This window comes from Brevundimonas sp. KH_025 (assembly GCF_057839885.1).
In genome coordinates this window covers 2,940,749-2,996,673 of the sequence record NZ_CM174501.1, presented here as the reverse complement: position 1 = coordinate 2,996,673, position 55,925 = coordinate 2,940,749, and the positions used below count along the sequence as shown (strand labels likewise).

53 protein-coding genes (2 of these 53 running past the window's edge) are annotated in these 55,925 nt (G+C 69.4%); 26 read left to right on the top strand and 27 right to left on the bottom strand.

What is annotated here, in order from left to right; all coding sequences use genetic code 11:
• The 7 genes from trpS to AC3IS2_RS14785 all read right to left on the bottom strand — a co-directional run.
• Positions 1-376, bottom strand: partial view of a tryptophan--tRNA ligase gene (gene trpS / locus AC3IS2_RS14815; RefSeq protein WP_489198550.1) — the start only. Its footprint begins 689 nt before the window's first position; 376 of the gene's 1,065 nt are visible here — the first part of the coding sequence; it begins with the start codon at positions 374-376; the stop codon falls past the left edge of the window.
• A gap of 174 nt (positions 377-550) precedes the next feature.
• Entirely contained in the window at positions 551-2,260 is a 1,710-nt protein-coding gene (gene murJ, locus AC3IS2_RS14810) for a murein biosynthesis integral membrane protein MurJ (protein ID WP_489198549.1), read from the bottom strand.
• A 31-nt stretch (positions 2,261-2,291) separates the two neighbouring features.
• Positions 2,292-4,964 carry a [protein-PII] uridylyltransferase gene (gene glnD, locus AC3IS2_RS14805; RefSeq protein ID WP_489198548.1) on the bottom strand — a complete coding sequence of 891 codons (2,673 nt, stop codon included), beginning with the start codon at positions 4,962-4,964 and terminating at the stop codon, positions 2,292-2,294.
• A 14-nt stretch (positions 4,965-4,978) separates the two neighbouring features.
• The gene (gene mutS / locus AC3IS2_RS14800) at positions 4,979-7,675 is read right to left on the bottom strand and encodes a DNA mismatch repair protein MutS (protein WP_489198547.1); all 2,697 of its coding nucleotides are present in this window, start codon (positions 7,673-7,675) and stop codon (positions 4,979-4,981) included.
• A 94-nt stretch (positions 7,676-7,769) separates the two neighbouring features.
• Positions 7,770-8,618, bottom strand: a complete 849-nt coding sequence (locus AC3IS2_RS14795; RefSeq protein WP_489200164.1) for an aldo/keto reductase — start codon at positions 8,616-8,618, stop codon at positions 7,770-7,772.
• Positions 8,619-8,738: 120 nt separating this feature from the next.
• The gene (maiA, locus tag AC3IS2_RS14790) at positions 8,739-9,383 is read right to left on the bottom strand and encodes a maleylacetoacetate isomerase (protein WP_489198546.1); all 645 of its coding nucleotides are present in this window, start codon (positions 9,381-9,383) and stop codon (positions 8,739-8,741) included.
• Complete coding sequence (locus AC3IS2_RS14785; RefSeq protein ID WP_489198545.1) at positions 9,380-10,036, bottom strand: fumarylacetoacetate hydrolase family protein; 657 nt, start codon at positions 10,034-10,036, stop codon at positions 9,380-9,382. The genes maiA and AC3IS2_RS14785 overlap by 4 nt, the downstream gene beginning before the upstream one ends.
• Before the next feature lie 160 nt (positions 10,037-10,196).
• Here AC3IS2_RS14785 and AC3IS2_RS14780 point away from each other — a divergent pair, with 160 nt between their 5' ends.
• Entirely contained in the window at positions 10,197-10,541 is a 345-nt protein-coding gene (locus tag AC3IS2_RS14780; RefSeq protein ID WP_489198544.1) for an ElaB/YgaM/YqjD family protein, read from the top strand.
• Entirely contained in the window at positions 10,541-10,933 is a 393-nt protein-coding gene (locus tag AC3IS2_RS14775; RefSeq protein ID WP_489198543.1) for a phage holin family protein, read from the top strand. Before AC3IS2_RS14780 ends, AC3IS2_RS14775 begins: the two co-directional genes overlap by 1 nt.
• Positions 10,934-11,020: 87 nt before the next feature.
• Here the strand turns inward: AC3IS2_RS14775 and AC3IS2_RS14770 are convergent, their stop codons facing one another.
• Both AC3IS2_RS14770 and AC3IS2_RS14765 read right to left on the bottom strand, forming a co-directional pair.
• Positions 11,021-11,884, bottom strand: a complete 864-nt coding sequence (locus tag AC3IS2_RS14770) for a metallophosphoesterase family protein (RefSeq protein ID WP_489198542.1) — start codon at positions 11,882-11,884, stop codon at positions 11,021-11,023.
• Positions 11,884-12,831, bottom strand: a complete 948-nt coding sequence (locus AC3IS2_RS14765; protein WP_489198541.1) for a diacylglycerol/lipid kinase family protein — start codon at positions 12,829-12,831, stop codon at positions 11,884-11,886. Before AC3IS2_RS14765 ends, AC3IS2_RS14770 begins: the two co-directional genes overlap by 1 nt.
• 153 nt (positions 12,832-12,984) lie before the next feature.
• Between AC3IS2_RS14765 and AC3IS2_RS14760 the strand changes: the two genes are divergently transcribed.
• From AC3IS2_RS14760 to AC3IS2_RS14750, 3 genes are all read left to right on the top strand, one after another.
• Positions 12,985-13,332, top strand: coding sequence for a YMGG-like glycine zipper-containing protein (locus AC3IS2_RS14760; RefSeq protein WP_489198540.1), 348 nt, complete (start codon positions 12,985-12,987; stop codon positions 13,330-13,332).
• Positions 13,333-13,470: 138 nt separating this feature from the next.
• The gene (locus AC3IS2_RS14755) at positions 13,471-13,929 is read left to right on the top strand and encodes an OmpA family protein (RefSeq protein WP_489198539.1); all 459 of its coding nucleotides are present in this window, start codon (positions 13,471-13,473) and stop codon (positions 13,927-13,929) included.
• Positions 13,930-14,027: 98 nt separating this feature from the next.
• Complete coding sequence (locus tag AC3IS2_RS14750) at positions 14,028-16,190, top strand: protein-disulfide reductase DsbD family protein (RefSeq protein ID WP_489198538.1); 2,163 nt, start codon at positions 14,028-14,030, stop codon at positions 16,188-16,190.
• A gap of 130 nt (positions 16,191-16,320) precedes the next feature.
• On the opposite strand, the gene AC3IS2_RS14745 is transcribed toward AC3IS2_RS14750, so the two are convergent.
• A complete protein-coding gene (locus AC3IS2_RS14745) occupies positions 16,321-16,797 on the bottom strand; it encodes a hypothetical protein (protein WP_489198537.1) in 477 nt (158 codons plus the stop codon).
• A gap of 125 nt (positions 16,798-16,922) precedes the next feature.
• Here AC3IS2_RS14745 and pgi point away from each other — a divergent pair, with 125 nt between their 5' ends.
• The 3 genes from pgi (at position 16,923) to AC3IS2_RS14730 (ending at position 19,380) form a co-directional block, all read left to right on the top strand.
• Positions 16,923-18,542: a glucose-6-phosphate isomerase gene (gene pgi, locus AC3IS2_RS14740; protein WP_489198536.1), complete on the top strand. Its 1,620-nt coding sequence runs from the start codon at positions 16,923-16,925 to the stop codon at positions 18,540-18,542.
• Positions 18,539-18,919, top strand: a complete 381-nt coding sequence (locus AC3IS2_RS14735) for a DUF4260 domain-containing protein (protein WP_489198535.1) — start codon at positions 18,539-18,541, stop codon at positions 18,917-18,919. The genes pgi and AC3IS2_RS14735 overlap by 4 nt, the downstream gene beginning before the upstream one ends.
• 65 nt (positions 18,920-18,984) lie before the next feature.
• Positions 18,985-19,380, top strand: a complete 396-nt coding sequence (locus AC3IS2_RS14730) for a hypothetical protein (RefSeq protein WP_489198533.1) — start codon at positions 18,985-18,987, stop codon at positions 19,378-19,380.
• Positions 19,381-19,441: 61 nt separating this feature from the next.
• On the opposite strand, the gene AC3IS2_RS14725 is transcribed toward AC3IS2_RS14730, so the two are convergent.
• Positions 19,442-19,915, bottom strand: coding sequence for a hypothetical protein (locus tag AC3IS2_RS14725; RefSeq protein WP_489198532.1), 474 nt, complete (start codon positions 19,913-19,915; stop codon positions 19,442-19,444).
• 158 nt (positions 19,916-20,073) lie between these two features.
• Positions 20,074-20,520, bottom strand: coding sequence for a DUF2141 domain-containing protein (locus tag AC3IS2_RS14720; RefSeq protein ID WP_489198531.1), 447 nt, complete (start codon positions 20,518-20,520; stop codon positions 20,074-20,076).
• A gap of 263 nt (positions 20,521-20,783) precedes the next feature.
• Here AC3IS2_RS14720 and groES point away from each other — a divergent pair, with 263 nt between their 5' ends.
• Positions 20,784-21,071, top strand: coding sequence for a co-chaperone GroES (gene groES, locus AC3IS2_RS14715; RefSeq protein WP_489198530.1), 288 nt, complete (start codon positions 20,784-20,786; stop codon positions 21,069-21,071).
• A 59-nt stretch (positions 21,072-21,130) separates the two neighbouring features.
• The gene (groL, locus tag AC3IS2_RS14710; protein ID WP_489198529.1) at positions 21,131-22,774 is read left to right on the top strand and encodes a chaperonin GroEL; all 1,644 of its coding nucleotides are present in this window, start codon (positions 21,131-21,133) and stop codon (positions 22,772-22,774) included.
• A 62-nt stretch (positions 22,775-22,836) separates the two neighbouring features.
• Here the strand turns inward: groL and AC3IS2_RS14705 are convergent, their stop codons facing one another.
• On the bottom strand, positions 22,837-23,781 hold the full coding sequence (locus tag AC3IS2_RS14705; protein WP_489198528.1) for a LysR substrate-binding domain-containing protein: 945 nt from the start codon (positions 23,779-23,781) through the stop codon (positions 22,837-22,839).
• Positions 23,782-23,870: 89 nt separating this feature from the next.
• Here AC3IS2_RS14705 and AC3IS2_RS14700 point away from each other — a divergent pair, with 89 nt between their 5' ends.
• Entirely contained in the window at positions 23,871-24,011 is a 141-nt protein-coding gene (locus tag AC3IS2_RS14700) for a hypothetical protein (protein WP_489198527.1), read from the top strand.
• A 13-nt stretch (positions 24,012-24,024) separates the two neighbouring features.
• On the opposite strand, the gene greA is transcribed toward AC3IS2_RS14700, so the two are convergent.
• Positions 24,025-24,501: a transcription elongation factor GreA gene (gene greA, locus AC3IS2_RS14695; protein ID WP_489198526.1), complete on the bottom strand. Its 477-nt coding sequence runs from the start codon at positions 24,499-24,501 to the stop codon at positions 24,025-24,027.
• A gap of 49 nt (positions 24,502-24,550) precedes the next feature.
• Between greA and AC3IS2_RS14690 the strand changes: the two genes are divergently transcribed.
• From AC3IS2_RS14690 to AC3IS2_RS14680, 3 genes are all read left to right on the top strand, one after another.
• Positions 24,551-25,774 carry a TIGR03862 family flavoprotein gene (locus AC3IS2_RS14690; RefSeq protein WP_489198525.1) on the top strand — a complete coding sequence of 408 codons (1,224 nt, stop codon included), beginning with the start codon at positions 24,551-24,553 and terminating at the stop codon, positions 25,772-25,774.
• 81 nt (positions 25,775-25,855) lie between these two features.
• The gene (locus AC3IS2_RS14685; protein WP_489198524.1) at positions 25,856-27,520 is read left to right on the top strand and encodes a M28 family metallopeptidase; all 1,665 of its coding nucleotides are present in this window, start codon (positions 25,856-25,858) and stop codon (positions 27,518-27,520) included.
• Between the two features lie 48 nt (positions 27,521-27,568).
• Positions 27,569-28,714, top strand: a complete 1,146-nt coding sequence (locus AC3IS2_RS14680) for a serine hydrolase domain-containing protein (RefSeq protein ID WP_489198523.1) — start codon at positions 27,569-27,571, stop codon at positions 28,712-28,714.
• Positions 28,715-28,717: 3 nt separating this feature from the next.
• Here AC3IS2_RS14680 and AC3IS2_RS14675 read toward each other — a convergent pair whose 3' ends face one another.
• The 3 genes from AC3IS2_RS14675 to AC3IS2_RS14665 all read right to left on the bottom strand — a co-directional run bounded on the left by AC3IS2_RS14675 (position 28,718) and on the right by AC3IS2_RS14665 (position 31,484).
• A complete protein-coding gene (locus AC3IS2_RS14675; RefSeq protein WP_489198522.1) occupies positions 28,718-29,281 on the bottom strand; it encodes a nuclear transport factor 2 family protein in 564 nt (187 codons plus the stop codon).
• Positions 29,282-29,323: 42 nt separating this feature from the next.
• Complete coding sequence (gene rarD / locus AC3IS2_RS14670) at positions 29,324-30,328, bottom strand: EamA family transporter RarD (protein ID WP_489198521.1); 1,005 nt, start codon at positions 30,326-30,328, stop codon at positions 29,324-29,326.
• A 109-nt stretch (positions 30,329-30,437) separates the two neighbouring features.
• Entirely contained in the window at positions 30,438-31,484 is a 1,047-nt protein-coding gene (locus AC3IS2_RS14665; protein ID WP_489200163.1) for an aspartate-semialdehyde dehydrogenase, read from the bottom strand.
• A 159-nt stretch (positions 31,485-31,643) separates the two neighbouring features.
• Between AC3IS2_RS14665 and zapE the strand changes: the two genes are divergently transcribed.
• On the top strand, positions 31,644-32,780 hold the full coding sequence (gene zapE / locus AC3IS2_RS14660) for a cell division protein ZapE (RefSeq protein WP_489198520.1): 1,137 nt from the start codon (positions 31,644-31,646) through the stop codon (positions 32,778-32,780).
• A gap of 32 nt (positions 32,781-32,812) precedes the next feature.
• Positions 32,813-33,379 (top strand): YbjN domain-containing protein, encoded by a 567-nt coding sequence (locus AC3IS2_RS14655; protein ID WP_489198519.1) that lies wholly within the window; start codon positions 32,813-32,815, stop codon positions 33,377-33,379.
• Between the two features lie 142 nt (positions 33,380-33,521).
• Here AC3IS2_RS14655 and mdh read toward each other — a convergent pair whose 3' ends face one another.
• A complete protein-coding gene (gene mdh, locus AC3IS2_RS14650; RefSeq protein WP_489198518.1) occupies positions 33,522-34,484 on the bottom strand; it encodes a malate dehydrogenase in 963 nt (320 codons plus the stop codon).
• 141 nt (positions 34,485-34,625) lie between these two features.
• On the opposite strand from mdh, the gene AC3IS2_RS14645 reads away from it, so the two are divergent.
• From AC3IS2_RS14645 to AC3IS2_RS14610, 8 genes are all read left to right on the top strand, one after another.
• Positions 34,626-35,372, top strand: a complete 747-nt coding sequence (locus AC3IS2_RS14645) for an EcsC family protein (RefSeq protein ID WP_489198517.1) — start codon at positions 34,626-34,628, stop codon at positions 35,370-35,372.
• Positions 35,369-35,785 (top strand): HIT domain-containing protein, encoded by a 417-nt coding sequence (locus tag AC3IS2_RS14640; RefSeq protein ID WP_489198516.1) that lies wholly within the window; start codon positions 35,369-35,371, stop codon positions 35,783-35,785. Before AC3IS2_RS14645 ends, AC3IS2_RS14640 begins: the two co-directional genes overlap by 4 nt.
• A 125-nt stretch (positions 35,786-35,910) precedes the next feature.
• Positions 35,911-36,363, top strand: a complete 453-nt coding sequence (gene sdhC, locus AC3IS2_RS14635) for a succinate dehydrogenase, cytochrome b556 subunit (protein ID WP_489198515.1) — start codon at positions 35,911-35,913, stop codon at positions 36,361-36,363.
• On the top strand, positions 36,360-36,758 hold the full coding sequence (locus AC3IS2_RS14630) for a succinate dehydrogenase, hydrophobic membrane anchor protein (RefSeq protein ID WP_489198514.1): 399 nt from the start codon (positions 36,360-36,362) through the stop codon (positions 36,756-36,758). Before sdhC ends, AC3IS2_RS14630 begins: the two co-directional genes overlap by 4 nt.
• A 7-nt stretch (positions 36,759-36,765) precedes the next feature.
• Positions 36,766-38,550, top strand: coding sequence for a succinate dehydrogenase flavoprotein subunit (sdhA, locus tag AC3IS2_RS14625; protein WP_489198513.1), 1,785 nt, complete (start codon positions 36,766-36,768; stop codon positions 38,548-38,550).
• A gap of 12 nt (positions 38,551-38,562) precedes the next feature.
• A complete protein-coding gene (locus tag AC3IS2_RS14620) occupies positions 38,563-39,360 on the top strand; it encodes a succinate dehydrogenase iron-sulfur subunit (protein WP_489198512.1) in 798 nt (265 codons plus the stop codon).
• Between the two features lie 113 nt (positions 39,361-39,473).
• Entirely contained in the window at positions 39,474-39,794 is a 321-nt protein-coding gene (locus AC3IS2_RS14615; RefSeq protein ID WP_300197569.1) for a 2Fe-2S iron-sulfur cluster-binding protein, read from the top strand.
• Position 39,795: 1 nt separating this feature from the next.
• Complete coding sequence (locus tag AC3IS2_RS14610) at positions 39,796-40,584, top strand: kinase (RefSeq protein ID WP_489198511.1); 789 nt, start codon at positions 39,796-39,798, stop codon at positions 40,582-40,584.
• Positions 40,585-40,673: 89 nt separating this feature from the next.
• Here the strand turns inward: AC3IS2_RS14610 and AC3IS2_RS14605 are convergent, their stop codons facing one another.
• Entirely contained in the window at positions 40,674-41,528 is an 855-nt protein-coding gene (locus AC3IS2_RS14605; RefSeq protein WP_489198510.1) for an HAD family hydrolase, read from the bottom strand.
• A 52-nt stretch (positions 41,529-41,580) separates the two neighbouring features.
• Entirely contained in the window at positions 41,581-43,893 is a 2,313-nt protein-coding gene (locus tag AC3IS2_RS14600) for a sensor histidine kinase (RefSeq protein WP_489198509.1), read from the bottom strand.
• Between the two features lie 148 nt (positions 43,894-44,041).
• On the opposite strand from AC3IS2_RS14600, the gene AC3IS2_RS14595 reads away from it, so the two are divergent.
• Entirely contained in the window at positions 44,042-44,452 is a 411-nt protein-coding gene (locus AC3IS2_RS14595) for a metallopeptidase family protein (protein ID WP_489198508.1), read from the top strand.
• Between the two features lie 18 nt (positions 44,453-44,470).
• Here the strand turns inward: AC3IS2_RS14595 and AC3IS2_RS14590 are convergent, their stop codons facing one another.
• Positions 44,471-45,715, bottom strand: coding sequence for a hypothetical protein (locus tag AC3IS2_RS14590; protein ID WP_489198507.1), 1,245 nt, complete (start codon positions 45,713-45,715; stop codon positions 44,471-44,473).
• A gap of 197 nt (positions 45,716-45,912) precedes the next feature.
• Here AC3IS2_RS14590 and AC3IS2_RS14585 point away from each other — a divergent pair, with 197 nt between their 5' ends.
• Positions 45,913-46,638, top strand: a complete 726-nt coding sequence (locus AC3IS2_RS14585) for a hypothetical protein (RefSeq protein WP_489198506.1) — start codon at positions 45,913-45,915, stop codon at positions 46,636-46,638.
• Here AC3IS2_RS14585 and AC3IS2_RS14580 read toward each other — a convergent pair.
• The 6 genes from AC3IS2_RS14580 to AC3IS2_RS14555 all read right to left on the bottom strand — a co-directional run.
• Positions 46,635-47,978: an RsmB/NOP family class I SAM-dependent RNA methyltransferase gene (locus AC3IS2_RS14580; protein WP_489198505.1), complete on the bottom strand. Its 1,344-nt coding sequence runs from the start codon at positions 47,976-47,978 to the stop codon at positions 46,635-46,637. The two genes, AC3IS2_RS14585 and AC3IS2_RS14580, sit on opposite strands and share 4 nt — an antisense overlap.
• A 47-nt stretch (positions 47,979-48,025) precedes the next feature.
• Complete coding sequence (locus tag AC3IS2_RS14575) at positions 48,026-49,990, bottom strand: potassium transporter Kup (RefSeq protein WP_489198504.1); 1,965 nt, start codon at positions 49,988-49,990, stop codon at positions 48,026-48,028.
• A 73-nt stretch (positions 49,991-50,063) separates the two neighbouring features.
• Positions 50,064-50,819, bottom strand: coding sequence for a DUF1223 domain-containing protein (locus AC3IS2_RS14570; RefSeq protein ID WP_489198503.1), 756 nt, complete (start codon positions 50,817-50,819; stop codon positions 50,064-50,066).
• A gap of 231 nt (positions 50,820-51,050) precedes the next feature.
• Positions 51,051-53,264, bottom strand: a complete 2,214-nt coding sequence (locus AC3IS2_RS14565; RefSeq protein ID WP_489198502.1) for a prolyl oligopeptidase family serine peptidase — start codon at positions 53,262-53,264, stop codon at positions 51,051-51,053.
• Between the two features lie 170 nt (positions 53,265-53,434).
• Positions 53,435-55,600, bottom strand: a complete 2,166-nt coding sequence (locus AC3IS2_RS14560; protein WP_489198501.1) for a prolyl oligopeptidase family serine peptidase — start codon at positions 55,598-55,600, stop codon at positions 53,435-53,437.
• Between the two features lie 115 nt (positions 55,601-55,715).
• Positions 55,716-55,925, bottom strand: the 3' end of a protein-coding gene (locus AC3IS2_RS14555) for a potassium channel family protein (RefSeq protein ID WP_489198500.1). 594 nt of this gene lie beyond the right edge of the window; only the last 210 of its 804 coding nucleotides appear in the window; its start codon lies beyond the right edge, outside the window — the gene reads right to left on this strand; the stop codon is at positions 55,716-55,718.

Here is a 55,925-nt window from a genome sequence, read left to right as displayed (position 1 = left end):
TCCGGTCCAACCAGCCGAGGCGGGCGACGCAGTTGAAGATCCAGGCCAGCTCGGCGTGGGCCGGCACCGCCGACTGCGGGAAGATGGTCGCCTTGGCCGGATCAAGGCCCGAGGCCAGATAGGCCGCCGCGATCTCGCGCGTCTGGGCCGCCAGCTTCTCCGGCTCCTGCCAGACGGTGATGGCGTGCATGTCGGCGACGAAGACGAACAGGGGCGCGCCCGTGTCCTGCAATTCGGTGAAGCGCTTCAGCGCGCCCAGGTAGTTGCCCAGGTGCAGGGCGCCGGAGGCCTGGATGCCGGACAGGATGCGGCGCGGACCGGCATAGGCAGGCGCAGCCGGGGCCGAAGCGACGGGGGCCGGGGTCTGGTCAGTCATGGGATGGTTTCTCGGGAAGCTTGAAGGCTGGGTTCGGCGCACGCGCGGGCGTGCGGGGTCAGGCGGTGAACAGTCAGCCGCGCCATCGCCGAGCGGCGAAAGGATGTCCCGAAAGAGCCATGCCCTCGCGCTTATCGGTTCAGGCGGGGAAGGGCAAGGCTGCGGACGCCGTCCCTAGCGTGCGCGCCGGATCAGGCCCTTGACCTCGGCCACCGTGACCGCGCGGGTGGCGAAGGCCAGGACGACATAGGTCAGGCCGCCCGCCGCCACGACCGCCAGCAGGGTCAGCTCCTTGGCGCCGTGATCCGAACCGATCGCGCCCAGCAGGGCCTCAACCGGGGCCTGCAGCATGGGGCGCGCCCAGGAGGCGACGCCGACCACCAGGCCTAGACCGACGCTGGCCAGCAGAATGCGCACCAGCCGCGAGGCCGCCGCCGGACTGGGGCGGTAATGGCCACGCCGCCACAGGGTCGCGCCCAGCAAGAGGACGTTGACCCAGGCCGAGGCGCTGACGGCGGCGGCGATGCCCGAAATGCCCATGCCTAGGTTGAACAGGGCGATGGCCAGCACCGCGTTCACCGCCACCGAGACCAGGGCGAAGGCCATGGGCCGCCGAGTGTCGCCGCGCGCGAAGAAGGCCGGGGCCAGGATGCGGATCAGGACGAAGGCCGGCACGCCCCAGCCGAACTGGAACAGGGCCTGGGCCGTGTTGACGGCGTCCACCTGCAGGAAGGCCCCGCGGGTGAACAGGGCGTCGATCAGGAAATAGGGCATGGCCATCAGGGCCGCCGCCGCCGGCAGGGTCAGGGCCATGGACAGCGCCACAGCCTCGTCCATCGAGGCCTGCTGCTGGGCATGATCCTGCGACGCCACCGCCGAGGACAGGCGCGGCAAGAGAGCGATGCCGATGGCCACGCCGACCAGGCCGAGCGGCAGCTGATACAGCCGGTCCGCCGTCGCCAGCCAGGTCCGTCCCCCGGCCACGAAGCTGGACAGGTTCTGCGAGATGAAGACGTTGATCTGGGTGGCGCTGTTGCCGATCACGGCCGGGATGGCGGTGATGATGATGGCCTTCACCGCCGGGGTCAGTTTCGGCAGGGTCAGGCGGATATTGGCGCCCGCCTTCCTCGCCGCCCACCAGCACAGGCCCGCCTGGGCGAAACCGGCGACCAGAACCGCCCAGGAGGCGGCGTAGGCCGACTGGATCTGATCCCCCTTCACCGGAATGACGGCGGCCAGCATGATCAGATTGAGCAGGATGGGATAGGCGCCCGAGACGATGAAGCGCCCGCGCGCGTTCAGCACCCCGTTCAGCAGAGCCGCGACGGCCATGCAGGGCAGGTAGGGCATGGTGATCTGGGTCAGGATCACGGCCAGCTTGAAGCGCGCCGGATCGTCGAGGAAGCCGATGTTGATGACCGTCATCAGCCACGGCATCGACAGCTGGGCGATGATGGTCAGGACCACGGTCACGGCGGCGACGGCGGCCAGGGCGTCGGTGGCGACCTGGTCGGCTGTGGCCTCGCCCTCGGTCTTCAGCGTCTTGGCGTAGGCCGGCACGAAGGCGGCGGCGAAGGCCCCCTCGGCGAAGATGCGGCGGAACAGGTTGGGGAAGTTCAGGGCGGTGTTGTAGGCGTCGGCCGCCGGCCCCGCCGAGGCCCCCAGCGCCGCCGAGATCACCACGTCGCGCGCGAACCCGGCCAGCCGGCTGAGCAGGGTCATGGCGCTGAAGATGGCCGAGGAGCGCATGACGCCCCCGCCCTTGGCCGCAACCTCGCCGTCCAGCGTCGCCGAGGCGGCCGGGGGCTGAACGATGGGCTCGACGGTGGCGTTGGCGGCCGGGACCGGGGCTGCCGGTTCGATGGGGTCGGTCTTGTCGTTCACGGCTGTCTCTGTGTTCGCCCGGACAAACGCCTTAGCGCGCCCGCGACCCGCTGGATACGGGCTTGCGGCCAAGCGAGCCTTCCAGATCGGAGACGTCGCGCACGCTGGCGCGCACGGGAACGATGCGACGGCCCGCCGGGCCTTGCGGCGCGCGGTCCAGAACCTCAAGCAGACCGGCCTTCAGCCCCTCCAGCCGCGCCTTGTCGGTCGGCTTCGCGCCGTCCGCGTCGGTGATGTAGAAGCCGTCCACCGCCCGCTCGCCGAAGCTGGCGATATGCGCCGAGCGGGTCGAATAGCCGTGCGCCGAGATGGTCCGCGCCAGGTCGGCCAGAAGGCCGGGTCGGTCCGCGCCCGAGACCTCGACCACCACGGCGCTGGTCCCGGCCTCCGTGTCGATGCGCACCACCGGACGCACGGCGAAGACGGCGCGGCGGGCGCTGACGCGCGGCGTTTCGACCGCCGAGGTCCGCGCGCCCTTCTGCGCCGCCCGTTCCAGCGCCTTGACCAGAATGGCCAGCCGACGCGGCTCGCGCCGGCCATAGGCCTCGCCCGCCCCGTCCTGAAGCTCGAACACGTCCAGGGCCGTGCCGTCCTCGGCCGTGGCCAGCCGCGCCCCGACCACGTCGGCACCTGCCAGCGCCAAGGTCGCGGCCAGGTCGGCGAACAGGCCGGGCCGGTCGGCCGCCGCCACCGCCACCCGCGCGGTGGACTCCAGCAAGGTGTCCGGCGGCAGGGCCTCGACCGCCGCGCCTTCGCGTCGCGCGCGCTCGACCAGGGCCGGGTGGTCGATCAGCGGGTTCTCGCGCGTCACCGCGTCGCCGCGGAACAGGGCCTCGGTCGCCTCGAACAGGGCGCGCATCAGTTGACCCTTCCAGCCGTTCCACACGCCCGGCCCGACGGCGCGGATGTCGGCCACGGTCAGGACCATCAGCATCCGCAGACGCTCGGGGTCGCCCACCGCCTCGGCGAAGGCCCGCACCGTCGAGGGGTCGGATACGTCGCGCTTCTGGGCGTAGTCGCTCATCAGCAGGTGATGGCGCACCAGCCAGATCACCAGCTCGATGCGGCGCGGGTCGACGCCCAGCCGCTCGCAGGCCCGCCGCGCGGCGATAGCCCCGTCCTCCAGTTGCCCCCGGTCGCCGCCCTTGCCCACGTCGTGCAGCAGCATGGCCAGCATCAGCACCTCGATGTCGGCGATGCGGTGGATGATGGCGGTCGAGGCCGGGTGGTCGGCCTCCAGCTTGCCGCGCGCGATGTCGTTGATGATGCCCACGGCCTGCAGCGTGTGCTCGTCCACCGTATAGGCGTGGTACATGTTGAACTGGGTCTGGCCGACGATCCGCCCCCACTCGGGCAAGAAGCGGCCCAGCAGTCCCGTCTCGTTCATGATCGACAGGATGCGATAGGGCCTCTGACCATGCGCCAGCACCGTCAGCAGGGCCTCGGCGGCGCTCGGGTCGCGCCGCAGCGCCGGCGTCACCAGAGGCAGGGCGCGGATCACGGCGGCGAAGGCGTCGGGGTGCAGATCCAGATCCAGCCGGTCGGCCTCGACGAACAGCAGCAGCAGCCGCACCGGGTCGTGGGCGAAGACGCCGCCCCCCGTCACCGTCAGCCGCCCCCCCTCGATGGCCAGACCGTCGAAGGCCAGTTTCGCTCGCCGTCGCGGGATCAACCGCGACAGGCCGCGCGTCAGGCCTTGCGCCTTCTTCTGCTGGCGGGCCTCCAACTGGGCCGAAATGGCGCGGGTCAGGGCGCCGACCTCGCGCGCCACCTGGAAATATCGCCGCATGAAGCGCTCGACCGCCAGTTCGTCGCCGCGCCCGCGCCAGCCCATGCGCCGCGCGATCTCGGGCTGGAAGTCGAAGGTCAGCTTCTCCTCGGCCCGCCCCGCCGCCAGATGCAGGTGGATGCGCACGCTCCACAAAAAGCCGATGGCCTCGCGGAAGCTGCGCAGCTCGCGTGCGCTCAGCAGGCCCTCCAGCGCCGCCTGCCCGCGCTCGCTGTCGGGCGCCAGCGAGCGAGCGATCCAGAACAGGGTGTTCAGGTCACGCAAGCCCCCCTTGCCGTCCTTGATATTGGGCTCGACGCGATAGCGCACCGCCCCCGTCTTCTGCAGACGAACGTCGCGCTCCTCCATCTTGGCGGCGATGAAGGGGCGGGGGTCGGCCTTGGCCACTTCAGCGCGAAACCGCTTCAGCAAGCCTTCGCCCAGACCCGCGTCGCCGGCCAGAACCCGCGCCTCCAGCAGGGTGGTCCGCACCGTCATGTCGCTGCGAGCCAGATCCAGCGTCTCGCCGACCGAGCGTGAGGCCGAGCCCACCTTCAGGCCCAGGTCCCACAGGACGTAATGGACGAACTCGATCACCGCCGTGGCGCGGGCGCTGGCCCCCTGGCCGGGCCGCAGGAACAGCAGGTCGAGATCGGAGAAGGGCGCCAGCACGCCCCGGCCGTAACCGCCGACGGCCAGCAGGCTGAGACGATCCTGCGGCGCCGGATGCAGCACCTCGGTCGCCACCCGCCACAGGCTGGTCAGCATGACATCGGCGGCGGCGGCGTAGAGACGCGCCGCCTCGGCCCCGTCGACGCCGCCCTCCAGCCGCCGGGCGATGCGGGCGCGGTCGATGCCGAAACTCTCGCGCAAAAGGTCCGTGACGGCGGCGCGCGCATCGGGCGCCGAGGCGGCTTCGACGAGACGCGCGTCCAAGGCCGCCGGGGAGGTCACGGGCGGGACAGGCCCTTCAGCCGATAGAGCGCCTCCAGCGCCTCGCGCGGGGTCAACTCGTCCGGGTCGATGGCGGCGACCGCGTCATCCAGCGCCGAGTTCATTGGGGGAGGCGGCGGCTCGGCCACAGCGGCGAACAGGGGCAGGTCGTCCAGTCGCGCCGTCGCCGCCTTCTCGCTCTCCAGCCGCTCCAGCACCTCGCGGGCGCGGCCGACCACGGCCGTCGGCACGCCGGCCAGCTTGGCCACCTGCACGCCATAGGAGCGGTCCGCCGCGCCGGGCGCCGCCTCGTGCAGGAAGACCAGGTCGCCGTTCCACTCGCGCGCCTTCATCGACAGGTTGCAGACGTGGTCCAGCCGTTCCTCCAGCCGCGCCAGCTCGTGATAATGGGTGGCGAACAGGGTGCGGGCGCGGTTGGTCTCGTGCAGGGCCTCGGCCGTGGCCCAGGCGATGGCCAGACCGTCATAGGTCGCCGTGCCGCGCCCGATCTCGTCCAGCACCACAAAGCTGTGCGGCGTCGCCTGGGTCAGAATGGCGGCGGTTTCGACCATCTCCATCATGAAGGTGGAGCGGCCGCGCGCCAGATCGTCGCCGGCGCCGACGCGGCTGAACAGCCGGTCCACCACGCCCAGCCGCATGGCGCGGGCCGGGACAAAGGCCCCGGCCTGGGCCAGCACCACCAGCAGCGCGTTCTGGCGCAGGAAGGTCGACTTGCCGGCCATGTTCGGCCCGGTCACGATCGACAGGCGCGAGGCCCCGGCGCCGTCGCCGGCCAGTCGGCAGTTGTTCGGCGTATAGGGATCCCCCTGCGCCGTCACCGCCGCCTCGACCACCGGGTGACGTCCGGCCTCGACGTCGAAGCACAGGCTGTCGTCGACCACGGGGCGGACGGCGCCGACCTCCTCGGCCCATTCGGCCAGGGCGGCGTGGGCGTCCAGTTCGGCCAGGGCCTCGGCCACGCCCTGCAACAGGGCGGCCAGCCGCGCTGTCTCGCGCCGCCAGGTCTCGAAGGTCTCGCCCTCCATGGCCAGGGCGCGATGCCCGGCCTGGCTGATCCTGGCGTCCAGTTCGGAAAGCTCGATCGTGGTGAAGCGGACTTGGTTGGCCAGAGTCTGGCGGTGGATGAAGGGGCTGTCGGGGCCCGCGCGCAACAGGTTTTCCGCCGCCTTGGCCGAGGCTTCGAGGAAGTAGCCCAGGACGGCGTTGTGGCGCACCTTGAAGGCGACGCCGCTCTCGGCCACGGCGCGGGCCTCCAGATCGGCGACCACGCGGCGGCTGTCGTCGCGCAGGGTGCGGGCGGCGTCCAGTTCGGGCCGGTGGCCAGGGTTCACGAAGCCGCCGTCGCGCGCCAGATGCGGCGGCTCCTCAATCAGGCCGTCGATCAGATCGGCCAGCAGATGCGACAACTCGCCGTCCAGCGTCAGCCGGTCGAGACAGGCCAGCACGCGCGTCGGCGGCCCCGCCAGCGGATCATGGGTCGAGGCGGCGAACAGGCCGGCCAGCCCCTGCGCCGTCGTCAGGCCCGAACGGATGGCCGCCAGGTCGCGCGGCCCGCCGCGTCCCAGGGCCAGCCGCGAGGTGGCCCGCGCCACGTCGGCCGAGGCGCGCAGCCCGTCGCGCAGATCGCGCCGCAGATCGCGCCGCTCCAGCAGCCATTCCACCGCGTCCAGCCCGGCGTTGATCGCCGCCGGATCGCGCAGGGGCCGCGATATGCGTTCAGCCAGCGCCCGCGCCCCGCCCGAGGTGACGCTGCGGTCGATCGAATGCAGCAGGCTGCCGTCGCGCTCGCCGCGTTGCGTCCGGTCGATCTCGAGGCTGAGGCGCGTCGCCGGGTCGATGGCCAGAAAACCGCTCTCGCCCGAGCGGCGCGGCGGGGCCAGGGCCGGAATCTTGCCGGCCTGGGTCGTCTCCAGATAGGCGGCGATCAGACCGAGCGCCGAGACCTCAGCCTCCTCGAAGGCGCCGAAGCCGTCCAGCGCCGAAACCCCATAGAGCCGCTGCACCCGGTCGCGGGCACCGACCGGCTCGGCCAGGGCCTGCGGCATGGCCTGAACCACGCCGCCGGAACCGTCCAGCGCGCCTTTCAGCGCCTCGTCCGAGAACAGACGGTCGGGCACCAGCACTTCCGACGGCCTGAACGCCGCCAGCGCCGCGCCCAGATCGCTCAGGTCGCAAGCCACCGAGTCCACCGCGCCCGCCGACAGCTCGACCACAGCCACGGCGGCTCTTCCTTTTCGCACCGCCACCGCCGCAAGACGGTTGGCCCCGCGCGCGTCCAGCAAAGTGTCCTCGGTCAAGGTGCCGGGCGTCACCACCCGCACGACGCCGCGATGGACCACCGCCTTGTGGCCCCGCTTCTTGGCCTCGGCCGGGTTCTCCAACTGCTCGCAGATGGCGACCTTGAAGCCCATGCGGATCAACCGCGCCAGATAGCCGTCCAGCGCATGGACCGGCACCCCGGCCATGGGGATGTCCTCGCCCTGATGCTTGCCGCGCTTGGTCAGGGTGATGCCCAGGGCCGCCGCCGCCTTTTCCGCGTCCTCGAAGAACAGCTCGTAGAAGTCGCCCATGCGGAAGAAGAGGATGGCGTCCGGCTGACCCGCCTTGGCCGCCAGGAATTGCGCCATGACCGGGGTCGTTCCGGCGTCGGGCTTCAGATCGGCTTGCGGGGGATGGGACAGGGGCGCGTTCATACGCCGGACAGGGTGACGGATCGCCCCGTTCGTCTCAAGCAGGATCGGCGGCGGTCATGCACAGGCGGGCGTGGAAAGCCTTCTGGCCTGTGGATCAGGCCGCGTTGCTGACGTGCACACGCAGGCGCGAGGCGACGGCGGCCGGGGCTTCGTCCAGCGCCAGGGCGTCCCAGTCGATGTCGGGCTTGGCGGCGTGCGAGGCGGCCAGGATGGCGCGCAGTTCGGCGGCCGAGGCCACGCTGGCGATCACCGAGGCCACGCCGGGCAGGTTCAGGGCATAGGCGAGCGCCGCCTGCATCGGATCGACCCGCGCTTCGGCCAGACGCCGGCGCGTGCGCGACAAGGCCATGCCGTGCGCCGCCAGTTCGGGCGGCAGGCTCTCGCGGTTGGCGAACAGCAGGCCCTGGGCGAAGACCGAGGCCAGATGCACCTCGACGCCCTGGCCGGCCAGATCCTCGATCACCCCGCCGCGCGCGGCGCGCTGGTCCAGGATGTTGCCGGCGACCTGCACCACGTCGGGCTGGAAGCGGCGGGCGATCAGGGCCGGGCCGTCCTCGACGGTGGCGACGAAGCCGATCTTGCGGAAGACGCCGCGTTCCTTCAGCGCCGTCAGCCGGGCCCACAGGGCGCGGCCCTCGGCCCCGGCCAGATCAGACGCGTTCTGAACCAGCACGGCGTCGCCGCGCGGCAGGCCCATGCGTTCCAAGGAGCGACGGGCGCGGGCCTCGACCCGGTCCAGACCGTCGGCCAGGGGCACGGTGCGCACGGTGACGCGGAAGGGCGAGGGGAAAGGCCAGGCCTGACCCAGCAGGCGCTCGACATCGCCCTCGGGCCGGGTCGCGACCAGGCCGACGCCCGCGTCGCCCGCTGTCTGCAGCAGATGACGCATGGCGTCCTCCCGCTGGCCGGGCGGCAGCGGTCGGGACCGTTCAGGCTCAGTCACCACAGCGATGGCGAGCCGGTCGGCCGGAGAGGGCGGGACGGCGAATCTCACGCCGTCACTTTCGCCGCCAAAGCTTAAGGGAGATTGACCGAAATCAACGCCCTTGGTGAACGAACAGGCTTAATCCGCATCCGGCTGCCCATCTGGCTGTCTGGCCGGATGCGCGGCGACGAAGGCCGGATGCAGATCCGCCCGCATTTCGATCTCCAGCAGACGCGGAAACGGCGTCAGATCGACGTTGAAACGCCGCGCCGAATAAATCTGCGGGATCAGGTAGCAGTCGGCCAGGGTCGGGGCACCGCCGAAGCACCAGCCCTCGCCGTGGCGCACCACCAGAGCCTCCAGCGCAGCGAAGCCGTCGAGGATCCAGCGCCCGGCCCAGGCGTCCACGCCCGCCTGATCGGCACCCAGATCGCGCACCGCCTTCAGCACCCGCAGATTGTTCAGCGGATGGATGTCGCAGCCGATCAGGGCCGCCATGGCCCGCACCACGGCGCGGTCGCCCGCCAGCGACGGCAGCAAGGCCGGGCTCGGATGCGTCTCCTCCAGCCATTCCAGAATGGCCGGGCTCTGGGTCAGGACCTGGCCGTCATCGGTCTCCAGCGCCGGGACCAACCCCTGCGGGTTCAGCGCGAGGTAGGCGTCGGACTTCTGTTCGCCCGTGCGCAGGTCGACCGCCGCCGTCTGATAGGCCAGGCCTTTCAGATTGAGGGCGATGCGGGTGCGGTAGCTGGTGCCCGAGCGCCAATAGCCGTGCAGGATCATGGCTGCACCGTGAAGCTCAGCGAGGCCAGGCCGTCGATGGTCGCCTCGACCCGGTCGCCCGGAACCAGAGGCCCGACGCCTTCGGGCGTGCCGGTGAAGATCAGGTCGCCGGGCTGCAAGGCCCACAGCTCATTGGCCTTGGCCAGGATGCCCGCCGGATCCCAGATCATGTCGGACAGACGGCCCGACTGGCGCGTCTCGTCGTTGACCTTCAGTTCGATGACCGCGCCCGCGTCAGGCAGGACGCCGAGCGTCAGGGCGCCGCACGGGGCCGACTGGTCGAAGCCCTTGCCCGCCTCCCACGGCCGCCCCTTGGCCTTCGCTTCCGCCTGCAGGTCGCGCCGCGTCAGATCGACGCCGACGGCCCAGCCGGCGATCCTTCCGCCCTCGCCGACGGCGACGACCAGTTCGACCTCGTGATGCAGGTTTTCCGTCGCCGATGGATAGGCCGGATCGGCCCCGTCCACGACCAGGGCGTCGGCCGGCTTGGCGAAGAAGAAGGGGGCGGGCTTGGACGGATCGGCCCCCATTTCGCGAGCGTGGGCGGCGTAGTTCTGGCCGACGCAGAGGATGCGGCGAACCGGGAAACGACGCGTGTCGCCGAGGATGGGCAGGGAAGGCGCAGGCGCGGGTGGGAACAGCCATTGGGTCATGGCGTTCCTTCTAGGACGCCGTCCCGTTCGACGCCAGAAGACGGGTCGCGGTGCGGCTGGAACCATGCTGCATTGCAGGAACCTTGATCGTCGGTGTGGCGTTCGGGGCAGGGGTTCTCTATTTAATCGTCAAGCTTACACACCCAGCGGAGCGCGCATCATGGCCACGACCAAGGCTCGGGAAGACATCAAGAACGACCTGAAGACCCTCAAGGAGGATCTGAAGACCGGCGCGCGCGAGGAAACGCAGCGCCTGAAAGAAAAGGCCGCCGACGCCGAAGCCCGCCTGCGCGAGCAGGGCGAGGAGCTGCGCGAAAAGGCTAGAGGCTATTACGACGACGCTCGCGTGCGCGGCCGCGAATATTACGACGAAGCCGCCGAGCGCTTCGAGGAAGCCCAGCGCTACGTCGTCGAGCGGGTTCAGGAGCGCCCGGTGCAGTCGACCGCCATCGCGCTCGGCGTCGGCTTCGTGCTGGGCCTGCTCATCGCCGGTCGTCGCCGCTGATGATCGGGCGGGGGCTGATCAATCGCGCGGTCGCGACCTTCGTCGCGGCCGGCGCGGGCTTCGTGGCCATGGTCGCCCTGGGCGCCACGGTCTATTATCTGCTGGCGCTGGTCGTCTCGCCCTTGGCGGCGGCGGCCATCACCTCGGCCCTGTTCGCGGTGATCGCCCTGATCATCGCCCTGGTCTTCGTGCGCCGCGCGCACGGCGAGGACGAGGAAGAAGAGCAGGAGCCCGAGAGCCTGGGCATGCGCGCCTTCCACCTGTTCCAGGAACGCCCTCTCCTGGGCGCCGCGGCGGCCCTGGCCGGCGGCTTCATCTTCCTGCGCAATCCGGCCCTGGCCACCATGGTGGCGGCCGCCTTTACCGAAAAGAGCCGCTCGCGCCGTCGCTGATCGGCGCGCCTGACGGACAAGAGGCCTCGGCGGATCGCCGGGGCCTTTTTCGTGGCCGAAAGCCTGGTTGGCTGAAGGCCTGACGGATCAAACGATCGCCGCCTCCTTCTCGCCGGGCGTCGCGGGGTCGGGCGCCGTCTCGGCGCGGCGGGTGTCCTGCCGACGCGGCAGGCGCCAGGTCTGGTGATCCTCGAACCGGCGCCCGGTCCAGACCACCGCCGTCACCACGATCTCGGCCGCATCCCATTCGATCCGGTTGAAGCTGGGCGGCGCGCCCCGCTCGCGATGCGACAGGGTCCCGCAGCCGACGGCGTAGGAACAGCGATCCGGCAGGTCGACGCCCAGCTCCACAGGCAGGGCGAAGGGCACATGCACATGGCCAGTCGTGATCAGGTCCACGCCCGCCTCGGCGAAGATCAAGGCCGCCTGGTCGCCGCGCTTGACCTCGCCGGTCATCGGCGTGCCGATCATCTCGATCAGAGGGTGGTGACAGGCCAGTATCCTCAGCGCCCCGATCGGCGCATGGCGCAGGGCGCCGGCCGCGCGGCGGGTCTGGTTCAGGTCGATCACCCCCTTGGACCAGTTGGCGCGCGCCTGCCAGCCGCGCGCCGTCGTCACGCCGCGCACCATCAGATGGCCGCGCCGGAACTCATGGTCGTGGGCCGGATGGCCGATCGCGCGCTCGAACGCCCGCCAAGGCCAGAACAGCCGCGCCATCACGTCCCAATAGGGCACGTCATGATTGCCGACGGTGACGAAGACCGGCTGGGGCATGGCCCGGACCCAGGCGCCCGCCGCGGCGAATTCGTCCGGAAGCCCGCGCTGGGTGATGTCGCCGGTGATCAGCACCAGATCGTGCGGCGTCACGTGGGCGTAGTCGAGCGCGGCCGCGACGGCGTGGACGTGCTCGCAGCCGAAATGCACGTCCGAGAACTGGAGCACCCGGCCCATCAGGCGCCGTCCTCCGCCGCCTGCGGCCCGGTCCCGGAAAGTCGGGGCGCCAGAGCCATGAAGGCGCGCGGCAAAAAGGTCACGCTGGCGTCGCGGCCCAGCAGCATGGGCTCGCCGTCGATCACCGCCGGAATCTTCGAGCGCGCCGAAACGGTGATCCAACGCGCCGGCATGGTCGTGACATTGGGGTCGTGCCGCCAGTCGTCGAACAGGGCGTGGGCCGCCAGACGGAAGGCCTGGGCCGCGTCCGACGGGTTCATCGCCGCCGCCTCCAGCCCGTCGCACTTCACCATGGCCTTGGAGATCAACGGGCTGATCAGCACCAGGGCCTCGGCCCGGCGCAGCGCGGCGCCGTCCAGGCTGAACCGGATGCGGCCGGTGAAGGCCCGCTTCAGGGCGCGTCGCCCGTAGATCCAGGCCAGCTTCAGCTTTCCGGTCCGCATCGCCTCGCGCGCCGGGGCCCACAGGGCGGGCGAACCCAGAATGGCGGCGCAATAGAAGGCCTCGCCCTCGACCACCCCGCCGGAGACCACCTGGGGCGCGCCTTCCTCCAGCGCCCGGCGCAGGGCCAGCTTCCAGTCGCCGGTGCCGTAGAGCGCCTTGGGCAGCATGTTCATGGTGCCGCCCGGCAAGGGGGCGATCAACGGCCCCTTGGCCCCCGCCCGCGTCGCCACCGACCGCGCCGTGCCGTCGCCGGCGAGGACGAACAGGACGTCGGGCTTGGCCTCCAGCGCCGCCGCGATCTGATCGGGAATCTTCGCCCCCTCCAGCGTGATCACGGTCGCCTCGAAATCATAGAGCGACAGGATGGCCTCGGCTTCGTCGGCGGCCTGCGGCCCCACGCCGCCGGACAGGGGATTGACCAGGATCGTCACCCTTTTCATCGCGACGCGCGGCGTGAGACGCGGCGTGTCGGGGTAAGCGGCGGGCGCAGAAGCGTCAGTCATGGGCGGCGAACGTCTCGTTTCACGCCCCGGTTCCGCTGAACGGCGACGCTCGAACGAAATAATGTGAAGCTTGACGCCTCCATCCCGGAACCGCCGCCTTTGCGCAGCGTTCTGTCGGTTTCAGGGGAGCAACCCCGGATGAAGGACAGACCCATGAACAAGGCGATCATCGCCATCGCCGGCGCCGGCCTTCTGGTCACAGCCTGCGCCAGTGATCCGTATTACGGCGGCGGCTCCAACGAAACCGTGCGTCAGGGCGCCATCGGCGCCGGCATCGGCGCTGTGGCCGGCGCCATCATCGGCAACCAGGTCGGCAGCGGCAACGCCGCCACCGGCGCGGCCATCGGCGCCGTGGTGGGCGGCGCCGCCGGCGCCATCCGCGGCTCGAACCAGGACCGCGCCAACCAGCAGCGCTATCGCGACAACCAGGGCCGCTACTACTACTGCTACGATAACCGCCAGAGCGAATGCTACTGGGAGAACGGCCAGCGTCGTTACTAAGAACGCTGGCGCCCGAAGGCTTTTCGGGTCAGGTTTCAGGGGCGGTCCGTTTGCGCGGGCCGCCCTTTTTGCTTTCTGCCGCTAACCTGCTGTTCGTGATGTCGCGCCCGGGGCTGGGCGTTTGTTGAGGGGCTTTTCATGAAACCGATCCTGCCTGTCGCCGTCGTCGGCGGCTTGACTCTCGCGCTGGCCGGCTGCTCGACGCCCGGCGCCTATAAGGAGCGCAGCGATCTGGTCAGCAATCCCGCCGCCTGCGCCGCCAAGCGCTTCGAGGTCTATTTCGACCAGGATCAGGCCCGTCTGACCATGGCCGCGCGCGAGGCCATCAGCCTGACCGCGACCCAGCTTCAGGGCTGCGACGTCACCAAGGTTCAGGTCCTCGGCCTGGCCGACGCCCGCACAGGCACGGCGGCCTCGAACCAGTCCCTGTCCGAACGCCGCGCCCGTTCGGTGGCCGAGGCCCTGGCCGGAGTCGGCCTGCCCGCCCCCGCCTTCGAGGTCGCCGCCGCCGGCGCCGACGGCGCCGTGGTCAACGGCGTCAACGATCCCTTGCGCCGTCGCACCGAGGTGGTGATCGAGGCCCAGCCCCGACGCTAGACCCAGGCGCCGATGCGACCGGGCGTCGCGGGACGGTGGCTGTAGGCGCGCGCGGCGGCTAAGGTCGCGGCACGTCCTCCATCGTCCGGTGCCGTCTTTTGCGTCTTCTCGCCGCCCTCCTCGTCTGGCTGACCTTCGCCGCCGCCTCGGCTTCGGCCGCTCCGTCCGCCCTGGACGAAGCCTTGAAGGCGGGCGCAACTGCCCCCTCAGGCCCCCAGCGCACCGAGCGGATCGAGGCGGAACTGGTCGCCATGAGCGCCTGGGCTGCGCCCGGCTCGACTGCGGTCGTCGCCGTGCGCCAGAAGATCCAGCCCGGCTGGCACACCTATTGGCGCAATCAGGGGGATTCCGGCGGCCCGACCACCCTGGACTGGACCCTGCCCGCCGGGGTCAAGGCCGGAGAGATCGTCTGGCCCCTGCCCGAGCGTCAGCGGCTCCAAACCCTGATGAACTACGGCTATTCCGACGCCGTCTTCCTGCCCGTCCCCGTCGAAGTGCCCGCCGACGCCCGGCCGGGCCAGGTCCTGCGACTGAAGACGACCGCGCACTTCTTCGTCTGCAGCGATCAGATGTGCGTGCCCGAAGACCTCGACCTGACGCTGGACCTCAAGGTTCAGGACGGGGCCGCCCCGCTGGACCCGCGCTGGGGCGCGGCCATCCAGTCCGTGGTCCAGTCGGCCCCGCGCCCCGCCGGGATCGAGGCCCGCGCCGCCTTCGTCGACGGCCAACTGACCCTGACGGCGACCGGCGGGCCGCTGGCCGGCGCCGCGCCGAAATGGGCCTATTTCTTTCCCTTCGAAGGCGGCGTCGTCGACCATGCCGCCGTCCAGACCGGCCAACGCGGTCCCGACGGCCTGACCCTGTCCGTCGCCGCCGGGCGCGGCCTGAGCGCCGAAGGACTGAAGGGTCCGGTCGCGGGCGTCCTGGCCACTGATCTGGGCGCCTGGGAGATTTCTGCGACGCCCGGCCCGGCCCTGCCCGGCGCGACCGGAAACGGCCCCCTGGCCAGCGGGGAAACCCCGGCTAAAGCGCCCGTCAGCCTGAGCGCCTTTGCTCAGGCGGCCCTGTTCGCCCTGCTGGGCGGGCTGATCCTCAACCTCATGCCCTGCGTCTTCCCCATTCTGGCGATGAAGGCGGCGGCGCTCAGCCGTTCGGCCCATCACCCGGCCGAGGCGCGCCGCGACGGTCTGGCCTTCCTGGCCGGGGTGCTGGCGACCTTCCTCATTCTGGCCGGGGCGCTTCTGGCCTTGCGCGCGGGCGGTCAGGCGCTGGGCTGGGGCTTCCAGTTGCAGTCGCCCGGCGTGGTCGCGGGCCTGTCGCTGCTGATGCTGGCCGTGGCGCTGAACCTGTCGGGCGTCTTCCACATCGGGGCGGGCTTGCAGGGCGCCGGCCACGGCCCGCTGGCGCGTCTGCCGGGCGCGCTGGGCGCCTTCTTCACCGGGGTTCTGGCCGTGGTGGTGGCGGCGCCCTGCACCGCCCCCTTCATGGCCTTCGCGCTCGGCGCCGCCCTCTTGATGCCGTGGCCGATGGCGCTGGCGGTCTTCCTCATGCTCGGCCTCGGCCTGGCCCTGCCCTATCTGCTGATCAGCCTCAGCCCCGGCCTGCTGGCCCGCCTGCCGCGCCCCGGTCCGTGGATGGCGACGCTCAGGAACCTGCTGGCCTTCCCCATGTACGGCGCGGCGCTGTGGCTGGCCTGGGTCTATGGCCGCCAGACCGCAGACGCGCTCGCTCTGCTGTTCGGCGCCGGCCTGATGCTGGCCTTGGCCCTGTGGCTCTACGGCCAGTCGCAGGCCGCCTCAGGAAAGGGCCGGCTCGCCGCCGTCGCCGCCGCCCTGTCGCTGGTCGCGGCGCTGGGCCTCGGCGTCCTGGCCGCCCGCGCCGCGCCCGCCTCAGACGACCGCGCGCAGACCTCTGGCCACCTGCCGTCGCAGCCCTGGTCCCAGACGGCGACGCAGGCAGCCCTGGCCGAGGGCCGTCCGGTGCTGGTCAACTTCACCGCCGACTGGTGCGTCACCTGCAAGATCAACGAGGGCGCCGCCCTGTCCTCGGCCAAGACGAGCGCCGCGCTGAAAGCCCATGACGCCGTCTATCTGGTCGCCGACTGGACCCGCCGCGACGACGCCATCACGGCGGAACTGGAGCGCCACGGCCGCTCGGGCGTGCCGCTCTACCTGCTCTATACGCCCGACCAGCCCGAGCCGCGCATCCTGCCGCAACTGCTGACCGAAGGCGTGATCGTCGACGCCCTCGGCGAGCGTTGAGCCGAGCGCGGCTCAGAAGCCCCCAGATCAAGCGGCCTCAGGTAGCCCGACGGGCGGTCAGCTCTCAAAAATGGGCCTCAAGTAGCCCGAAGGGCGATAGGCCCCCAAAGAAAGCCTAAACCGACCGTCTTCAGACGGCCGGTTTAGGCGGCGAGGTGATGACCTCGACGTTGTCGTTCAGCAGATAGGCCAGTTCTTCCAGCGCGATCTTGCGTTCGGCGGCGTTGGGGGCGGCCTCGAGGGCGGCGACCCTCTTGGGCATATCCTCGGAAATGCCGCGCAGGATGCATTTCAGGTCGTTGTCGGCACCGCGTTCCTTCAGCACCAGATGGCCCTGCAGGTCGCGGGCGGCCAGTTCGGTCGCCTGGGCCTTGAAGCCGGTGAAGGCGGCGCCGGCCAGGAAGCCCTCGGCGTCCGCCGCGCCCGAGGCGATCCAACCGTCGACGATGGCTTTCAGCGAACCCGAGCGCTCCACCAGATCGGCGAACAGGGGTTCATGCGCGACCGAGACGGGGGCGTCGGCGGCGACCGGCGGCTGAGCCGCAGCCTCGGCCACGGACGGGTCGCTGAGCATCAGGGCGGCGGCGAGGGCGAGACCACAGGACATGGCGCTTCCTTTTTCAGATCGCGCGCGAAAACCTTGTTAAAAGCTATGCTGCACGCATTCGATTGAATCCTCATACGCCTGAGCCGTAAACGAGGGCTTGCAGATCGCCGCTTTTGGAGACGACCGTGCCCCACGCCGCCTGGACCGAACTGGAAGCCGTCGCCCGCCGCGACGCGGAGGCCCGCATCCGTGACCAGTTCGCCGCCGATCCCGACCGGCTGAGCCGGATGTCCGTGGACGCCGCCGGCCTGCACCTGGACCTGACGAAACAGAGCTGGACCCGGGGTGGGTTCGAGGCCGCCCTGGATCTGGCCCGCGCCGCCGATGTCGAAGGCCGCCGCGCCGCCCTGTTCAACGGCGAGGCCGTCAACGCCTCCGAGCGACGCGCCGTCCTTCACCCCGCCCTGCGCGCCGCGCCGAGCGCCGATTTCCGCGCTCTGGGCGAAGCGGTTTCAGCCGAGGTCGATCGGGCGCGCGGCCAGATGCGCGACTACGCCCATGCCGTCCGCTCCAGCCTGGAGACAGGCGCGACCGGCCGCCCCTTCAAGGCCGTGGTTCACGTCGGCATCGGCGGCTCGGACCTGGGGCCGCGCCTCATCTGGGACGCCCTGCGTCCGCTCGATCCGGTGATCGACGTGAGGTTCGTCGCCAATGTCGATCCGCGCGACATGGCCGAGACCCTGATCGGGCTGGAGCCGGAAACCACCCTGGTCATCGTCGTCTCCAAGACCTTCACGACGCAGGAGACCCTGACCAACGCCGAGGCCGCGCGGGCCTGGCTGGCCGCGTCCCTGCCGGCCGAGGGCATGGACAAGCATTTCATCGGCGTCACCGCCGCCCCCGAGAAGGCCGCCGCCTTCGGCTGCGGGCGCACCTTCGCCTTCCGGGACTGGGTCGGCGGCCGCTATTCCCTGTGGTCAGCGGTCAGCCTCAGCTGCATCATCGGCCTGGGCTGGGACGTGTTCCAGGGCTTCCTCGACGGCGCCGCCGACCTGGACCGGCATTTCCTCGAAGCGCCGCTGGAGGCCAACGCCCCGGTGCTGCTGGCCCTGGCCCAGATCTATAATGTCGACGGTCTGCATCGCCCGTCGCGCACCGTCGCGCCTTACGCCCACGCCCTGCGCCGCCTGCCGGCCTTCCTGCAGCAGCTGGAGATGGAATCGAACGGCAAGCGCGTGCGCCGCGACGGCTCCCCCGTCGGCCGCCAGACCTGCCCCGTCGTCTTCGGCGAGCCCGGCACCAACGGCCAGCACGCCTTCTTCCAGCAGATCCATCAGGGGCCGCAGGTGGTCCCGGCTGAGTTCATCATCGTCGCCAGAACTCTTGAGAAGGATGGGCGCTGCGAGACCTCGGAAAGCCCGCTGTGGGCCAACGCCCTGGCCCAGGGCCAGGCCCTGATGCAGGGCAAGACCGAGGCCCAGGCTCACGCCGAACTGATCGCCTCGGGCGCGTCGGAGGCCGAGGCCGACCGCCTGGCCCCGCACAAGACCTTCCCCGGCAATCGGCCCTCGACCGCCATCCTCATGGACCGGCTGACGCCGCAGGCGCTGGGCGCCCTGATCGCCCTCTATGAGCACAAGACCTTCGTCGAGGGCGTGATCTGGGACATCAACAGCTTCGACCAGTGGGGCGTCGAACTGGGCAAGGTGCTGGCCAAGGCCGTGCTCAGGGACGTCGCGGCAGGCGCGCCCTCGCCCGACCTCGACCCCTCGACGGCGGCCCTGCTGACCCGGCTGCTGAAGTGACCGTCGTCGCCCCGATCTGGCAGAGGCTGGAGGGCCTGGCCCTGCTGGCCGTCTCCGTCCTGGGCTACGCCCGGTTCGGCCAGGGGTGGCTGCTGTTCGCCGCCCTCTTCCTGGCGCCCGACCTGTCCTTTTTCGGCTATCTGGCCGGGCCGCGCCTCGGCGCCTGGGCCTACAACCTCGCCCACAGCCTGATCGGGCCGCTGCTGCTGGCGGCGACGGGCCTGCTGACCGGCGGCGGCTTCGTGACCGCCCTTGCCCTGATCTGGCTGGCCCACATCGGCTTCGACCGCGCCCTCGGCTACGGGCTGAAGTCGCCGGACGCCTTTGGCGTCACCCATCTGGGCCTGATCGGAAAAGCGCAAAGAGCCGCTGCCTAAGAACCAGCGCGGCGGAACCTCGAGGCCAGCTTCACCGTTCCACGGCCTCAACCTGGAAAGCTCCCATGCTCAAGCCCCTTCTCCTCGCCGCCCTGATCGCCACAGCCCTGCCGGCCGCCGCCCAGGACCACAGCCGCACTGAAAGGGTCCAGTTCGCGCGCGGCGCCTCTTCGGCCACGCTGCACGGCAATCTGCACGGCTATGACTCGGTCGATTACGTCGTCGGCGCGCGTCGGGGCCAGACCATGACCGTGCGGATGCAGACCACCAACGCCTCAGCCTATTTCAACGTCCTGCCCAGCCGCGGCGACGGCACGGCCCTGGACGGGGCGGCCAATGTCGTCGACTGGCGCGGCGTTCTGCCGTCCAGCGGCGACTACGTCGTGCGGGTCTATTTGATGCGCAACGCCGCTCGCCGCGACGAGCACGCCAACTACACATTGACCGTCGGCGTCCGCTGACGCCGGCCACGAAAAAGGCCCGGCGTTGCGGCCGGGCCTTCATTCGCCGCGGCGCTGGAGCCTACCAGCGGCGGTCGTAGCGATAGTCGCGGTCGTGGCGATGGTCGCGGCGGTTCTGGTGGCTGCGCCACTCGCCGTGGTTCCGCCAGTAGCGGCCGTCGCGGTAATAGCGCCCGTTGTCACGGCCTTCGTAGCGGTCGTTGTAGTAGCCGTCGCGGCTGTTGACGCCGTGCTCGCGCTCCCAGTGGCCCTGGTTCCGGTAGCAGCGGCCGCCGCGGTAATAGTTGCAGTTGTCGCGGTCGCTGTCGGAAGACACGGCGGCCAGGCCGGCGCCGGCCAAGGCACCGCCGGCGATATAGCGTCCGTCGCCCTGGCCGATGAGGGCGCCGGCGACGCCGCCGACGACGGCGCCGATCACGGCGTCGCGGCCGGTGTTGTCGCGGTCACGGTCGCGATAGTTCTGGGCGGCGGCGGGTGTGGCCGCCAGCATCGTCAGAGCCATCGCGCCGACGCCGATCTTGGAAATGGTCTTCATGGCGGGGGCTCCTTTCGAAAGCCGGTTGATCCGTTGTCCCCTTTTTAGGAGGCCCCCGCTGAACGACCCCAAGGGGGTTTGTTCATTTTCCAGTCATCTTGCACCCCCGCCGAAATCGGCTCCCGGTCATGCGCCAGGAGCCGTTTCGCCCGTCCGGCTCAGCCCCCGGACGGATACTGCATGGCCACGCTCACGTCGGCGCCCCCGCTCGCGGGCACGGTGAACTTGACCTGATCGAAGGTCGGGGCGGCCCTCAGGGTCTCGCCGCGGAACATGGCCCAGCCCTCGGCGGGCATGCCGTTCGACAGGGCCATCTGCTGGTCGCCGTTCATGTCGTGCAGGACCGAGATGGAATAGTCCCCCGGCGCCACGTTCTTCAGGATGACGACCTGGCGCCCGGCCGTGGGCGCCTTGATGATCTCGCCGTGGTCGCCCTCATGCTTCAGGAACTGGGCGGACGTCTGCAGCCCGACCAGCAGGTCGCCGCCGCGCGCCTGAACGCCGGTCACGGTGATGACGACATCGCCGGCGAGGGCCGAACCGGCCCCCATCAGCACGAAGGACGACAGGGCGGCGGCCAGGGCCGCCTTTTGAACCGCTTGCATCTTCTCTCTCCTCCCCTCGTGACCGGAGCCGGAGCGGCCCCTCGGGTTTCACAAAGACAATGAACTTTGTAATTTAAAGCTCTTGGAGTCAATAGGCCAGAATCCGCCCCTCTTTCGCAGCCGTCGCCTTGACGCCTTGGACCGGCCCTCCTACTTGCCCCAAGCGTTAGCACTCTCGCCGACCGGCTGCCAAAGCGGCGGTCGCGGGGGCGCCGCCCACCATTTCAAAACGCCCCGCTTCGGGGGTTTAAGGGAGAAGTCCGATGGCGTTTCGTCCGCTCGGCGACCGCGTGCTGGTCAAGCGCGTTGAAGAAGAATCCAAGACCAAGGGCGGGATCATCATCCCCGACACGGCCAAGGAAAAGCCGCAAGAAGGCGAAGTGATCGCCGTCGGCAAGGGCGTCCGTGACGAAGACGGCGAGTTCGTCGCCCTGGACGTCGCTGTTGGCGACCGCATCCTGTTCGGCAAGTGGTCGGGCACGGAAGTGAAGATCGAAGGCGACGACCTGATCATCATGAAGGAATCCGACATCCTGGGCGTGCTGGCTTAATCGCCTCCCCATTTGTCGTAGAATTCTTTCAATAAAAACATTCAGATAGGAGCAGGCTCATGGCTGCTAAGATCGTAAAATTCAACACCGACGCCCGCGACAAGATGCTGAAGGGCGTCAACGTCCTGGCTGACGCCGTCAAGGTGACCCTGGGTCCGAAGGGCCGCAACGTCGTGATCCAGAAGTCGTTCGGCGCCCCGCGCTCGACCAAGGACGGCGTCTCGGTCGCCAAAGAGATCGAGCTGGAAGACGCCTTCGAGAACATGGGCGCCCAGATGATCCGCGAAGTCGCCTCCAAGGCGAACGACAACGCGGGCGACGGCACCACCACCGCCACCGTCCTGGCTCAAGCCATCGTGCAAGAGGGCCTGAAGGCCGTCGCCGCCGGCATGAACCCGATGGACCTGAAGCGCGGCATCGACCAGGCCGTCGCCGTGGCCCTGGACGAAGTGAAGACCATCTCCAAGCCGGTCTCGAACAACTCGGAAATCGCCCAGGTCGGCACCATCTCGGCCAACGGCGACGCTGAAATCGGCGAGCTGATCGCCCTGGCCATGGCCAAGGTCGGCAACGAAGGCGTCATCACGGTCGAGGAAGCCAAGACGGCCGAAACCACCGTCGACATCGTCGAAGGCATGCAGTTCGACCGCGGCTACCTGTCGCCCTACTTCATCACCAACGCCGACAAGATGGAGGTCGCCCTCGAAGAGCCCCTCATCCTGCTCCACGAGAAGAAGCTGACCTCGCTGCAGCCCATGCTGCCGGTGCTGGAAGCCGTGGTTCAGTCGGGCCGCCCCCTGCTGATCATCGCCGAGGACATCGAAGGCGAAGCCCTGGCCACCCTGGTGGTCAACAAGCTGCGCGGCGGCCTGCGCGTCGCCGCCGTCAAGGCTCCGGGCTTCGGCGACCGCCGCAAGGCCATGCTGGAAGACATCGCCATCCTGACGGGCGGCCAGGTCATCTCGGAAGACCTCGGCATCAAGCTGGAAACGGTCACGCTCGACATGCTCGGCAAGGCCAAGAAGGTCCAGATCACCAAGGACGACACCACCATCGTCGAAGGCGCCGGTGAGAAAGAGGGCATCGAAGCCCGCGTCTCGCAGATCAAGCGTCAGATCGAGGACACCACCTCGGACTACGACAAGGAAAAGCTGCAAGAGCGTCTGGCCAAGCTGGCCGGCGGCGTCGCCGTCCTGCGCGTCGGCGGTTCGACCGAAGTCGAAGTGAAGGAAAAGAAGGACCGCGTCGACGACGCCCTGAACGCAACCCGCGCCGCTGCCGATGAAGGCATCGTCCCGGGCGGCGGCGTGGCCCTGCTGCAAGCCTCCAAGAAGCTGGTCGACCTGAAGGGCGCCAACGCCGATCAGAACGCCGGCATCGCCATCGTCCGTCGCGCCCTGCAGGCTCCGATCCGTCAGATCTCGGAAAACTCGGGCGTCGAAGGCTCGATCGTGGTCGGCAAGGTCATGGAGTCGAAAGACGCTTCGTTCGGCTTCAACGCCCAGACCGAAGAATACGGCGACCTCGTCCAGATGGGCGTGATCGACCCGGCCAAGGTCGTCCGTTCGGCTCTGAAGTCGGCCGCCTCGGTCGCCGGCATCATGATCACGACGGAAGCCGCCATCGCCGACGCCCCCAAGAAGGGCGGCGCCGGCGCCCCCGACATGGGCGGAATGGGCGGCATGGGCGGCATGGACTTCTAAGTCCAAGCCAACCAACGCTAGAACCAAGGAAGGGCGGGATCGAAAGGTCCCGCCCTTTTTCTTTAGGCCCCCGCTTCCCCCACCTCGCGTCCCGCCAACCTCGCGCCCTCGACCACCGCCGGGTCCGACCGCGCCGTGTCCAGCAGCCAGTCGCGGAAGCGGGCGATCTTGGGGGTCAGGCGGCGGGCGGGCGGGTAGCAGATCCAGTAGCCCTCGGCCAAGGCGACGGTCTGAGAAAAGGGGCGGACCAGCAGGCCGCGCTTCAACTCGCGGGCGTAGAGGATGGGCGAGCCCAGGGCCACGCCCTGATCGCCGAGGGCGGCCGCCACCTCCATGGCCTGATTGTCGGCGGTCAGGCGCGGGGGCGGGGCCGCGTCGGCGGGGGCCACCCCGGCGGCGGCGAACCAGGCGGCCCACTCGCCCTTGTCTCCGACCAGATGGGCGCGCTTCAGATCGGCGGGGGTCTTCAGATCCAGTTGGTCGCGCATGGCCGGGGTGCAGACCGGGGTGAAGACGGCGGGCATCAGGAAGCGGCTCTCCAGGCCCGGCCACTGACCCGAACCGAAACGCAGGGCCACGTCCAGCCCGTCGGCGCTGAGGCTGGACAGGATGGAGCTGGTGTCCACCCGCACCGCCAGATCGGGGTTGGCCAGTTGGAAGGCCCCTAGCCGCGTCGCCAGCCACTGGGTCGCCAGGGTCTGCAGGGTGGTGATGGCCAGCACCCCCTGATCCGCCTCGACCACGTCGGCCACGGCCCGCCGCAGCAAGGTCATGGCCTCGGTCGCCGCCGTGGCCAGCCGCTCGCCCTCGGGCGTCAACGACACCTGCCGCGTGCCGCGCACGAACAGGGGCCGATCCAGCCTCTGCTCCAGGTCGCGGATGCGCCAGCTGACCGCCGCCTGGCTCATGCCCAAGGCCTCGGCGGCGCGGGTGAAGCTGAGCAGGCGCGCGGCGGTCTCGAACACCCTCAGGGCGTCGACGGGAATGCGGGACAGGACGTCAACCATAAGCAAGCCTTATGCGTGAACTCCATCGTCTCGTTTGTGCACGCCCCGCGTCAACCGCATATTCGGGTCACACGAAAGGAGGACGACTGATGGAAGAAATGTATCGCACTCATAAGGAACCCGCGTGGGGCTGGATCGGCGCCCTGCTGGAAGCGCGCAAGCCCGTCGCGCCCGTCAGCGCCAAGGCGCGCCGCCCCGCCGCGGCCTCGGCCCGACGCGCGGCCTGCTGACCCTCGACGCAGCCTAGTCGACGGCGACGATCTCGACCGACTGGCCCGCCACGCTTGCCTCGTCGCCGACCCGCTTGCCCATCAGGGCGCGGGCCAGGGGCGAGACGTGGCTGACGCTGCCCTTGGCCGGGTCGGCCTCGTCCTCGCCGACGATGCGCCAGGTCTGGGTGCGGCCGTCCTCGCGCTCGATGGTCACAGAGCCGCCGAAACGCGCCCGGCCGTCCGGCGCCGTCTCCAGCAGTTGCGCCGTGGCCCGCCGCGACGACCAGTAGCGCAGGTCGCGCGTGGCCCGCGCCATGGCGGTGCGGTCGGCCTCGATCGAGCCCTGGGTCTGGGCCTTGGTATAGGCCGCGCGCGCCGAGGCCAGTTCGGCCTCGATCATCGCCAGCCCCTCGGCCGTGACATGATTGGGATGGGGCGAGATCGGCCGGTCCACCAGGTCGGCGGCTGTGGCTTCCAGATCTTCTTCTCGGGTGAAGGCGACGCTCATGAGGACAGAGCGTATGCCGTTCGCGGACGTTCCGGTCTAGGAAGGCGTCATGAACGACGCGCCTTCCTCCACACCCTTCACTGTCGCCGTGATCGGCGCCGGCCCCGCCGGGCTGATGGCCGCCGAGCGGCTGGCCTCCGCGGGCCTGCGCGTCGTCGTCCACGAGCGGATGCCGTCCGTCGGCCGCAAGCTGCTGATGGCCGGTCGCGGCGGGCTGAACCTGACCCATTCGGAGGCGCTGGTGCCCTTCCTCGACCGCTACGGCCCGGCGCGGGACCGTGTCGCCGGCTGGCTGGACGCCTTCTCTCCCGCCGACCTGACCGCCTGGGCCGAGGGCCTGGGCCAGGAGACCTTTGTCGGCTCCTCGGGCCGGGTCTTCCCGAAAGCCATGAAGGCCTCGCCCCTGCTGCGGGCCTGGCTGGCGCGGCTGGAGGGCCTGGGCGTCGAGGTCCGCGTCCGCTCGCGCTGGACCGGCTGGAAGGATGGGGCGCTGACTTTCGACACGCCAGAGGGCGAGACGCTGGAACGGCCCGAGGCCGTGGTTCTGGCGCTCGGCGGGGCCAGCTGGGCCAAGCTCGGCTCAGACGCCGCCTGGGTTCCGGGGCTGACCGAAGCGGGCGTCGCCGTCGCCCCCTTCCGACCCGCCAACGTCGGCTTCGACGTGGACTGGTCGCCGCTGTTGCGCGACCGCTTCGCCGGCCAGCCGGTGAAGGGCGTCGCCGTGACCCACGCCGGACTCACCGTGCGCGGCGAGGCCATGATCGCCGCCTATGGCGTCGAGGGCGGGGCCGTCTACGCCCTGTCGGCGGGCCTACGCGACGCCATCGCGCGCGACGGGTCGGCCGAGCTGAAGCTGGACCTGCGGCCCGACCTCAGCCGTCCCGCCCTGACCCAGAAGCTGCTGAAGCCGCGCGGCAAGGACAGCCTGTCCAACTGGCTGCGCAAGATCGTCCACCTCGACCCCGCCGCCATCGCCCTGCTGCGCGAGGGCGGACCGCTGCCGAGCGAGCCCGGTCCTCTGGCGGCGCGCATCAAGGGCGTGACCCTGACCCTGACCGGGGTTCAGGGCCTGGCCCGCGCCATCTCCTCAGCCGGGGGCGTGACGCTGGACGCCGTGGACGAGCGGCTGATGCTCACGGCCAAGCCCGGCGTCTTCGTGGCTGGCGAGATGCTGGACTGGGAGGCCCCGACCGGCGGCTATCTGCTGCAGGCCTCCTTCGCGTCCGGCGTGGTGGCGGCGGGCGGCGTTCTCGACTGGCTCAAGACCCGCTGATCGACCAAGGCTGGGGTCGACAGGCCGGGCGCGAGGGCGCAGCCTGTCGCCCTCCCCTTCGCTGTCGTTCGAGTACGCCTGATGTCGATGTCCCGTTCCGCCGCCGCGCTCGGCCTGATCGCCGCCCTGATGACCTCGACCTCGGCGCTGGCCCAGGTAGCGACCCAGACCGCGCCGACCGGCCGCGTCGATCCCGCCCGGCTGAACGAGGCCACCCGGGTTCTGGCCTCGGACGCGTTCGAGGGCCGCGCCCCGGTCACGCCGGGCGAGGACAGGACCATCGAATGGCTGTCGCAACAGTTCCAGGCCCTCGGCCTGGAGCCCGGCGGACCTGACGGATCCTGGGTTCAGGTCGCACAGGTCAGCCGCACCAGCCAGGACGGCCCAGCGGCCATCAGCGTCACGGCCAAGGGCCAGACCACGGCCCTGCAGCGCGCCACGGACGTCATCGTTTCGTCCGACCGGCCGGTCGATCACGTGACCCTGACCGACGCGCCCCTGGTCTTCGTCGGCTATGGCGTGGACGCGCCCGAGCGCGGCTGGGACGACTACAAGGGCGTCGATCTGCGCGGCAAGATCATGCTGGTCCTGGTCAACGATCCCGACTTCGGCGCGCCCGAGGGCCATCCTGTGGCGGGCAAGTTCGACGGCCAAGCCATGACCTTCTACGGCCGCTGGACCTACAAGTTCCAGGTGGCGGCGGCGCACGGGGCGGCAGGCGTCCTGGTCATCCACGACACGCCGGGGGCGGGCTATCCCTGGTCGACGCTGCAGAATTCCTCGGTCGCGCCCAAGTTCGACATCGTCCGCGCCGACCCGGACAAGGAGCGCGTCGCCGCGCAGGGCTGGATCCAGGGCGCCGTGGCCGAAAAGCTGTTCCAGGACGCGGGTCTCGATTTCGCGGCGCTGAGGGCGCAGGCGCGCACGCCCGACTTCCGCCCCGTGGCGCTGGACGGCGTGACCATGTCCATCGACTTCGGCCAGACGGCTGATCGGGTGCAGACCCGCAACGTCATGGCCCGCCTGCCGGGCGCGACCCACCCGGACGAGACCGTCATGTTCGGCGCCCACTGGGACGCCTATGGCCGGGCCACGCCCAAGAACGGCGACGACATCTATAACGGGGCCGTGGACAATGCGACGGGCGTGGCGGCGGTGCTGGAGCTGGCCCGCCTGTTCGCCGAGGGGCCGCGCCCGGAACGCTCGACCGTCTTCGTCAGCTGGGCCGCCGAGGAGACGGGCCTGCTGGGGGCCGAATACTACGCCGCCAACCCGGTCTGGCCGCTGGAGACCACGGTCGCCAACATCAACATGGACAGCCTGCTGCCGGGGACCGAGATCGATCCCAACATCGTCGTCATCGGCGCGGGCAAGAATGATCTGGACGACCGTCTGGCCGTGCTGGCGGGCCGCGAAGGCCGCCGCCTGATCCCCGATCCGGCGCCCCAGGCCGGGGCCTTCTATCGCTCCGACCACTTCCCCCTGGCGAGGAAGGGCGTGCCCGCCCTGTTCGCCGCCGCTGGCTTCACCGGCCACAACGCCGCCAGCCGCGACTATGTCGCCAACCGCTATCATCAGCCCACGGACGAATGGACGCCTAAGTGGAAGATGGACGCCGCCGCCGCCGACGTGCAGCTACTGTACGAGGTCGGCTACGCCCTGGCCAACTCGCGCGACTGGCCGGCGTGGAAGCCGGGCGACGAGTTCGAGGCCGCGCGCCAAGCCTCGGCCGATGCCCGCAAGTGATTGGGCGCAAGCCGTGACCTCAGCCGACTGACGCGCTAGACCGCCCGCATGACCGACCTGCCCGAAATCCACGGCCTCTGCCCCGCCCGTTTCAACGCGGTGAAGGACGCCTTCGTCGCCAACTTCGTCGATGCGCCCGAGGGGCTGAACGAGCTGGCGGCGCGCTTTTCCGTCGTCATCGACGGCGAGGTGGCGCTGGACCTATGGGCCGGGTCGGCCGATCTGGCGGGGACCAAGCCCTTTACCGAGGACACGCTGGTTCCGGTCTTCTCGACCGGCAAGGCGGTCATGGCCCTGATGATCGCGCGCTGCGTGGACAAGGGCCTGCTGTCCTATGAGGACCGGGTCGCCGACCACTGGCCGGCCTTCGGCGCGGCGGGCAAGGAGCAGCTGACCGTCGGCCAGCTGATGAGCCACCAGTCGGGCCTGCCGGGCTTTTCCGACGGGGTCGAGCCGGCCATCTGGTTCGACCGTCAGGCCGTGCTGGACAGGCTGGCGGCCCAGGCTCCGTTGTGGGAACCCGGCACCGCGTCAGGATACCATCCGATCACCATCGGCTATCTGGCGGGCGAGCTGTTCCGCATCGTCGACGGGCGCAGCATGGGGACGGCGCTGCGCGAAGACTTCGCCGCGCCGTTTGATCTGGACCTGTGGATCGGCCTGCCCGAGAGCGAGCACGGGCGCGTGGCGCAGATGAGGAAGCCCGCCGCCGCGCCCGACCTCGGCCCCATCGACGCGGTCAAGAAGGCCGCCTTCCTCGACCGGGGCTCGGCGCCGGGCGGGCGCGGATCGACCGAGTGGCGGATGGCGGAGATCCCCTCGGCCAACCTGCACGGCACGGCGAAGGATCTGGCGCGGATCATGTCGATCATCGCCACCGGCGGCGGCCTGGGCGGCCGGGCGGTGCTGTCGGCCGAGACCCTGGAGCAGGCCACGCGCGAGCGCATCCGCGGCCTCGACAAGGTCGTGCCCTTCAACATGAACTGGGCGGCGGGCTTCATGCGCAATGAGGGTCTGAACGTCTTTGGTCCCAACCCGCAGACCGTCGGCCACACCGGCTGGGGCGGGTCGATGGCCTTCGCCGATCCGGGCGCGCGGGTTTCAGCCGCCTACGTCATGACGCGCCAGTCGCCGCACCTGATCGGCGATCCGCGCGCCCTGCGGCTGGTCGAGGCGCTCTACGCCGCCCTCTAGGCGTCAGGCCTCAGCGCCCCAGGCCAGCTGGTCGTGGACGATGCGCCAGCCCTCGGGCGTGCGGCGCAGGACGCGGGTGAACAGGCCGCGCTGGGTCTTGCCCTCGCGCCGCACCACCACCCGGCCCGAGGCCACCGTGGTGTTGACGTCGAACTGCAGGGTCTCGAACCACTCATAGGTCATCAGGCCGAGGCCGCCGGGCTGGGCGGCGCGGGCGGCAAGGGCGGCGCGCACGGCGTCCGGCCCCTTCAGCGGCGCGTCGCCGAGGAAGACCAGCAGGGGTTCGTCAGCGACATAGGTGGCCATCACCGCCTCGACGTCGCCCGACGACCAGGCCTCGGCGGCGGCGTCCAAGGCAGCGCTGACGGCGTCGAAGGTCTCGGCCGTGGTCGGGACGACGACCGGCGGGGTCGAGGCGGCGGGCGCCTCGCTGCGCGCGGTGCGGATCACTTCGTCGCCGTCCCCCTGCATCCCGATGCTCTGGGCGCAGGCGGACGAGCCGGCCGCCAGGGCGACGGCCAGGACCAGGGAACGGGCAAGGGCGGCGAGGGAGCGGGCGCGGATCATCGTCCCTTCTAGGCTGGAACGGCGCCCGACCTCAACGCGGCTTCAGCGCGGGCGTTCGCTCTCTTGGTCCAGCGTCGCCATACGGTCCTCAGCGGGGTCGTCCAGCAGGCCGGGTTCGGGCGCGACGATGGTTTCCGCCGTGCGGCTGGACCGGCGCACCTTGAGCACCGCCCCGACGGCGAAGACGGCGGCGCCCAGCCAGATGAAGGCGAAGGAGGCGATGCGCAGCCCGCCGAGGGCCTCCCCCTGCATGGCGCCGATGAAGAAGACGATGGTCGGGGCCAGGAACTGCAGGAAGCCCATGCTGGACAGGGGCATACGCCGCGCCGCCCAGGCGAACAGGGCCAGCGGGATGACCGTGGCCGGACCGGCGAACAGCAGCCAGAAGGTGGCGGCGGGCGAGGCGGTGAAATGGCCCTGCCCCGTCGCCTCGATGAAGACGACCCAGGCCAGGCCGGGCGCGGCCAGCAGCAGGCACTCCATGAACAGGCCGGTCTGGGCGTCCACCGAGACGCGCTTCCTGATGATGCCGTAGCCGGCGAAGCTGAAGGCCAGCAGCAGGGACACCCAGGGCGCATGACCCAGGGCCAGGGTCTGCAGCACCACGCCGACGGCGGCCAGGCCGATGGCGGCGGCGCCGAAGCGGTCGATCCGTTCCCGGAACAGCCAAGCCCCGGCGGCCATGTTGAGCAGGGGATTCAGATAGTAGCCAAGCGAGGCGTCCAGGGTCCGGCCGTTGTTCACGGCCACGACATAGGTGGTCCAGTTGGCAGCGATCAGCACCGCCGACAGGGCCAGCCAGCCCAGCACCTTGGGCTGGCGGAAGACGGCGAGAACTTGCGTCCACTGACGCGCGATCAGCACCAGCAGCAGGGCCCACAGCACGCCCCAGACGGCGCGGTGGCCCATGATCTCCCAGGCGTCCGCGCCCTGATGCGCCATCTGCTGGAAGACCAGGGGGATGAAGCCCCACAGCAGGTAGCAGCCCACCCCCGCCATCAGGGCGGCGCGAGCTTCGGACGAGTTCGGGGAGGGGGACGCGGTCACGGCGGACCTTTCGGCCTCCGCCGCGCCACAGGCGCGACGGAGGCTTGGAGAGGATACGAAGGGCCTCAAGCAGCCCCGCGCCGCGCGCGGGGCGTTAGGCCCCCTTCACTTAGACCGTCAGGCTGCGATAGCCGCTGGACGGGGTGATGACGCCGGTTTCGTCCAGCAGCTGGGCGATCTGGACGGCGTTCAGGGCCGCGCCCTTGCGCAGGTTGTCCGAGACGACCCAGAACGACAGGCCGTTCTCGACGGTCGGATCCTTGCGGATGCGGCTGACATAGACGGCGTGTTCGCCAGCGGCGTCGACGGGGGTGATGTAGCCGTCGTGCTCCAGCTTATCGATGACCTGGACGCCCGGGGCTTCGCGCAGGATCTCGCGGGCCTCGTCCGGCTCGATCGGGCGATCGAACTCGACCGTCACGGACTCCGAGTGGCCGACGAAAACCGGCACGCGGACGCAGGTCACGGTCAGCTTGATCGAGGGGTCGATCATCTTGTGGGTCTCGTCCCACATCTTGGCTTCCTCGTCGGTGTAGCCGTCGTCGCGGAAGGAGCCGATGTAGGGGATGACGTTGAAGGCGATCTGCTTGGGGAACTTCTTGGGCGTGGCGTCGCCCAGGCCGTAGATGGCCTTGGTCTGGTTCCACAGCTCGTCCATGCCTTCCTTGCCGGCGCCCGACACGGATTGATAGGTCGAGACCACCACGCGCTTGGCCTTGGCCGCGTCATGCAGCGGCTTCAGCGCCACGACCAGTTGGGCGGTCGAGCAGTTGGGGTTGGCGACGATGTTCTTCTTGCGCGCCAGCTTGACCGCGTCGGGGTTCACCTCGGGCACGATCAGCGGCACGTCCGGATCCATGCGGAAGGCCGAGGAGTTGTCGATGACGATGGGACCAGCCTTGCCGATCTTCTCGGACCAGGCCTTGGACACCGTGCCGCCCGCGCTCATCAGCACCAGGTCGACGGTGGAGAAGTCGAACTGCTCCAGGTCCTCGCACTTCAGCGTCTTGTCGCCGAAGGACACCTCCACGCCCTTGGATTTTCGCGAGGCGATCGCATGCATTTTATCGACCGGGAAGTTCAGTTCCTCGATGATGTTCAGCATTTCCCGGCCGACGTTGCCGGTGGCGCCAACGATGGCGACGCGATAGCCCATGATGAAAATATCCTTGTAGGGGCGCTGGGGAGAAAAGCGGTTCTGCATTTGGGTCTTTCGCAAGCGCGAAGCAACCAGTTTCACCCAATTTCCTGACTTCGCGGCCAGAGCAAGGCCGCCGCCTTTCCTGATCGCCCCCTTGGCGCTATGCCGCTGGGCATGACCTCCCGCATCCGCAACGCCTACGACATCCGCGTCGAAGAGGGCGTGATCGCCCCCGATCCGCAGCAACTGGACCTGCTGGCCGCGCTGGAGCGGCTGGAGGCGGATCTGGCGAAAAAGGGCCTGTTCGCCCGCCCGCCCGAGGTGAAGGGCATCTACATCTGGGGACCGCCGGGACGCGGCAAGTCCATGCTGATGGACCTGTTCTACTCGGCCACGCCCGAGCAAAAGAAGGTCCGCGCCCACTTCCACGCCTTCATGGCCCGCATCCACGACCTGGTGAAGCAGTGGCGCGAGGGCGACGCGCGGAGCCGCAAGGCGGTGTTCGGCACCAGCAAGGGCGATGATCCCATCCCGCCGATCGCGGCCCTGATCGCCTCGGAAGCCCGGCTGCTGTGCTTCGACGAACTGCAAGTCACCGACATCGCCGACGCCATGATCCTGGGCCGGCTGTTCGAGGCCCTGTTCGAGAAGAAGGTGGTCCTGGCCGTCACCTCGAACCGCGCGCCCGAGGACCTCTACAAGCACGGCATCAACCGCCAGCTCTTCCTGCCCTTCATCGACATCCTGCGCGCGCGCTGCGAGGTGGTGGAGACGGCGGGCGCCCGCGACTTCCGCCTGGACCGGATGGCCGGCGCCCAGGTCTGGTTCTCGCCGCTGGACGACGCCGCCCGCGACGGGTTCGAGACCCTGTGGTCGGACCTCAAAGGGGGCGAACCCGAGGAACCCGCCGCCCTGCCGGTCCTGGGCCGTCAGGTGCGGGTCAAGCGGACGGTCGGCGGCATGGCCCGGGCGACCTTCAACGAACTGTGCGGGACGCCGCTGGGGCCGCAGGACTATCTGGCGATCGCCCGGCGCTTCCACACCCTGTTCCTGTCGGACGTGCCGACGCTGTCCCCCGCCAACCACCACGAGGCGCGCCGTCTGGTGACGCTGATCGACGCCCTCTACGAGGCCAAGACCCGGCTGGTCGTTCTGGCCGAGGCCGAACCCGAAGCCCTCTACGCCGAAGGGGTCGGCGCCTTCGAGTTCGAACGCACCGTCTCGCGGCTCAATGAGATGCGCAGCGCCTCCTGGCTGGCGCAGAGAGGCGACGACGAAGAACAGGACAATCTGGCGTCCGCCCACGCCTGAGGTAGGGTGGGCGAAATCAAACGGAGACGCCCGTGACTTCCACCCTCAGCGCCCTCGCCTTCGCCGCCGCCCTGACCGCCAACCTGGCGGCCAGCCCGACCACCACCCTGGCCCAGACGCCCGCCGCCCAGGCCGCTCCCGCCGCGGCGCCGGCCACGGCGGCGACCGGCCTGCCCGTCGCCGCCGTGATCGACTGGTTGAAGGCGCAAGGCCTGACCGTCGGCGAGGTGCAGGGCGGCGGCCAGCCCTATGTCCAGGTGCGCGAGAATGAGAACCTGTCCTGGACCGTCACCTTCAACAGCTGTGAAAATCAGGTCTGCGGCGACCTGCAGTTCGGCGCCGGCTTCAGCAACCCTCAGGTGACGCTGGACAGGGTCAACGCCTGGAACGCCGAGCGCCGCTTCACCAAGGCCTTCTACGAGGCCCCGTCGGGCGGACGGCCGAACGGCGCCGCCATCTTCCAGCAGGACGTGGTGCTGCTGAACGGCATCGGTCCGTCGCAGCTGACCGACAGCGTCGCCATCTGGCGCAGCCTGCTGCCCGTCTTCGCCCTGCACGTCGGCTATTTCACGCCCAGCGCAGCGACCCCGGCCAACTGACACGAAAAAAGGGCCGCACCCGAGGATGCGGCCCTTCTCATTTGTTCGGCCGCGGCCAGAAGGCTCCGCCTTCTCGACCCGACGCGGCCGGAGCGCCTAGGCGCTCAAGCAGCGAGGCTCCGCGAGCCGAGCGATAGCGCCCTTAAGCGAGCGAGGGCTCGATGTCCTTGCAGGCCTGGATCAGGCCGTTCACCGACTCGACCGACTTGGCGAACATGGCCTTTTCTTCGTCGTTGGTGGTGAACTCGACGATCTTCTCGACGCCGGCGGCGCCGATCAGGGCCGGGACGCCGACGTAGAGGTCCGACAGGCCGTATTCGCCCGACAGCCAGACGGCGCAGGGCAGGACGCGCTTCTGGTCCAGCAGGTAGGAGCGGGCCATGGCGATGGCCGATTCAGCCGGAGCGTAGAAGGCCGAGCCGGTCTTCAGCAGGGCGACGATCTCGCCGCCGCCCTTGCGGGTGCGCTCGACGATGGCGTCCAGTTCGGCTTGCGTCAGGAAGCCGGCGGCGACGGCGTCCGGCAGCGGCAGGCCGCCCACGGTCGAGTGGCGCACCATCGGCACCATGTCGTCGCCGTGACCGCCCAGGGTCCAGGCGTTGATGTCCTGCACCGAGACGCCGGTCTTTTCAGCCAGGAAGTAGGCGAAGCGGGCCGAGTCCAGCACGCCGGCCATGCCGACGACCTTGGCCTTGGGCAGGCCCGAGAACTTCTGCAGGGCCCAGACCATGGCGTCGAGCGGGTTGGTGATGCAGATGACGAAGGCGTTGGGGGCGTGTTGCTTGATGCCCTCGCCGACGGCCTTCATGACCTTGAGGTTGATGCCGATCAGGTCGTCGCGGCTCATGCCTGGCTTGCGCGGCACGCCGGCGGTGACGATGCAGACGTCGGCGCCCGCGATGTCGGCGTAGTCGTTGGCGCCCTTGAGGGACACGTCCTGACCGAAGACGGCCGAGGCCTCGGCGATGTCGAGGGCTTTGCCTTGCGGCGTGCCTTCGGCGATGTCGAACAGGATGACGTCGCCCAGCGCTTCGCGCGCAGCCACGTGGGCCAGGGTTCCGCCGATCATTCCGGCGCCAATAAGGGCGATCTTCGCGCGAGCCATACAGGTCTCTCCAGTCGATGTTGCGTGTGCGAAACGGTACTCGATGGCGGGCGGTCTAGACCCGCAGCGGAGCGGGAGCAAGCGTCGGGCGTTGCGCCTTTGGTCGGCCCCTGCGAGGGTCGTCTGATCCAGAGAGGCATGATGACCGCCGCAGAAGACGATCGACAGTATGAGGCGCGCGTCTTGGCCGAGGCCGAGGCCTGGCGCGAGCGCCAGCTGCGCCGTCCAGGCCTGTGGGACATGACCACCCGCGCGACCCAGGACCGGATCAACAAGGTCATCCCCGAGCGGATCCACCAGATCGTGACGTCCGGCGTCGAGCTGGCGACGCGCGGCATCATGACCGGCGCCGACTGGACCACGGCCAAGCCTCTGCTGCACGGCAGCCTGCGCAAGCGCGAAGAGCTGATCCAGACCCGCGTCGACTTCTACCGCACCACGGCCAGCGTCGAGGGCGGGGTGGCGGGGGCCGGCAGCTTCCTGCTGGCGGCGGCGGATTTCCCGGCCCTGCTGGCCATCAAGATCAAGCTGCTGGCCGAAATCGGCGCCCTGTACGGCCATTCGGGCAAGACCTTGGGCGAGCGGCTGTTCCTGCTGCGCATCTTCCAGATGGCCTTTTCCAGCGCCAAACACCGCCCCAAGGCCCTGGCGGCGCTGGAGGCGGCGGGCAAGGGACTGCACCAGCCCGAACGCATCCAAGACTTCGACTGGCGCAGGTTCCAGCTGGAGTACCGGGACTACATCGACCTGGCCAAGCTGGCCCAGCTGATCCCCGTCATCGGGGCGCCGGTCGGGGCCGTGGTCAACTGGCGGCTGACGACCCGGCTGGCGACGACGGCGATGAACGCCTATCGCCTGCGCTGGTTCGAGGACGAGCATCTGACATGACTGACTTCAAAGCTGATCCCGCCTTCGAGGCCGGGTCGCTCTTCGCCGCCGACTGGCCCCTGTGCCAGGTGCGGCTGCAGGACGACGCGCGTTTTCCCTGGCTGATCCTGCTGCCACGCATCGAGGGCGCGGTCGAACTGGACGATCTGACGCCCGAACAGCGCGCGGTGCTGACCGAAGAGATGGTGCGGGCGGGCGAGGTCGTCCGCGCCCTGGGCCAGGCGGCGGGCCGCCCCATCGACAAGCTGAACACGGCGGCGCTCGGCAACGTCACCCGCCAGCTGCACGTCCATGTCGTCGGGCGACGCCGCGACGACGGCCTGTGGCCCGATCCGATCTGGGGCCGTCCGGGCGCCGTTCGCCTGTCCGAAGCCGATCGAGCCGCCTTGTTGCGAGCGATTCGCGAAGCCTGATCAGGAAAATGCGATCCGCGGCGCTTATCCGCCCCGGTTCGTTGACACCCGGCCTTTGCGGTCACTAAAGCCTATCGCACTGCAACCGGCCCTGTTTTTCCACAGGTTTTTTGAGAATCATTCGCATGTCGAACCTTCCCCAGGATGCGGGCGACCCGACTGGCCGCTACGTCCGCCATCCCAACGGCCATGTCGCGCCGATGTCGCCCTTTACCGACGTCTGGCGGTGGCACGTGACCATGACGGCCTCCATCCTGTTCCGGGTCACCATCGGCGCGGCCACGGTCGGCGCCGTCCTGCTGCTGGGCTGGGTCGCGGCGGTCGCCGCCGGACCTGAGGCCTACGCCAAGGTTCTGGCCTGCTCGGCCTCGCCGTTCGGCCTGTTCATCTGGTTCGGCCTGTCGCTGGTGCTGTTCTCCTTCCTGCTGAACGGCACGCGCCACCTGATCAACGACGCCGGCAAGGGCCTTGATCTCAAGTCCGCCAATCTGATGGCCAACATCGCGGTCTGGGGCCCTCTGGTCGTGACCGTCCTGTTCTGGGTCGTCCTGTTCGCCGCCGGAAAGGTTTCGCTGTGAGCGCCGCCCCCAAGTTCAAGAACCATGTGAAGATCTCCGAGCGCCACGGCGCCGGTGAATGGAAGATCGAGAAGCTGGCCCTGCTGGCCCTGATGCCGCTGGGCCTCTGGGTCCTGTCGTCGGGCTTCACCCTGGCCGGCGCCGGCTATGAGGCCGTGGTCGCCTGGTTTAGCAATGCGCTGAACGCCGGCCTGCTGGGCCTGACGGCGATCGTCTTCTTCCTGTTCGCCAGCCTGGCCTGGAAGGTCATCATCGAGGACTACGTCCCCGCGCCGTCGGCCCGGACGACCCTGATCAACCTGTCGAACCTCGTCTTCCTCGTGCTGGCCGCCGCCAGCATCTTCTTCATCGTGCGTGTGGCGATGGGCTCCGCCCCGCTGCCCGCCGGAGTCTGATCCCGCCATGGCTGCTTACGAGCTTATCGATCACGAATACGACGTCGTCGTCGTCGGCGCGGGCGGTTCGGGCCTGCGCGCCGCCTTGGGCGCGGCCCAGCAGGGCCTGAAGGTCGCCTGCGTCACCAAGGTCTTCCCCACACGGAGCCACACGGTCGCGGCGCAGGGCGGCATCTCCGCCTCGCTCGGCAACATGGGCGAGGACTCCTGGCAGTGGCACATGTACGACACCGTCAAGGGGTCGGACTGGCTGGGCGACCAGGACGCCATCGAATACCTGGTCCGTAACGCGCCCAAGGCCGTCTACGAGCTGGAACACTGGGGCGTGCCCTTCAGCCGCACCGAAGAAGGCAAGATCTACCAGCGCGCCTTCGGCGGCATGACCCGCAACTTCGGCGAAGGCCCGGTGCAGCGCACCTGCGCCGCCGCCGACCGCACCGGCCACGCCATCCTGCACACCCTGTACGGCCAGTCGGTCCGTCGGGAAGTGAAGTTCTTCGTCGAATACTTCGCTCTGGACCTGATCATGCAGGACGGCGCCTGCACCGGCGTCACCGCCCTGCAGCTCGACACCGGCCAGATGCACCAGTTCCGCGCCAAGATGGTGGTGCTGGCGACCGGCGGTTACGGCCGCGCCTACTTCTCGGCCACCTCGGCCCACACCTGCACCGGCGACGGCAACGCCATGGTGCTGCGCGCCGGCCTGCCGCTGCAGGACATGGAGTTCGTGCAGTTCCACCCGACCGGCATCTATGGCGCCGGCTGCCTGATCACCGAGGGCGCCCGCGGTGAAGGCGGCTACCTGACCAACTCGGAAGGCGAGCGCTTCATGGAGCGCTATGCGCCGACCGTGAAGGACCTGGCCCCGCGCGACATGGTTTCGCGCTCCATGACCATCGAAATCCGCGAAGGCCGCGGCGTGGGTCCGAACAAGGACCACATCTTCCTGCACCTGGACCACCTGGATCCCAAGATCCTGCACCAGCGCCTGCCGGGCATTTCGGAGTCGGCCAAGATCTTCGCCGGCGTCGACGTGACCAAGGAGCCCATCCCGGTCCTGCCGACCGTCCACTACAACATGGGCGGCATCCCGACGAACTATCACGGCGAAGTCCTGACCCTGCGCGACGGCAACCCCGACAGCGTGGTTCCGGGCCTGATGGCCGTGGGCGAAGCCGCCTGCGTCTCGGTGCACGGCGCCAACCGCCTCGGCTCCAACTCGCTGACCGACCTGGTGGTGTTCGGCCGCGCCGTCGGCCTGCGCTGCGGTGAAGTGGTGGACAAGGCCTCGGCCGTGCCGTCAGCCTCCAAGGCCCAGACCGACGAACACCTGGCCCGCCTCGACCGCTTCCGCAACGCCTCGGGTTCGACCCCGACCGCCAAGCTGCGCCTCGAAATGCAGCGCGCCATGCAGTCGGACGCCGCCGTCTTCCGCACCGGCAAGACGCTGGACGAAGGCGTGGCCAAGCTGCGCCAGATCGACGCCGCCGGCACCGACATCAAGACCACGGACCGCGGCCTGATCTGGAACACCGACCTGATCGAGACGCTGGAATACGACAACCTGATCGCTCAGGCGCTCGTGACCATCGAAGGCGCAGCCAACCGCACGGAATCGCGCGGCGCCCACGCCCGCGAGGACTTCCCGGATCGCGACGACGTCAACTGGATGAAGCACACCCTGGCGTGGAAACGTCCGGGCGAAGGCGTCCAGATCGATTACCGCCCGGTGCACAAGTACACGATGACCGACGAAGTCGCCTACATCGAGCCCAAGGCTCGGGTTTACTAAGGGAGCAGGCAGATGGTTCAACTCACCCTCCCGCGCGGCTCCAAGCCTTCGAACGGCAAGGTCCACAAGGCCCCGGCCGGCGCCAAGAACGTCAAGACCTACAAGGTCTATCGCTATGACCCGGAAACGGATTCTGATCCGCGCTGGGACAGCTTCGAGGTCTCGTCCGACGATCACGGCCCCATGCTTCTGGACGCCCTGATCCACATCAAGAACGAGATCGACCCGACCCTGTCGTTCCGTCGCTCGTGCCGTGAAGGCATCTGCGGCTCGTGCTCGATGAACATCGACGGCCGCAACACCCTGGCCTGCACCAAGGGCATGGACGAGTGCTCGTCGCACAACATCACCGTGGCCCCCCTGCCCCACCAGCCGGTGGTCAAGGATCTGGTGACGGACCTGTCGCTGTTCTACGCCCAGTATGACTCGATCCAGCCCTACCTCCAGTCGGACACGCCCGACCCGGAGAAGGAGCGCCTGCAGTCGCCCGCCGACCGCGAGAAGCTGGACGGCCTGTACGAGTGCATCCTGTGCGCCTGCTGCTCGACCTCCTGCCCCAGCTACTGGTGGAACCAGGAAGAATACCTCGGCCCGGCGGCCCTGCTGCAGTCGTTCCGCTGGATCTCGGACAGCCGCGACGACGCGACCCAGAAGCGCCTCGACGACCTCGAGGACCCCTTCAAGCTGTATCGCTGCCACACGATCATGAACTGCGCCCAGGTCTGCCCCAAGGGGCTGAACCCGGCCAAGGCGATCGCCGAGACCAAGAAGCTGATGGTCGCGCCGAGCCGCAAGCGCACGGCGGCCTAAGGCTCGAAGCCTTCCGATCCGAACAGCCCCCGGCGCCGTCAGGCTCCGGGGGTTTTTCATGGCCGCCGCGCGCCGGGGCTTGCCTCCGGCGCGGCCTGGGCTAAGACGCCTGCATGGCCAAGATCACCTACATCGAGCACGACGGGACCGAGCACACGGTCGAGGTCAAGAACGGCCTGTCCGTCATGGAAGGCGCGATCCGCAACAATGTGCCGGGCATCGACGCCGACTGCGGCGGCGCCTGCGCCTGCGCCACCTGCCACGTCTATGTGGACGAGAATTTCGCCTCCGAGACCGGCCGTCCCTCGGCCATGGAAGAGTCGATGCTGGACTTCGCCGAGAACGTCGAGCCGAACAGCCGCCTGTCCTGCCAGATCCGCGTCAGCGACGACCTGGACGGCCTGATCGTGCGTCTGCCGCAAAGCCAGCACTGAGATGATCGACGCCCGGCTGCTGGACGCGGTCGGGGCTTTGATCGCCGCCCATGCCAGGCCGGGCCACATCCCGCTGATCGGGATCGCCGGGGCGCAAGGCTCGGGCAAGACCACGCTCGCCCGGTTGGCCGCCGAGCGGTTGGGGGCGGCGCATCTGTCGCTGGACGACGTCTATCTGACTAGGGGTGAGCGCGCGGCCAAGGGCAGGGCGGTCCACCCCCTGTTCGCCGTGCGCGGCCCGCCGGGCACGCATGATCTGGCGCTGCTGGAGGCGACCGTCGCCGCGCTGCGCGCCGCCGGACCCGACAGCCGCACGCCGCTGCCGTCCTTCGACAAGCTGGCCGACGACCGACGACCGCAGGCGGAATGGCCCATGTTCGCGGGCCGCCCGTCGGCGGTGCTGATCGACGGCTGGTGTCTCGGGGCGACGCCGCAGGCCGAGGAAGAGCTGACAGCGCCGATCAATGGGCTGGAACGCGAGCAGGACGGGCAGGGGGTGTGGCGCCGCGCGGCCAATACGGAACTGGCTGGTCCCTACGCCGAGTTGTTCGCCGGGTTCGACGCGGTGCTGTTCCTGAAGGCGCCGTCGTTCGACGCCGTGCTGGACTGGCGCTGCGAGCAGGAGGCGGGGCTGATGGGCCTGGCCCCCGCCGAGCTGCCGGCTGAACGCCGCGCCGAGCTGGCCGTCTTCATCCAGGCCTTCGAGCGCATCACCCGCCATATGTTGGCGGGCGGGTTGCGGGCTGATGTGACCTTTGCTCTGAACCGCGACCGCACCCTCAGGCCCTAGATCCAGGCTTCACGCCTCCCTCAGCCCACTCATCCCACTCATCCCACTCACCCCGGCCTTCGCCGGGATGAGCGGTGAATGTTCCTGCCTCAGTCCGCCGGCATCCGCCCATAGTTGACGGCGATGCGGCCGATCAGGCCCTTGACGATCAGGTCGACCGGCGTGCCTTCGCGATAGTCGCCTTCGGCGACGAAGTTGACCCGGTCTTCCGAGATCAGACGGTGGATCTTGTTGTGGTCGCGCGGGGTGTTGTCGGGGTCATAGACGGCGATGGAGAAGCCGCCCTTGGTGTGCATCATCTTCATGGTCGGGACGTCGGTGTCGCCGTCGCCGAGGAAGATCATCCGGTCAAACGGGATGGGGCGTTCCTCGTCGGGGATGAAGCGGTTGATGCGCTCGTCGTCCCAGTGGTTGTGCACGCCCTTGTTGATGCGGAACAGGTACTGGGTCTTGGTCGTGTAGTTGACGCCGACCGCCGGCCAGACCGCCACCTCGTCAGCGTCATAGGCGTATTTCGAGGCGAAGACGTGGGTGAAGGCCTCGGCGATGGGGCAGCCCTGGATCATCTCCTCAAGGCCCGCCGAGATGATGTAGTGCTCGATCTCCAGGCCGTACTGGGCGCCGAATTCGTTCATCCGGTCGAACCAGGAGCCGTCGCGCAGGCCCTCGAACAGGGCCACGTCGCGGCCGTGGTCCTGCAGCGTCTGGCGCGTCACCGGCGCGCCCTGGTCGCGCGCCGTCTGCAGCATCATCTGCATGTACATCAGGATGCCGTCGCCGTCGGAGGCGATGGTCCGTGGACGGACGGTCTCGTTCCAGAACTGGGCCGGCGTCATCCCGATCGAGGGAATGAAGCTGACCTCCTGCATATTGCCCCGCGCCAGGGTGCCGTCGAAATCATAGATGATGGCGGTCTTGAGCAGGGGGCGGGTCGTGTCGGCCATGAGAGCGTCCTGAAGGCTTGGACAAGCCCTCTAGCACGACATCAGGCGAACATCAGCCCAGCAGCAGTTCCGGGGCCGCCGTCGGGGCCGTGGCCTCGACCGGCAGGTGCAGGATGAAGGCCGCGCCCTTGCCCGGTTCGGACTGGACCTCGGCCCAGCCGCCGTGCAGCTCGACCAGGGCCTTGACCAGGGCCAGAGCCACGCCTGGCCCGCCGCGTTCGCGCCGCACGAAGCGGTCGAAGACGTGGGCCTGCAGGTGATAGGGGATGCCCCGCCCGGTGTCCTCGACGCGAATGCGGACCTCGCCCGGCCCGGCTTCCGCCGTCAGGGTCACGGTTCCGCCCTCGGACACGGCGCGACAGGCGTTCTCCAGCAGGTGATCGACGGCCTGGCCGATGCGGCGGGCGTCGGCGCGCACCGGCTTCAGACCAACGGGACAGGCGACGGTCAGCACGGCGCCGCGGCCCTCGACCTTGGCCCGCACCTTGTCGGCGGCGGCTTCCAGCAGGTCGCAGACCCGCATGTCGCCGAGCGTCAGCTCCATCTCGCCGGCGTCGATCTGGGCCATGTCCAGCACGTCGTCGATGGAGCGGGCCAGATGGCTGGCGGCGACGCGGATGGCGCCCGCGTGCTGGCGGCTGCGCTCGGGCAGGTCGCCCATGGCCTCCAGCAGTTCGGAATAGCCGACGATGGTCGTCAGGGGCGTGCGCAGCTCATAGGAGACGCTGCCGACGAACTCGCGCTTCAGCGCCTGGCTTTCGGCCAGGGCGGCTTCCTTGGCCGCCAGGGCCTGTTCCAGCTCGCGCCGGGCGGTGACGTCGGAGAAGGCGACCAGGGTGGCGCCGTCGGGCAGGGGACGGGTCTGCCAGGCGACCACCCGCCCGTCGTCGGTGCGGCCCTCGCCCGAGATCGGCACACGGCTTTCCGGATCGGGATCGGCCACCCGCGCCTTCAGCCCCAGCCACAGGGCGGCGTCGTCCAGCACCGGACGGCACAGGGCGGCTACGGCGTCGAAGTCGCCGGCCTCGGCCAGCCGTTCGGCCGACACGCCCCAGAAGCGTTCGAAGGCGTCGTTGTTGAGCCGCAGACGGCCGTCGGAGCCAAAGACCGCGACGGCGTCGTTCAGCTTGTCCAGGGTCGCCGTCTGGACCTGGATCTGGGCGTTGTAGCGGCTGCGCAGCTGCAGCTCGTCGGTGATGTCCGAGAAGATCAGCAGGATGCCGCCCAGCGGATGCGGCTGGCGCACCACCCGCAAGGTCCGCCCGTCGGGCAGGGACCAGCTGTCGTCCGGCGAGGCCGTCGCCGCGCCATAGAAGTCCAGCTCGCGCGCCTTCCACCCGGCGTAGTCGACCACCTCGGGCAGCTGGCGCTTCTGGCGCAGCCGGTCCAGCAGTTCGGCGTGGGTCGGGCGCTCGTCCAGCCAGGCCGGGTCGATGGCGAACAGCGACTGGAAGGCGGTGTTGTGGAAGGCCAGCCGTTTCGACGGGCCGAAGATGGCCACCGCGTCGGCCAGGTGGTTCAAGGTCTCGTCGTGGGCCTCGACGTGGCGGCGCAGGGTGTCGCGCGTCTCCTCGGCCTCGGTCATGTCGATGGCGAAGGCGATGACGGCGCCGCGCCCGCCCGCCAGCGGCTCGGCCAGGATGCGCCAGGCGCGGCGACGGCCGTCCGAGGAGACCCAGCGGAAACCCTCCTGCCGGGCGTTCAGACGCGAGGCCTCGGCCACCACGGCGTCTGCGCCGCGATCGAAGCTGAGGCCCGTCTCGCGCGCTTCGGCCAGGGTTTCAGCCCGGGTCTCGGTCAGCCAGGCGCGGTTGGCCCAGATCAGTTGTCCGGCCCCGTCGACCACCCAGGTCGGGGCGGGAGAGGCCTCGGCCAGGGCGCCCAGGCCCGCGTCCGCCGCCGTCTCGGCCCCGCCCAGCTTCGACAGCCGCAGCCAGGCCGAACCGCCGAGGGCGCGCCCCTCGACCGCCCAGGCGCCGTCGGCGGATTCCAGCAGGGTCTCGAACGGCTCGCCGCGCTGGACCAGCCCCTCCATCCGCGCCGTGTGGGTGTCGTGCAGGGCCTGGGCGATGGCCGTCGCCGCGGCGTCCCCGGCCCGACCGGGGGCCAGAGCGGCCAGAGCCTCGGGCGCGCCGAACACCGCCTGGGCCGCGCCTTCCGGCGTCAGGGCCAGACGCACGTCGTCGAACACGTTCAGAGCGCCTTCGCAGGCCGCCGCCTGGCGCCGGGCGTCGGCCAGCCAGGCCTCGACCTCGCCTTCGCGCGCGGTCAGACGCGCGCGCAGCCGCCAGGCCCAGGCGCTGATCGCCAGCGCCAGACCCGCCGCGCCTGCGGTGGCCACATAGGCGATGTCGGCCTCGGCCATGCCTGCCCCAAGAAGAAACGTCGAACGAACGGCGGGCCCGCGCTGGCAGGCGCCGACCGATTCGCATTTACCATACCCTGATTGCGCGATTTGCGATGCGGCGAGACAGCTGATTGCGGCGCGGCGGCGCACGGGCGATATCCAGCCCATGACCCAGACCTGGAACGACCAAGCCGCCCCTTCCCTCGATGACTTCGCGCGCCTGGCCGAAGCCGCCTTCGCGGCCCTGCCCGACCTGTTCCGTCAGGCGGCCGGAGAAGTGGTCATCCGTGTCGATGACTTCGCTGACGAAGAGACCCTGGCCGATCTGGAGATCGAGGACCCGTTCGACCTGACCGGCGTCTATTCCGGGGTCCACATCGGCGAACGCGACGCCATGGGTCCGGCGGCGGAACCCTCGCGCATCTTCCTCTACCGCCGTCCCATTCTCGACGAATGGTGCGAGCGGGCCGACGTCGGTCTGGCCGAGATCATCGCCCACGTCCTGATCCACGAGATCGGCCACCACCTCGGCCTCGACGACGACCAGATCCACGCCATCGAGGACGACGAGGACTGAGGCGGCGGCCGCCGTGATTTAGCGCACAGGGAAGCCCGTGCGATCAAAGCTGTCCTTCTGACTGTTCGGCAGGATCACCAGGGCGTCGAAGCCGTAGATGAAGTCGCGCAAGGCTGGCCGTTGCTCGACCGGAACCTGGTCAACGAACAGCTTGGCGGTCGGCTGCAGCGCCCGCAGGTCGATCACGACCGGCTGATCTGGCGTGGACAGCAGGGGCGCCATCCACGCCGGCTCGCTGACGTCCTCATAGCCCTGCGCCACGACATAGACGCCGTAGGCCTCGGCCCCGTTGCTGATGGCGAACTCGTGGACGAAGTTGCCGATCGGGAAGGCCTGGTTCGGATTGCGCCCCCGGTACATGTGCAAGGCGCCCATCTTGAACAGGGCGCGCGGCGTGCGGCCCGCGGCCTCGGCGGCCCGATATTGGCGCAGGAACAAGCGCTTCATCAGCGCCTCGCGCACCGTGTTGTTGAACAGGCCGACTGGCTCGCCCGCCCGAGCGCGGCGGTAATAGGAATAGATTTCGGCCGAGGTCGTCATCGTCTCCAGCAGGAAGGCCGCCCGCGATCCGGGTTCGGCGGCGAAGGCCGTCGTCAGCGCCTGGAGCCGGGGCAGGGTTTCCGCGTCCCCGTGAAGGAAGGCCCCGAACTGATCGCGCCGTGTTTCGAGGGATTTCACCTGGGTCAGCAGGGTCTCGACCTGACCGCGCACGGCATCGTCAGGGGCCAGGGCTGTCAGTTCTTCCAGCAGGGGTTGGGCGCCCTGCACCTGTTCGACGCCCCACAGGTCGGCCACGCCCGCCGCATGGGCCATCAGCTCCAGATCCTGGTCCGAAGCGAAGCCGATATGGTTAGGATAACGCCGGGCGAGATCGGCAGCCGCCTCGGCCTTGCCGCGATTGGCGGGCTGTTTGAGGGTGTCGACAGCAACCGGATCGATCTCGACCACCAGTGTGTCAAAGGCGCGCCAGTCCCGCAGACTGTCGAACAGCGCCCCGGTGAACAGGGGAGTATCGCGATCATTGTGGCTCTCGCCCAACAGGACGAACTGAGCCTTCTGCGTCTGGTCGCGAAGGAAGTCGGCGCCGGCACCGGACAGGCCCCCGTCAAAGGCGATCGGTCGAGTGTTGGCCTCCAGCAGGGCCGAAGCCCGAGTGGCGGACGCGGCCGCAGCGGCGGCGACTTCTTCCGGGGTCTTGTCCTGCGCGAAGGCCGCACCAGCAGTGCAGGCGAGAGCGGCCAGGGCCGCGATCATCAATTTCATACTGAGGCGAATCCTGCGGAATCAAGGGTGCGATCCAGTATGAATTCAGGCCCATCGCGAGATCGAACCAAAGCTTAGCCATTCGACCGAACCGTGTCATCCGCCGTGATGACACGGACGCGTTCAGCCTATGGTTCAACCGCCGCCCTTGCCCGGGCCGCACCGTAATGCGATCCAGACAGGCGAGGGGATGCAAGATGACCGACCAGGACAATTCGCGGTCTGCGCGAGCGCAGACGATTGACGATCTGTCGGAAGACGCCCTGGGCGTCGGCTCGGCGGACGTTCGCACCGTCAGGGACATTCTGCTCAGACCGCGCCGGGTGCTCGAAGCCTGGATGACGCAGGGGCCGACGGCCAACGGTCGCTATGCGCGCCCTCTGCGCCTCTATCTGGCGCTGAACGGCGTCCTCATGCTGGTGCAATTTCTCAAGGGCGGAGCGGGCTACCTGCTTGAAGGTCTGCCGCCGGAAATCCTGAACCCGATTCTGGAAGCGTCCGGCAAGACACGAGACGCCTTCGTCGCCGACGCCGACGGCTGGATGAGCCTGATCACCGTGCCGTTGCTCGCCTTCCTCTACGTCGTCGCGGCTACGCCCCTGCTGCGCTGGTGGGACCAGGAGAATCTGGGCTGGCGGCGCGGGTTTCGCGCGGCGTGCGCCTATCTGAACGCGTGGACCGTCCCGCTGCTGCCGATTTCCTGGTTCCTTTACGGCACAGGGCCGCTGGCCACCCTGGCCGGGCTGGCCATGCTTCTCCTGGGCGTGGTCGCCTTCCTGAGGATGGGTCGGGGCCGCTGGTATCAATCACCGCTGGCGGGCGTCGCCAAATCGCTGGTCCTGACGACGACCGTCGGGGCCGCAGGCCTGCTCGGCACTGGCGTCGTCACGGTCGTGGGCCTGGTCGCCGGAGCGGCGGCCTAGCCCGCGATCCGCTCCAGCCGGGCGACGAAGAAGCCGTCGACGCCGCCGCGCTCGGCCCATTGCGAAGGCAGGATGCGCAGCCAGCCTTCTGGCGTCAGGGCCTCGTCGGGCGCGCCGATCTCGGCCGGGACGGCGGCGACGGTGCGGAAGGCCGGGTTGCGGCGCAGGAAGGCGATCACCTGGGTCTCGCCCTCTTCGCGTTCCAGCGAGCAGACGCAATAGACCAGACGGCCGCCCGGCTTCACCTTCTCGGCGGCGACGTCCAGCAGGCGGTGCTGAACGTCAGCCAGCTTGGCGACCTCGGCGGGGCGGGTGGCGCGCAGCACTTCCGGGTTGCGGCGATAGGTGCCGGTGGCGGTGCAGGGGGCGTCCAGCAGGACGGCGTCGAAGGTGCGGTCGTCCTCCCAGTCCTCGGCGGGCACGGCGACGACCTCGACCGGCAGGCCGGTGCGGTCGAAATTCTGGCGCAGGCGCTTCAGGCGCGCCGGCGAACGGTCGAGCGCTGTCACCTCGGCGCCGGCGGCGGCCAGTTGCAGCGTCTTGCCGCCGGGCGCGGCGCACATGTCCAGAACCGTCTCGCCGGCCTTGGCGCCCAGCAGGCGGGCGGGGACGGCGGCGGCGGCGTCCTGGACCCACCAGTCGCCGGCCTCGAAGCCGGGCCAGGCGGCCACGTCGCCGCGCTTGCCGGTGCGGACCGTGCCGCCGGGCAGGACTTCGCCTTCGACGTCCTGAGCCAGGGCGGCGAGATCGACGCCGGGCTTGGCGCTGAGGTCGGTCGCGGGTTCGTCGCGGGTGGCCAGGGCCAGACCCAGAAGTTGAGCCTCGCCATAGGTCGCCTTCCAGCGCGCGGCCAGCCAGTCGGGCAGGTTGGATTCAGCCGTGGTCAGGCCCGGACCGTCGCGGTCGACGCCGCGCAGGACGGCGTTGACCAGGTTCTTGTAGGGCCGGGTCTTGGCGTCGCGCTCGGCCAGCTTCACGGCGGTCGAGACGGCGGCGAAGGCGGGCGTCCCCAGCACCAGGGTCTGGGCCAGGGCGACGCGCAGGATGGTGCGAACCGGGGCCGGCGGCGCCTTCTGCAGGCGGCGGTCCAGGATCTGGTCGATCTCGCCCAGGCGGCGCAGAGCGGCCATGGCCACGGCGCGGGCGAAGGCGCGGTCGGGGCCGTCCAGGTCCTTGGCCGGGGACTGGCTGAGCGCCTCGTCCAGACCCGTGCGCTTCTCCAGCGCGGCGTTCAACAGGATGCCCGCGACCAGACGGGCCTCGACGCCGATATCCGCATGGGGGTCGTCGGTGATCACCTGGGGCTGGGCCTCGCGGCGCGGACGCGCCTTTTCAGCCATGCGACGGCCGCGCGCGGCCGAGCTTTTGCCCTTGGGCGTTCCACCACTCATACGGATACCTGTGTGCCCAGTTCGACCACGCGGCCGGGCGGGATGTGGAAGAAGTCGGTCGGATTGGCGGCGTTGCGCATCAGGAAGATGAACAGCTTGTCCTGCCACAGCGGCATGCCCTGACGCGCCGAGGCGACCACCGAGCGACGACCCAGGAAGAAGCTGGTCGACATGATGTCGAACTTCAGCCCCTGCTTGCGGCACAGGCCCAGCGCGCGCGGCACGTTCGGCGTCTCCATGAAGCCGTAGGTGATGGTCAGCCGCTTGAAGTCGTCGCTGATCGGCTCCATCGCCACGCGCTGATCGTCGGGCACACGCGGCCGGTCGGCCGTGTGGACGGTCAGGATGACGTTCTTCTCGTGCAGCACCTTGTTGTGCTTGAGATTGTGCATCAGGGCCACCGGCGCGACCTCGGGGTCCGAGGTCAGGAAGATGGCCGTGCCCGGCGCGCGGTGCGGCGGACGGGCCTTCAGCATCTCGATCAGATCGCCCAGGGGCAGGCTGTCCTTGTGGGTCTTCTCGGTCAGGATCTGGGTGCCGCGCACCCAGGTCCACATGATCAGCACCAGACCGCCGCCCAGCACCAGCGGCATCCAGGCGCCGTCGGGGATCTTGAGCAGGTTGGAGGTCAGGAAGACGCCGTCGATGAGGCCGAACGGCACCAGGGTCCCCAGCACCGCCCACATGGGCCACTTCCACTTCTTCGTCACCACCGACCAGGCCATCAGGGTGTTGACCAGCATGGTGCCGGTCACGGCCACGCCATAGGCGGCGGTCAGATTGTGCGACGACTGGAAGGTCAGCAGCAGGAACAGCACGCCGATCATCAGCAGGCTGTTGACCGCCGGGACATAGATCTGGCCGGCCAGGGTCTCGGAGGTGTTGCGGATGTCGATGCGCGGCAGCAGGCCCAGTTGGACCGCCTGCTGCGTCACCGAGAAGGCGCCGGTGATGACCGCCTGGCTGGCGATGACCGTGGCCGCCGTGGCCAGGATCAGCATCGGCCAATAGACCATCTGCGGCACCATGTTCCAGAACGGGTTGTCGGCCGCGCCGGGGTTGGCCAGCAGGAAGGCGCCCTGGCCCAGATAGTTCAGCGTCAGACAGGGCAGGACGACATAGAGCCAGCCCTGGCGGATCGGCGCCTTGCCGAAATGGCCCATGTCCGCATAGAGGGCCTCGGCCCCCGTCACGGCCAGGAAGACGCTGCCCAGGATGACGAAGCCGAGGAAGCCGTCCTTGAGCAGCAGTTCGATGCCATAGGTCGGCGACAGGGCGCGCAGGATCGAAATGTCGTCGAAGATGTGCGTCAGGCCCAGCACGCCCAGGCTGAGGAACCAGACGGCGGTGATCGGGCCGAAGAACCTGGCCAGGCCGGCGGTGCCGCGCGACTGGAACAGGAAGAGGACGATGAGAATGCCCGCCGAGATCGGCAGGATGAAGGGATCCAGTTCGCCGTTCAGGCCGGGCGCGTCCTTCAGACCTTCGACCGCCGACAGCACCGAGATGGCCGGGGTGATGATCCCGTCGCTGTAGAACAGCGCCGCGCCGCAGACGCCGAGAATGAACAGCCAGGCGCTGCGTCGGCCGACCGCGTGCTGGGCCAGGGCCATCAGCGACAGGGTGCCGCCCTCGCCCTTGTTGTCCGCCCGCATCAGGAACATGACGTATTTGAACGTCACCACGACCATCAGGGCCCAGAAGGCCAGCGAAACCACGCCGATGATGGCCAGCTCGCCGCCGACGCCCTTCTGGGCGTGGCCGATGGCCTCGCGCAGGGCGTAGATCGGACTGGTGCCGATGTCGCCGAAGACCACGCCGATGGCGCCCACGATCAGGGCGCGATGGGTCGCCTTGCCGTGGCCCGCGCCGTGATTGGGCGGCGACGGATTCCCGGCGTTCGACTTTTCGGAAGCGTTTGCGGCGGACTGAGCGTCGCCGCGGGGTGTGTCCCCGGCCATGCATAACCTCCGGGTCGCGCGGAGAGCGCGCCCATCAAGAGCGGCGGGCCTTTAGCCGCTTTCCGTCAGCGGTTCAATCGGCCCTCGGTTCCGCCCGCCGGGCGGCCGACAGAATGCGACGGTCCAGCTTGGACTGAACCAGGACTACGACGTTGTCTTCAGAGGCGGAATCGGCCGGCAAGGCGAACAGGACCGGACGGCCGGTCCAGTCGCCGAGACGACGCACCTCGCGCACCACATTGACGTGACGAACCGCCTGGCCGCGGTTGTCGCCCTGGCGCACCTCGACGGTCTGCAGGCCGGGGCGATAGATCACCGCCGTCACCTCGGCGCCGCCGCGCGGGGGGCGGCCTGAGCCGACGCCGACCCGGTCGCCGGTCTCGCGGAACTCGATCTCGGGCGGCCACAGCCGGGCGGCGGCCTCGGCGACGATGGCGGCCTGAAGCTCGGGCGGGCGGGCGCCGGACAGTTGACGGCGGCCGTCCACCACCACCTGGGGCGTCGAGACGTTCCGCAGCTTCATGGCCTGGCGATAGGCCTGCTGACGGGCGGCGAATTCCGGCTTGGCGAAGGTGTCAGGCCAGCCGAGATAGTCCCAGTAGTCGACGCCGTAGGTCAGGGCGATGACGCCCGGCTCGCCGGCCACCGCCTCCAGGGTGCGGTTGGCGTCGGGGCAGCCGGAACAGCCCTGGGCGGTGAACAGTTCGACCACCACCGGCTGAACGACGGCGTCGCGCTCACGTGCAGAGGCGGCGGCGGCGGTCAACAGGCCGACGCCTGCGACCGCCGCCGCGATCATCCCGAACCTGATCGAACCCCGTGCTGTCATCTGGCGATCCTAGCCCCTCGATCCGTCCACGCCGCTCATAAAACCGTGAAGGGCAGGAACCTTGGCCATCTTGCTTGGCCTATCGTCCTTCGGACTACTTGAGGCCGCTCCCCTTCACGTCATCCCGGCCGGAGCCGGAGGCGGAGAGCCGGGTCCGCCCAGGACGCAGACGTCGGCGTCTGTCGCGGTCCCGGATAGCGGCTGCGCCGCTTCCGGGATGACGCCGACAGGTCAGTCCATCAGCTGCTGGCTGAGATAGACGTAGTGGCGGGCCCAGCGGCGGGCGTTGGCGACCGGGTCGGCGTCGTTGGAGTGGCCGCCGGCCGTGTCCTCGAAATAGAGATGGTCGTGGCCCTGATCGCCCAGGCGGGCGGCGAACTTGCGGGCGTGGCCGGGGTGAACCCGGTCGTCGCGCGTGTTGGTGGTGATGTAGACGCGCGGATACTTCACCTCGGGCCGCAACTGCTGATAGGCCGAATAGCGGGCGATGAATTCGGCGTCGCCGGGAATGCGCGGGTCGCCGTACTCGCCGATCCACGAGGCGCCGGCGGGCAGGTCCGGATAGCGCAGCATGTCGATCAGCGGGCTCTCGATCACCGCCGCATTGAACAGTTCCGGGTGCTGGGTGATCGACACGCTGGTCAGGACCCCGCCGTTCGACCGGCCATAGATGCCCAGATGACGCGGGCTGGTGATCTTGCGCTGCTCCAGATCGCGGGCCACGGCGGCGAAGTCGTCGAAGGCGCGCTGGCGGTTCTCGCGCAGCGCCGCCTGGTGCCAGCCGGGGCCGAACTCGCCGCCGCCGCGGATGTTGGCCTGGACGAAGACGCCGCCGTTCTCGAGCCACAGCTTGCCCATCTCGGGCTTGTAGGCGGGCGGGAAGCTGGCCTGGAAGCCGCCGTAGCCGAACAGGATGGTCGGCCCCGTGCCGTCCATGGCCAGGTCACGCGGGCGGGTGACGAAGTAGGGGATCTTGGTCCCGTCGGTCGAGATCGCCTCGAACTGCTCGACCACATGGGTCGAGGCGTCGAACTTGGCCGGGGCCGACTTCAACTCGGTCAGGGCGCCGGTCGAGACCTCGGCCAGGCTGAGGGTCGGCGGCGTCAGGAAGCCCTGGGTGGAGACGAAGACCTGGCCCTTGGCCTTGGAGCTGTCGCCCAGGCCCACGGCGCTGTTGGCCGGGACGGCGATGTCGGTGCGCGCCCAGCCCCACTCGCCTTTGTTCTCGAACACAGCGAGACCGCCAACGACATTATCGTTAATCGCAACGACAACCCGGTCGTCCATCACCCTCACGCCGCTGACCGACTGTCGCGGACCCGGCGTGAAAATCACAGGTGCGCCGTTCGATACGACAATCTCATCCTGCGCCAGAGGACGCAGGCAGAGGAAGCAATAGGCCAACAGCGACCCGGCCTTGTAATTTTCGTTCCGGAAGTTCCAGTCCTGCTCGTTCGAAAAGACCAGTCGATCGCCGATAACGCCTTCGACGGAAACCCGCTCCGGCAAGTTCAACCTGACCGTCTTGCCGTTGAGGAACTCCCAGATTTCCGAACGGAAGGTGTCCAGCGGGCGGCTGAACAGGACGGCCTCGACCGCGCCGGCCTTGTCGCGGAAGACCATGGGCGAGACGCCGTAGCCGCCGTCGGACTGCTGGCCGCGATAGACCTCGGTCGCGTGGGCCAGCGGGTGGCCGCGCTTGAGGGATTTGACGATGAAGGGATAGCCCGACTCGGTCATCGTGCCGGGACCGAAGTCGGTGGCGATCAGCAGGGTGTCGCGATCCAGCCAGGTCAGGCGATGCTTGCCCTCGGGGATGACGAAGCCGCCCCCATTCTCAGGAGTGACAAAGGTTTTCGTCGTCAGGTCGAACTCGCGGACCGTGACAGCGTCCTTGCCGCCGTCCGACAGGTTGATCAGGCAGCGCGTCTCGTCCGGGGCCAGGCAGTTGGCGCCCTTGAACACCCAGTCGCGGCCCTCGGCCTTGGCCAGGGCGTCGATGTCCAGCAGGGTCTCCCACTGGGGCTGAGCGGTGCGATAGCTTTCCAGCGAGGTCCGGCGCCAGACCCCCTTGGGGTTGGCCGCGTCCTGCCAGAAATTGCCAAGGCCCTCGCCCAGGAAGCTGACGCCCGGAATGCGGTCGGTCGCCGTCAGGATGGCCTCGGCCTGCCGGCGGAAGGGTTCGTAGCGACGGTCGCCGGTCAGGGCCGACAGGGCCTTCTCGTTCGAGGCGGCGACGAAGGCCCTGGCCTCGGCCCCGTCCACCGCTTCCAGCGCCAGATGATCGTCGGCGGCCTTCACCCCCTCGGGCGACAGGTCGCGCGGGAAGTGCGGAGCCGGCGTGGTCGCGACGGCGGCGGCCGGATCAACCGGCGCCAGGGCCAGGGCCGGACCGGCGGCGAGAATCAACACCGGCAGGGCGGCGGACAGGAACAGGGACTTCATGAAGACAAGCTCCGCTTTCAAAATCCTCCCCTGCGTCAGCGGGGGAGGGGGACCGCCGTCAGGCGGTGGAGGGGGCGGAACCAGCTCCGGCGTTCGGGGTCGCCCCCTCCACCACTTCGTGGTCCCCCTCCCCCGTTCGCCGAGGCTCACAGGGGAGGATCGGATACCGCCTACGGCTGCGCCGCTTCGTCCATCAGGCGACGGGTCAGATAGGTGTATTCCAGCGCGATGCGGCGGGCCGTTTCGCGCAGGTTGGCGCCGGCTGCGTGGCCGCCGTCGGTGTTTTCATAGAAGAGCACCGGATAGCCCAGCTCCTCCATCCGCGCCGCCGCCTTGCGGGCGTGGCCGGGGTGGACGCGGTCGTCCTTGGTCGAGGTGTGGATGAAGACCTCGGGGTAGGGCTGGCCCGCCGCCAGACGCTGATAGGGCGAGTATTGCTCGATCCAGGCGCGCTGTTCGGGGATGTCCGGGTTGCCGTACTCGCCGATCCACGAGGCGCCGGCCAGCAGCTTGTGGAAGCGCAGCATGTCGAACAGCGGCACCTGAATGATCGCCGCATTGATCAGGTCCGGACGCTGGGTCAGCATGGCGCCCATGAACAGGCCGCCCTGCGAGCCGCCCATGACGCCGAGGTGGGGCTGCGAGGTGATGCCGCGCGTGATCAGGTCCTGGGCCACGGCCTGGAAGTCCTCGTGGGCGCGCTGGCGGTTTTCCTGCTGGGCCGCCTGGTGCCACTTGGGTCCGAACTCGCCGCCGCCGCGCGTATTGGCGATGACATAGACGCCGCCGCGCTCCAGCCACAGCTTGCCGACCGTCGGCGAATAGCCGGGCAGCAGCGACGACTGGAAGCCGCCGTAGCCATACAGAAGCGTCGGGTTCGAGCCGTCCATGGCCATGGCGTCCTTGTGGACGACGAAATAGGGGATCATCGTGCCGTCGGCGCTGCGGGCCTCGAACTGGTCCACCTTCATGCCGGTCGCGTCGAACTTGGCGGGCAGGGACTTGGTCAGGGCGACCGCGCCGGTCGCCGCATCGGCCAGATAGAGGCTGGACGGGTTCAGGTAGCCGGCGACGCTGACGAAGATCTTGTCGTCCTGCTCCGAGGCCGAGCCGACGCCGACGGTGACGTTCTGCGGCAGGTCCAGACGGGTGCGGCTCCAGCCGGCAGGGTCGTAGACGTAGACCGAGCCGCGCACGTTTTCATACAGGGCCACGACCAGACGGTTGCGGGTGGCGCTGATCCCCTCGATCGCCTCGCGCTCGCCGGGACGGATCACCAGTTGAGCCGGCGTCTTGGGATCGGCCAGCCAGGCTTGCAGGTTCCAGGCGATGACGTCGCCGGTCTTGAATTCCTGACCCGAGGGCGCGGTCCAGTCCTGATCCGTCGTCACCACCATCTGGCCCGCGACCAGGGCGTTGATGTTGGACTTGAGCGGCAATTCCAGCTTGGTGGTCGTGCCGTCGGCGTTCAGACGCCAGGTCTCGCTCTCATAGAAGTTGACGCCGCGGTTCAGCAGCACCGCCTGCACCACGCCGTCGGCGTCGCGCAGGGTGTAGCCGGAGACCGAGACGTCGGTCTTCTGGCCCGCGAAGACCTCGACCGCCTGACCGACGCTCTGGCCGCGCTTCAGCAGGCGCACCGTGCGCGGATAGCCCGAGTCCGTCAGCGAGCCTTCGCCGAAGTCGCGCGAGATCAGGACCGTGTCCTTGTCGATCCAGGCGGCGCCGCCCTTGGATTCCGGCAGCGAAATCCCGCCCTCGACGAAGGTCTTCGTCACGCTGTCGAACTCGCGGATCGTCACCGCGTCCTTGCCGCCGTTCGACAGGGACAGCAGGCAGTAGCGTTCTTCGGGCGGCAGGCAGGTCGCGCCCTTGTAGACCCAGTTGGCGCCCTCAGAAGCCGACAAGGCGTCGATGTCGAGGATGGTCTCCCAGGTCGGCGTCGCGGTGCGATAGCTGTCCAGCGTCGTGCGGCGCCAGACGCCGCGCACGTGCTCGGCGTCCTGCCAGAAGTTGTCGACGTGGCCGTCGTGGGTGAAGCCGGGCGAGGGGATGCGGTCGCGCGACTGGACGATGTCCAGCGCCTGCTGGTGCAGGGTTTCATAGCGCGGGTCGCCCTGCAGCGTCCCCAGCGAGGTCTGGTTGTGGGCCTTGACCCAGTCCATGGCGCGCTCGCCCTCGACCTCTTCCAGCCAGATATAGGGGTCGGTCGCGTCGCTGGTGGCAAAGCCCGGCGTGGCGGCGGCGGCGGGCGTATCAGACGGATGGGCCATGGCGACGGGTGCGGCTCCGGCGGCGAGAAGAAGGGCGGCGGCGGACGCCAGCGAGCGGATCATGTGTTTCATTCCCCAAAAAATTTGACGGCACCTTGGCGAGAGGAAAAGCCGGCGGCAAGCGGCTGGAATCTTACAAGCCTGTCATCTTTCGTCGCAGAGAGGGCCGTCGCGCGCCTCAGCCGCCGTCGTCGGGAATGCACAGGATCTGGCCGCAGGCCTTGCAGTGGACGGCGTCGGGATCGTGCTTCTGCAGGCCGCAGGTGGGGCAGGGGAATTTCACCTTGTGCGGCCGGATCAGGGTCTGGGCCAGGCGGATGAACAGGGTGATGCCCACCAGCATGACGACGATCGAAATGACCCGCCCCCAGTTGCCAGGCAGGGTGAT

Bases quoted from the DNA above. Each gene is read 5' to 3' on its own strand.
- AC3IS2_RS14620 (WP_489198512.1), top strand. From the start codon at position 38,563: ATGGTTCAACTCACCCTCCCGCGCGGCTCCAAGCCTTCGAACGGCAAG.
- zapE (WP_489198520.1), top strand. From the start codon at position 31,644: ATGACCTCCCGCATCCGCAACGCCTACGACATCCGCGTCGAAGAGGGC.
- AC3IS2_RS14595 (WP_489198508.1), top strand. From the start codon at position 44,042: ATGACCCAGACCTGGAACGACCAAGCCGCCCCTTCCCTCGATGACTTC.
- AC3IS2_RS14565 (WP_489198502.1), bottom strand. From the start codon at position 53,264: ATGAAGTCCCTGTTCCTGTCCGCCGCCCTGCCGGTGTTGATTCTCGCC.
- AC3IS2_RS14770 (WP_489198542.1), bottom strand. From the start codon at position 11,884: ATGGGCCGGGTGCTCCAGTTCTCGGACGTGCATTTCGGCTGCGAGCAC.
- AC3IS2_RS14610 (WP_489198511.1), top strand. From the start codon at position 39,796: ATGATCGACGCCCGGCTGCTGGACGCGGTCGGGGCTTTGATCGCCGCC.
- AC3IS2_RS14640 (WP_489198516.1), top strand. From the start codon at position 35,369: ATGACTGACTTCAAAGCTGATCCCGCCTTCGAGGCCGGGTCGCTCTTC.
- AC3IS2_RS14605 (WP_489198510.1), bottom strand. From the start codon at position 41,528: ATGGCCGACACGACCCGCCCCCTGCTCAAGACCGCCATCATCTATGAT.
- AC3IS2_RS14705 (WP_489198528.1), bottom strand. From the start codon at position 23,781: ATGGTTGACGTCCTGTCCCGCATTCCCGTCGACGCCCTGAGGGTGTTC.
- AC3IS2_RS14720 (WP_489198531.1), bottom strand. From the start codon at position 20,520: ATGCAAGCGGTTCAAAAGGCGGCCCTGGCCGCCGCCCTGTCGTCCTTC.
- groL (WP_489198529.1), top strand. From the start codon at position 21,131: ATGGCTGCTAAGATCGTAAAATTCAACACCGACGCCCGCGACAAGATG.
- AC3IS2_RS14745 (WP_489198537.1), bottom strand. From the start codon at position 16,797: ATGTCCTGTGGTCTCGCCCTCGCCGCCGCCCTGATGCTCAGCGACCCG.
- maiA (WP_489198546.1), bottom strand. From the start codon at position 9,383: ATGATCCTGCACGGCTATTGGCGCTCGGGCACCAGCTACCGCACCCGC.
- AC3IS2_RS14690 (WP_489198525.1), top strand. From the start codon at position 24,551: ATGAACGACGCGCCTTCCTCCACACCCTTCACTGTCGCCGTGATCGGC.
- AC3IS2_RS14585 (WP_489198506.1), top strand. From the start codon at position 45,913: ATGACCGACCAGGACAATTCGCGGTCTGCGCGAGCGCAGACGATTGAC.
- AC3IS2_RS14725 (WP_489198532.1), bottom strand. From the start codon at position 19,915: ATGAAGACCATTTCCAAGATCGGCGTCGGCGCGATGGCTCTGACGATG.
- AC3IS2_RS14760 (WP_489198540.1), top strand. From the start codon at position 12,985: ATGAACAAGGCGATCATCGCCATCGCCGGCGCCGGCCTTCTGGTCACA.
- AC3IS2_RS14665 (WP_489200163.1), bottom strand. From the start codon at position 31,484: ATGGGCTATCGCGTCGCCATCGTTGGCGCCACCGGCAACGTCGGCCGG.
- AC3IS2_RS14615 (WP_300197569.1), top strand. From the start codon at position 39,474: ATGGCCAAGATCACCTACATCGAGCACGACGGGACCGAGCACACGGTC.
- AC3IS2_RS14730 (WP_489198533.1), top strand. From the start codon at position 18,985: ATGCTCAAGCCCCTTCTCCTCGCCGCCCTGATCGCCACAGCCCTGCCG.
- AC3IS2_RS14680 (WP_489198523.1), top strand. From the start codon at position 27,569: ATGACCGACCTGCCCGAAATCCACGGCCTCTGCCCCGCCCGTTTCAAC.
- sdhA (WP_489198513.1), top strand. From the start codon at position 36,766: ATGGCTGCTTACGAGCTTATCGATCACGAATACGACGTCGTCGTCGTC.
- AC3IS2_RS14580 (WP_489198505.1), bottom strand. From the start codon at position 47,978: ATGGCTGAAAAGGCGCGTCCGCGCCGCGAGGCCCAGCCCCAGGTGATC.
- mdh (WP_489198518.1), bottom strand. From the start codon at position 34,484: ATGGCTCGCGCGAAGATCGCCCTTATTGGCGCCGGAATGATCGGCGGA.
- AC3IS2_RS14700 (WP_489198527.1), top strand. From the start codon at position 23,871: ATGGAAGAAATGTATCGCACTCATAAGGAACCCGCGTGGGGCTGGATC.
- AC3IS2_RS14780 (WP_489198544.1), top strand. From the start codon at position 10,197: ATGGCCACGACCAAGGCTCGGGAAGACATCAAGAACGACCTGAAGACC.
- AC3IS2_RS14755 (WP_489198539.1), top strand. From the start codon at position 13,471: ATGAAACCGATCCTGCCTGTCGCCGTCGTCGGCGGCTTGACTCTCGCG.
- AC3IS2_RS14575 (WP_489198504.1), bottom strand. From the start codon at position 49,990: ATGGCCGGGGACACACCCCGCGGCGACGCTCAGTCCGCCGCAAACGCT.
- AC3IS2_RS14775 (WP_489198543.1), top strand. From the start codon at position 10,541: ATGATCGGGCGGGGGCTGATCAATCGCGCGGTCGCGACCTTCGTCGCG.
- groES (WP_489198530.1), top strand. From the start codon at position 20,784: ATGGCGTTTCGTCCGCTCGGCGACCGCGTGCTGGTCAAGCGCGTTGAA.
- AC3IS2_RS14675 (WP_489198522.1), bottom strand. From the start codon at position 29,281: ATGATCCGCGCCCGCTCCCTCGCCGCCCTTGCCCGTTCCCTGGTCCTG.
- AC3IS2_RS14560 (WP_489198501.1), bottom strand. From the start codon at position 55,600: ATGATCCGCTCGCTGGCGTCCGCCGCCGCCCTTCTTCTCGCCGCCGGA.
- AC3IS2_RS14685 (WP_489198524.1), top strand. From the start codon at position 25,856: ATGTCGATGTCCCGTTCCGCCGCCGCGCTCGGCCTGATCGCCGCCCTG.
- sdhC (WP_489198515.1), top strand. From the start codon at position 35,911: ATGTCGAACCTTCCCCAGGATGCGGGCGACCCGACTGGCCGCTACGTC.
- mutS (WP_489198547.1), bottom strand. From the start codon at position 7,675: ATGAACGCGCCCCTGTCCCATCCCCCGCAAGCCGATCTGAAGCCCGAC.
- AC3IS2_RS14785 (WP_489198545.1), bottom strand. From the start codon at position 10,036: ATGACCCAATGGCTGTTCCCACCCGCGCCTGCGCCTTCCCTGCCCATC.
- AC3IS2_RS14645 (WP_489198517.1), top strand. From the start codon at position 34,626: ATGACCGCCGCAGAAGACGATCGACAGTATGAGGCGCGCGTCTTGGCC.
- AC3IS2_RS14570 (WP_489198503.1), bottom strand. From the start codon at position 50,819: ATGACAGCACGGGGTTCGATCAGGTTCGGGATGATCGCGGCGGCGGTC.
- AC3IS2_RS14765 (WP_489198541.1), bottom strand. From the start codon at position 12,831: ATGACTGACGCTTCTGCGCCCGCCGCTTACCCCGACACGCCGCGTCTC.
- AC3IS2_RS14600 (WP_489198509.1), bottom strand. From the start codon at position 43,893: ATGGCCGAGGCCGACATCGCCTATGTGGCCACCGCAGGCGCGGCGGGT.
- greA (WP_489198526.1), bottom strand. From the start codon at position 24,501: ATGAGCGTCGCCTTCACCCGAGAAGAAGATCTGGAAGCCACAGCCGCC.
- AC3IS2_RS14590 (WP_489198507.1), bottom strand. From the start codon at position 45,715: ATGAAATTGATGATCGCGGCCCTGGCCGCTCTCGCCTGCACTGCTGGT.